We start from the raw sequence: 57,671 nt of genomic DNA, 5'->3' as shown, positions 1-57,671 counted from the left end.
GATGGGGACGCCGGCGACACGCTCACGATCGGCGACATCGTGATCGACGTCGAGGGCACGGCACCTTCCGACGAAGTGTGGGTCTCCATCGCGAACAACGGCGCGGGCAATGTCGTGATCGGCGACATCGTCGTGAGCGGCGAGGGCGACTTCCGCCTCGACGGCTTCAGCCATACGGCCTCCGACAACGTATCGTTCATCGCGGCGCATTCGACGGCGGGCAACGTGGCGGTCAGCATCGGCAACGTCGACTTCAGCGGCTACGAGCAGGCCGTCACCCTGGACCTGCACTGGGCCAACACGGGGGCGGCGAGCGTTGTCGCCACCGCGTTCGACGACAGGATCTACGACACGCATTCGGACAACGCCATCACGGGCGGCGAGGGCGCCGATGTGATCTACCTGTATTCGGGCGGGCACGACACGATCGTGACCCGCCAGGGCGACACGGGCGACAACCACAGCACGAGCGGGGCCGACGTGGACGTGGTCTCGGGGTTCGACCCGGGCGGGGTCGCGTCCGGCGCGCTCGCGGGCTCCACCTACGACCTGCTCGATTTCGGTCTGGTGGCGGGCACGGCCGGCAATTTCGTGGTGGGCGACGGCACCTACGGACCGACGCCGAGCATCGCGCAGTTCATCCAGGACGCGAATGACGCGTTGAACAGCACCGTCCGCTACTTCGCCGAGTCCGACGGGTCCGGCAATACCTGGGTGGCGGTCAACTACGGCAGCGGCGAGGCCGACGCCGTCATCCTGCTCATGGGGGTGACGGCCACCAGCCTGCATTACCAGAATTTCGTGCCGTAGGGGGGCGGGCCGCGCCCTCTGCCGTCTGCCCTCTCCCCTCCGGGCAGAGGCCACAGCCGGCGCCTGCCCGATGTGACCGCAATCACCGCGGATTGCGCCGGCCCCCCCTAAACTGCCACTCTCCGGGCGAGCGCCGTTCGCCCCGGCGCGCTTGTCGCGCGCCCCCCGTGTACGCCCCGCCCGAGGAGAGCCTCTTTTGGCCATCACCGCCACTGAACGCAGCGAAATCGTCGAGCTGGTCGTTCTCATGCTCGACGCCGCGCCCGGTGCGGCCTATCTGCAGGCCATCGTGGCCGCCTACGAAGCCTCGGGGCGCAACCTGCACGTACTCGCGGACCTTCTCGGCAACACGGCGCTCTTCCAGTCCGTCAACACCAATTTCCAGAGCGCGGAGGAGTTCGCCCAGACGCTCCTGGCGCCCCTGGGCCTGCAGGACGACCCGCTGGTGCACGATTTCGTGGTGGCGCAGGTCAACGGCGGCGCCGCCAAGGCCGACGTGATCTTCGTGCTCTGGCAGGTGCTGCACAACCTGCCGCCCGGACTTCCGCAGCAGTACGTGGACGCCCAGGCGGCGCTGCAGAACCGCGCGTACGTGGCCGAGTACTACTCGATCACCCTCGGCGAGTCGGCCACCGACCTCGCCGCGCTGCAGGACGTGATCGTCCACGTCGGCGCCGACCCGGCGAGCGTCGATGCCGCGCTCGCGGCCATCAATGCCCACACCGCCGCCGGGCCGCAGCTCACCACGGCGGCCGACACGATCAGGATTCTCGGCACCGCTCAGAGCAACGTCACGGGGGTGGTGGACGCGGACGCCGACGGCAACGTCTCGCACAGCACCTACAGCGGCGGCGACAAGGTGACGGGCAACGGCCACACCGATCTCTTCCTGACCGTCATCGAAGGCGGCAACGCGGCCTTCGCACGGGTGGAGAACGTGCATGCGATCCACATCACGGCGGGCACGGAAGGCTCCGTGAATTTCCAGGGCGGCGGCTGGACGGGCGTGGGCAGCGTGCGCCTCGAAGACGGCGTCGACGGCCTGGACGTGTTCGTGAAGAACCTGCAGGCCGCGACCGACATCGGCATCGCGGGGGTGACCGGCTCGATTTCGGCCGACTACCTCCTCGGCTCGAAGCACTTGCTGGCCCGACTGCACAACGGCGACGAAGGCGGCGCGGGCGGCTCGGCCCATGTCGCAGTCAACGGTGAAGTGCAGATTGCGCTTGCGGCCGGCATGTCGGGCTCGATTTCGAACACGAGCGGCATCGCGCTCGGCGACATCACCGTGCACGGCGCCGGCAGCGACGGCTTCTCCGCGAACTTCGACGTGCCGGGCGACCTCACGCTCGGCGACATCGCGTTCGACGCGGGCGAGAGCAGCGCGCTCGAGCTTCGCGTGAACGGCGTGGACGGTGACCTGGCGGTCGGCAACGCCGACATCGAGGCCGGTGGCGATTCGGACGTGAAGTTCAGCGCCCAGCACGTGACGGGCTCGGCGCACCTCGGCGACGTGACACTTGCCGCGAGCGATTCCTCGTCGGTGGACTTCATCCTCGCCTCCGTCGGCGGCGATGCCGTTGCCGGCAACGTGGCGATCCACGCTGGCGACTCCGCGACCGTCACCGCGCGCTACGACTCGGCCGCGAGCCTCGATGCGGGCGCGCTCACCGTCGTGGCCGGCGATGCGTCGGACGTGACGGTGGGCGTCACGCGCATCGGCGGCCCTGTTTCCCTCGGCGCGGTCACGCTCGGCGCGCTCGACGATGCCACCGTCAGCCTCGCCATCGCGCACGCGCAGGACGTGACGGCGGGCGACGTGCACCTGTCCGCGGGCGACGGCGCGCACCTCGTGCAGGCCGTCTTCCAGTCCGTCGACGGCAACGTGAGCCTCGGCGACGTTTCCGCGACGGCGGGCGATACGTCCGTTGTGAGCCTCCAGGCCGATGCGATCGGCGGCGAGTTCGACCTCGGGGACTTCCTCGCTTCCGCCGGCGACGACGCCAGCGTCACGGCCTCGCTGTCGAACATCACCACGGTGTCGGGCGGCAAGGTCGGCGCGACGGCCGGTGCCAACGCGACGGCGAGCGTTTCGATCCACGACGTCATCGAGGACATCACGCTCGGCGACGTCTCGGCGACGGCGGGCGAGAGCGGCCAGGCCACGCTGACGCTCGTCGCGGGCATGGACCTCGACCTGGGCAACCTCTCGGTCGCGGCCGGCAGCGACGGCCTCGCCTCGGGCAGCGCGACGAGCTCGAGGTTGCTCGGCACCGTGCGCGCGGGGGCCGTCACCGCCGCGGGCGGCGACCACGCGGTCGCGACGTTCTCGGTGTCGCATATCGCGGCGAACGTCGGCGCGATGACGCTCGGCAACCTGGCCGCCTCGGCGGGCGACGCCGCGAGCGCCACGGTGGTCGCCGTGAACGAAGCCGTGGGCGCGCCCACCACCAGCAACACGGGACTCGCCGCGGGCGAGATGAGCGTGGGCAACGTCTCGGCATCGGTGGGCGATGCGCTCGACGCCGCGAACGATGTCACTGCCTTCGCCGAAGTGCTGTATGCGGGCAAGGCGACCGGCGCCACGATCGGTGACTTCGAAGCGGGCGACCTGCATCTCGGCGTGGGCGACAGCTTCCTGAGCGGCACGCAGGAAGGCGCCGCCGGCGGCACGCTCATCGTGGCTGCCGTCGGCAACGAATCCGCCGGCAATGCCACCTTCGGCGACGCGACGCTGCAAGGCGGAGACTTCTCCAGGCTCGCGGCGATCGTCGGCAACTCGGTGCAGGGCGTGGGCGGGGTCGTGGGCAACGCGCGGTTCGGCGATGCTTCCATCGCGGGCGGCGAAGGTTCGGGCGTCTCCTACCAGGCGTTGCTGGCGGGCAGCCATGCCGCCGAAGTCGGCTCCATGACGTTCGGCGACCTGAGCCTTCAGCAGAAGCAGGATGCGCACGCGACGCTCCTGCTCGAGCAAGGTGCCGTCAGCACGAACTCGGCGAGCGCGATCGGCGACATGACGGTCGGCGACGTCGAGGCGGTCCAGGGCGACAACAGCTCGCTCCTCTTCGAAGTCATCTCCGAGAGCCATTTCGACGGCGCGACGACCGACACCGAAGGCGATTTCGAAGTGGGCAACGTGAGCATCGCGGCGAGTGCGACGACGAGCCAGGACCTTGCCGGCGGATCGTCCGTGTCGGTGCTGCTCCTTCGCGAGCACAGCCACTTCGGGGGCGCGGAGGGCGGCGACTTCACCGTGGGCGACGTGGACCTTCGCGCCGCCGACCGCTCGAGCGTGGCGCTCGACATCGCCGTCACCGGCTCGTGCGAAGAGATGGGGAACGTGAGCCTCGGCGAGCTGTCGCTCGCGGTGGGCGGGGACCTTGCGAGCGCGGGCGGAGTCGTCGACATTGCGAATGGCGGCGCGGGCGACTTCGGCGATGTGTCGATCCAAGGCGAAAGCCTCTTTCTCGGCGAAAAGTCGAGCGGCTCGTTCCTCGTCGTGCTCGATCATCGCGGCGGCGCGGGCCACTACGGCGACATCTCGCTCGGCGACCAGTCGATTTCGCTCGCCGCGACGGCGCAGGGTGTGATCGGCTTCGCCTTGCCGAACCATACCGCGGGCGCCACGGTCGGCGACTTCTCGATCGGCCATCTCCGCGTCGAAGGCGAGAAGGGCTCGACGGCGACCTTCGACATCTTCAGCCTCGTGGCGCACGCGATCGGCGACGTGAATGTCGGCGATTTCGACGCGACGCTCACCGGCACGGCCACCGCGCGCTTCAGCCCGAACTTCACGGCGCCCGACGTCGGCGGCGTGAGCGCGGGCGACGTGGACGCATCGGTCGGCAAGGGTGGGTTCCTCTCGTATTCGATCGACGTCGACGCCCAGCATGGCGTGGGCGACCTGCACGCGGGCGACTGGGACATCGCGCTGGACGACGGCGGCGTCGCCAATGCGTGGATCGCGCTGCTCGCAAGCACCGGCTCGCTCGGCTCGGTGGAGCTGGGCGACGTGGACTTCGCTCTCGCCTCCGGCGCGGTCGTCGACCACGCGGGTCTGAACGTCACGGCGGGCCACGACATCGGCGGCATCGCCGTCGGCAACGTCACGGTCGATGCGGACGACGGCGCGAGCGCGCAGCTGCGCTTTCAAGCGCAGGCGGGCCACAGCGCGGGCGATCTCACGATCGGCGACATCGAGCTCTCCGTGGCGGACACGGGCCTCACGTCCGGCACGGCGCACGTCGAAGTCGGCGCCTTCGTGCAAATGCACGTCACCAACGACGGCGCCTCGCACAACGACGACGTGATCGTGGGCGACATCGCCCTCGACGTCGCGGGCACGGCCGCGAGCGACGAAGTGTGGATCGGCCTGAACTCGGTCCACGGTGACGTGACGATGGGCGACCTCACCGTGAGTGGCAAGGGCCACTTCAGCTTCCACGCGTCGGACACCGCCGATGCGAATACGTCGGTGCTCAGCGTGATCGCCGCGGGCAACGTGACCATCGGCAACGTCGACTTCAGCGGCTACGAGGGCGATGCGAGCATCGACCTCTCGTGGACCGATTCGGGCGCCGCGCGCATCACGGGCGGCTCCGGCGACGATACCGTCGCGGGCAACGCGGGCGACAACGTCATCGCCGCGGGCAGGGGGCTCGATGCGATCGACATCTCGCAAGGCGGCAAGGACACGCTCGTCTTCGGCAAGGGCGACAGCGGCCATACGACGGGACATCTCGACACGATCGCGGGCTTCACGGCCGGCACGGTCGTCTCCGGCGCGCTGTCGGGCGCGGATGCCGACAAGCTGGACTTCAACCTCGCGGCGGGCAGCGCGGGCAACTATGTCGAGCGCGACGCCGATTTCGGCACGCTCGCGGAGTTCGTGGCCAATGCGGACGACGCGCTCGACACGACCGTGAAATATTTCGTGCAGGACAATGGCACCGACACCTACGTCGCGGTCAACTACGGCAGCGGTGAAGCGGACCTGGTCGTCGTCCTTGCGGGAGTGCACGATGCGACGACGCTACAGTTCCAGAACTTCGTCGTGTAAACGCCCGGCGACGCCGTGCGGCGTCACGAGAATCTCGTGAACAATCAGGACCCCGGCCCCGGCCGGGGTTTGTACTCATCCATATTCACGAAAGCAGTCCATGGCCGTCACAGCAAACGAGCGCAGCGAAATTCTCGAACTCGTCGCACTGACGCTCGACCTCGCGCCGAGCGCCGGCATCGAAGCCACCGTCGAATCGGTGTACGAACTGGTCGGCGACAGCCTGCCGACACTCGCGCAGATCCTGATGGGAATCGCCCCCGTCGTGCTGCAGTATCCGCCCGACCAATCGCCGGAAGACTTCGCCACGACGTTTCTCGCCCCGATCGGGCTCGAGAACGACGCGCTGGTGCACGGCTGGGTCGTCGCGGTGCTCGATGCCGGGGCCTCGCGCGGCACCGTCGCCTACACGCTCTGGTCCTTGCTCCACTCGCTTCCGTCGAGCGGCCTGCCGCAGCAGTATCTCGATGCCAAGGCCATCATGCTGAACAAGGCGGCGGTGTCCGAATATTTCTTCGACATTGGCGCCGGCGCCAGCCTCGCGCAGATGCACGACATACTCGCCGCAGTCACCGCGGACCCCGCGAGCGTCGCGGCGGCCGAGGATGCGCTCGACGACCAGTTCGCGACCGGCCCCGACCTCACGCCCAACCACGACACGCTGCAGATCCCGGGGACGAACGCCGTGAACGTGCACGGCGTGGTCGACGGCAACGCGGACCAGTCCACCGCGCAGAGCACGTACACGCAGGGCGACTCGATCCACGGCAACGGCAACACGAACCTCTACCTGCAGATCGTGGAAGCCGGCAAGGCGCCCGATGCGGCCGCGAGCGGGCTCGAGTCGATCTTCATCACGTCCGACGTCGCGGGCAACGTCACGTTCGATGCCGCCGACTGGAGCGGCATCGGCGACGTGCGCGAACACGGCGGCACGAACGGCGCGCACCTGAAACTGGACCACCTCGCAAGCGGCATCGGCATCGGCATCGACGCCGTGATCGGCACCGTCGAGGCGCACTACGGCTCGGGCCTCCTGGCGAAGCTCGTCCACTCGCAGGAAGGCGGGCACAGCAGCTTCGTCACGGATGAAGAGGGCAACCTGCAAGGCACGATCGCCGACGGCGCGAGCCTGCAGCTCACCGCGAGCGGCGCGCACGACGTGACCTTCGGCGACTTGAACCTCGCCCTCGGCGACACCGCTTCCGTGTCGCTCACCTTCTCCGACATCGGCGGCGACCTCGCGCTCGGGGCGCTCTCCATTGCTGCCGGCGACGATGCCGTGCTCGCGATCGAGATCGACGCCATCGGCGGCTCGCTCGTGGCCGACAGCCTCTCCATCAGCGCGGGCGAAGGCGCGCACGTCACGCTCGACCTGCACGGCGTGGACGGTTCGGTCACGCTCGCGGACGGCGTCTTCTCCGTGGGCAGCCACGCGACGCTCGCGTTCGACGTGCGCGACATCTCGGGCGCGATCCTCGCGGGCACGATCGTGGCCGCGGGAGACGCGGCGTCCGTCCTCTCGGTGTCGTTCACCGCCGACGGCGACGTGGGCGTGGGCGACGTCGACCTCAATGCCGGTGCCGCCGGCACGGCGCAACTGCATCTCACGGGCGACGACGTCTCCGCCGGCGACCTGAACCTGCGCGCTGTGGGCGGCGGCACCGTGGCGCTGCACGCCTCCGCCGAAGGCTCGGTGGACGTGGGGGCCGTCGACTTGCGGGCGGGCGATCAGGCGGTCGTGCTCGCGCAGGTCGGCGCGGTCGCCGGATTCGGGATGGGCGACTTCGGCATCGACGCGGGCGATGCGCTGCTCGCGCAGTTCGACCTGCTGCTCGCGGGCGGCGCGCAGCTCGGTGACTATTCGGTGGCCGGCATCACCATCGACGGGGCGCACGACGCCGGCATCGTGGGCGCGCTGCGAGAAACACTCGCCGCGACGGACGACGATACGGCCGCGAGCCTGGGCGACTTCCTGGTCGGCGACGTCACGGTGGTGCTCGGCGATGGTTCCGGCGTCGACCTCGCGATCTCGCAGACGGCGCAGGTGAGCGGGAGCGCTTCGTTCACGGGTGGCGATTTCACCGTGGGCGACATCTCCGTGGCGGTGAGCGCCACCGCGACGCACGACCTCTCCGGCGGATCCCACATCAACCTCGCCGTCGTGCGCGACATCGGCGCCACGGCGGCCACGGCCGGCGCCTTCTCGGTCGGCAACGTCGCGCTCTCGGCGGGAAGCCATGCGGACATCCAGCTCGCGGTGGCGGACTCCGGCTCCTTCGAGGCGATGGGGAGCGTGAACATCGGCGGCCTCGCGCTCGAAGCGGGCGACGGCCCCGGCTCGCAGGTGCAGGCGCACGTGTCGGTGGTGAACCATGCGAGCGGCGACCTGGGCGACTTCACGCTCGGGGACGTCGAGGTGCTGATCGGCGAGAGCGCGACGGCAACCATCCACATGACGCTGCAGAAGTCCGATGCGTCGGGCGACGTCGGCGACATCTCCGTGGGCGACCTCACGTTCGAGGAGGAAACGAGCGCGCTCGCGGTCTGGCAGTTCACGGTCGCCGGACTCACCACCGATGCGGCGGTCGGCGACTTCTCGCTCGGCGACATCGGCGTGACGCTCGGTGAATCGGCGCATCTGCAGCTCGGCGTTTCGGCCTCGGCCGGCGTGCAGCTCGGCGACGTGACGATCGGCGCGCTCGACGTGCAGGCCGCCGCCTCGTCCACGTTCGAGTACACGGTCTTCCTCGGCGCCGAGCAGGTCGGCTCCGTGGACGTCGGCGGCTGGCACATCGATGGCGCGCAAGGCGTGAACGACCGCATGTGGCTGGGCGTGATCGGCGCGCTCGGCGCGGTCACGATGGGCGACATCGATATCGATCTCGCGGGCTCCGGAACGCTTTCGGCCACGGCGTCTTTCGGCGGCGGCGAGACCGTGGGCGGCGTGCAGTTCGGCGACGTCTCGCTCGATGCGGGCGACGGCGCTTCGATCGCGCTGCGGCTGCAGGCGGAGGCGAGCGCCGACGCGGGCCCCATGACGCTCGGCGACGTGTCGCTCGTGAACCTGGGAAGCATCCACCTTTCCGCCACGCTCGGCAGCAACGAAGAGACGCTCACGCTCGGCGACGTGTCGTTCGACCTGCAAGGCACGGGCAACGCCGACGAAGTCGCGATGGCGCTGAACGCGGCCGGCGGCGACGTCGTGATCGGCAACATCACCGTCGCGGGCGAAGGCCACATGGTGCTGGACGGCGAGGCCCACACTACGGCGGAAGACGTGAACACATCCTTCCTCGCGATCGCGACGGGCGGCACCGTCACGGTGGGTGACATCGACTTCAGCGGCTATGGCCACGCGGTGGACCTCGACCTCGGCTGGGTCGACGAAGGTGCCGCGCACGTGACCGGCGGCGCGGGGAACGACACGCTCGGCGGCACGTCGGGCAGCAACGCGATCGCGGGCGGCGCGGGCGTCGATACGATCGACGTGAGCCAGGGCGGCATCGACACCGTGGTCACGCACGCGGGCGACAGCGGCAAGACGGCGGACGCGGTGGACAGCATCGTCGGCTTCGCGGGCGGCGCGGCGGGCGCGGGCGACAAGCTTTCGTTCGGCCTTGCCGCCGGGTCGGCCGCCAACTACGCGGAAGGCGCGGGCGCGATCACGTTCACCGACTTCATGACGCACGCGGCCGCGGCGCTGAACGCCACGGTCACGTACTTCGCCGAAGTCGTGGGCGGGGACTTGCTCGTGGCCGTGAACTACGGCAGCGGCGACGCCGACCTCGTGGTGAAGCTGGTCGGCGACACGGACCTGTCGACGCTCGCCTTCCAGAACATCGTGGCCTGAGTGCCGGCTTTGCCGAGGGGCATCATGCGCGGGTGGTGTATCGTTCCGGCATGGGTGTGCAGGCGAAATACGATCCGAAGGAAGACCGCATGCTGCTGTCGCTGGAATACGGCGACGGCAGCACGCGCATCTTCTGGCTCACGCGGCGGCAGTGGATCGGCATGATGCACGAGATGGCCGCATTGAAGCTCGTGCCGAAGGACGAGGCGGCCACGGAGCCGCCGAAGAAGAGCGCGCCCAAGCCGTTGCCGCCGCAGCCCAGTGCGACCATGGTGGAGAGCGTGAAGCTGCGCAAACAGGACCAAGGCGCTCGCGTCGTCTTCAGTGTCGGCGAGGAGCAGGGCGTTGGCGTGACGCTCGCGGGCGATGGCCTCGCGGGCTTCCATCGCCTGCTGGAGCAGCAGGCCGAGCGCGCGGGCTGGGACCCGCGCGCCGGGATCGAACGGCTCAATGCGGGCGTCGTCGCGCGCAACCTCATGCGCAAGGCCCGGGGGGAGTAGGACGATGCGCGGTCGATTCGCACTGCTCGCTGCGCTGGGCGCGGCAGCGCTGTCGTGCCTGCTGTCGGCGGCGTCCGCGCAGCCGGACGAATACGGCGCGGGGCTCGAGAAGCGCTCGCCGGGCGTGTGGCCCGACCGCGTCTATCACTGGTACTACAACGGCGCGAATCATCCGGCGTGGCTCGGCGACGACGAAGCACGTGCCTGGGTGCAGGAGGCCGCGCGCAAGTGGGAAGTGTGCGGCGTGAAGATGCAGTACGAGGGCGAGACCGACCGCGCGCCCATGCGCATGGACGGCCGCAACGTGGTCGGCTGGCGCGACGTCCTGCCGCGCGGCGCACGCGGGATCACGGTCGGTCCGGCCGCGCGCGGCGTGCTCGTCGAGCGAGACATCGCCTTCAGCTCGGGCCGGGAAGAATTCCACCGGTATCCGCGCCTGCTCAAGAAGGTGCTGGTGCACGAATTCGGCCATGCCATCGGCCTCACGCATTCGTCGGCCTGCAACGACGTGATGACGCTCGCGGCCGATTGCCCGCGCGCCGATCCCGCGACGCTGCCGCTCTTTCCCACCGGACACGACCTCGCGCGCTGCAAGGCGCTCTATCCCTGAAAGCCATGCGACTCGACACCCGGCAGCTCGACTTGCTGTGCGACATCGCCCGCGCCGCCGGCCGCGAGATCATGGACGTCTATGCCCGCGACATCGCGTCGTGGTCCAAGGACGATGCGTCGCCTCTCACCGAAGCGGACCTGCGCGCCGACGCCGTGATCCGCGAGCGGCTCGAGAGCGGCTTTCCCGGCATCTACGTGCTCTCCGAGGAATCGGCAGGCACGCCGCCCGCGGGCGGCGCCGCCACGTTCTTCCTGGTGGACCCGCTGGACGGCACGAAGGAGTTCCTGAAGCGCAACGACGAATTTACCGTGAACATCGCGCTGATCCATGGGGGCGAGCCGGTGGCCGGTGTCGTGTACGTGCCGGCGCTGGATGAGATGTTCGCCGCGGCGCGCGGTGTCGGTGCCTGGAAGGAAGCAGCCTCGTCGCCCAGGGTGCCGCTGAAGACGGCGTCCTGTCCGGCCGGCCGGCCGCTGCGCGTGATCGGCAGCCGCTCGCATGCGGGGCCCGAACTCGATGCGTGGCTGAAGCGGCTGGGCACGGCGCACGAGTTCGTGCCGGCGGGCAGTTCGCTCAAGTTCTGTCGCCTCGCCGAAGGCGCGGCCGATGTCTATCCGCGCCATGGCCCGACCAGCCAGTGGGACACGGCGGCGGCGCAAGCCGTGCTCGAATGCGCGGGCGGCGCGGTGCGGGACGCGGGTGGCCAGGCGATGCGCTACGGCCTCGATCGGCCCATGCTGAATCCGTACTTCATCGCACTTGCCGATCCGGCGCTCGCGCATCCACCGCTCTAGCTGGCCTCCCGAACAGGCTCCATACGTCCGTATAGCTTTGCTCGCGGGCCGCTTTCCTGTGAACTTCGGTCACGAACGGAAGGAGCGCGACATGGATGCGGATTTCGTCTTCAAGGCCTTCACTGTCACCCAGAGGATCGCCGCGGCGCTGCCCACGCTCTTTTTTCGCTTCGATGCGGAGCCGGGCGCGATTCAGCCCCGGGTGACCGATCGCACCGTCCAGCGCCGATCGACGCTTCCCGATGCGGGCAATGGCCTCTTCTGCCGCCGCGACATCGGGAAGGACGAAGTCATCAGCACCGTGAAGGGCAGAAAGCGCTCGCTCTTTGCCTGCTTCTTCTTCGTCAGGAGCTTTTCTCACGTGTTCACCCTGTCGCCCGGTTTCGTGCTGATTCCGGATCGCGACGACGTCGTGCAGCTTGCCAATCACAATTTCGACGACGCGGCGATCAACGCCTACTTCCTGCGCGAGCCGAGCGCCGCCTGCGTGAAACTCGTGGCGCTACGCGACCTGCGCGAAGGCGAAGAAATCTTCGTGAAGTACCACGACAGGTACCTGAAGTCGCAGACCTGGGCCAGGACCATCCTGCAGACGAAGCAAGCCCAGGCGCGCTGAGAGGGATCGCTGCGCCGGCCGGCCGGGCGCGATGGCCTGAACCCCGCCGCCCGATCAGGCAGGCAACGCGAGAGATGCGTGAGCCGGGCGCACGGACGCGGCGGCCGCCTCACCGCGATCCGCAAGCGCCGCGCGCAAGAGCGCCGCGAGCGGCTCGACGTGCGGCCGATGGACCATCTCGTGATGGCGTGCCTGCAGGCGATGCACCACGAGCTTGCCTTCCACGAGCTCCGACCAGCCAAGCGTCGCATCGGCGGCGTCCGAAGTCGCCTTGGGGGCCGCGGCGAAGAGCGTCACGTCGCCTCGATAGCGCGGCGGCGCGTATGCGCGGATCGCCGCGTGATTCGACCTGGCAACGCGCAGCATGCATTCGACGATTTCCGGATCGGCTTGCGCAGGCAGCTGGCCGAGCTCCTGCGCGCGCCGCGTGAAGATGCGCATCGCCTCCGCGCGCGGCATGGCTCGCAGGGCGGCGAGGTCGAATCCGATCAGGCCCTCGAAGTGAGCGGCGAGGAGCCCGATGTCGTCCTGCGCGACGTCGTCGTCGGCCGCGGGCGCGCGGCTGTCGAGGAGACCGAGGAAGGCGACCGTCTCGTTTGCCGAGAGCAGCCGGTGCGCCATTTCGTAGGCCACGAGTCCGCCGAACGACCAGCCCGCCACAAGGTAGGGGCCCCTCGGCTGCAGCTCGCGCAGTTCGCGCAGGTACCTCCCGGCCATCTCCTCCACGGTGGCGAGGGGTTCGTGCATTCCATCGAGGCCTACGGCCTGCAGCGCGTAGACCGGCCGCGCGTCGCCGATCGCACCCGCCAAGTCCGCGTAGCAAAGCGCATTGCCCCCGCTCGGATGCACCAGGACGAGCGGTGGGCCGTCACCCCTTCGCGCGAGCGGGATCAGGCAGCGCTGCGGCGGCGTCTCGCATTCGCTCACCGCGCTTGCGAGCTCACCCAATGTCGGGCGACTGAAGAGGACCGATAGCGGCAGTTCGACGCCGAGGTCGCGGCGCACCTGCGCGGCCAGTTGCAGCGCCATCAGCGAATGGCCGCCCAGGTCGAAGAAGTTGTCGTGAACGCTCACGCGGTCGATGCGAAGCACCTTCGACCAGATCGCCGCCATCGCCTCTTCCGCCGGCGTGCGCGGTGCCATGAAAGCGGCATCCGCACGGGACTTCTCGGGTGCGGGGAGGGCACGCCGGTCGACCTTGCCGTTGGGAGTCACGGGCAATGCGTCGAGTGTCACGAACGCGGCCGGGATCATGTATTGCGGAAGCTTGGCTCTCGCGTGGCCGCGCAGCTCGCCGTCGTCGAGGCGCCCCGCTTCGCGCGGCACGACGTACGCGACGAGGCGCTTGTCGCCGGGCGCATCTTCGCGGGCCATCACGAGCGCCTCGCGCACGCACGGATGCTGCGCGAGCGCGTTCTCGATTTCTCCGAGCTCGATGCGAAAGCCGCGCAGCTTGACCTGGAAGTCGCTGCGCCCGACGTACTGCATGTTGCCGTCGGGAAGCCACCGGCCGAGGTCGCCGGTCTTGTACAGGCGCGCGCCGGGCTGCGTGCCGAAGGGGTCGGCGATGAAGCGTTTGGCGGTGAGCGCCTCCCGGTTCAGGTAACCCCGCGCGACACCCGCGCCGCCGATGTGGATCTCGCCCACCGCGCCGACCGGCAGCAACTGGCCGTGCGCGTCGAGAACGCGCAGGCACGCATTGGCAACAGGGCGTCCGATGGGTATCTCCGTCATCGTGCGCGCGGCCTCGGCATCGACCGCGACGACGGATGCGTTCACGGTCGCCTCCGTCGGGCCGTAGGTATTGATCCAGCGGCAATGCGGCCCGCAGCCGGCGAACCAGTCCTTCAGGTGGCGCAGCTCGGCCTTTTCGCCGCCCGCGAGCACGAGGCGCACGGACGCGCCGGGGCGGCTGCGGCCTTCGCCGACTTCCTGCGCCCACTGATGCCAGAAGGCGGTGGGCAAGTCGGTGACGGTGACGCCGTGCGTGTCCAGGAAGTCGATGAAGGCCGCGTCGGGTGCCACGAGGTGCGCGGGCCTGAGCACGAGCTGCGCGCCGGTCGCGAGTGCCGGAAAGATCTCGGCCACCGAGTTGTCGAAACTGAAGGACGCGAACTGCAGCACGCGGTCGGCCGCCGTGAGGCCGCACAGCGCGGCGTGGCCGTGGATCAGGTTGGTCACGTTCGCGTGTTCCAGCATCACGCCCTTGGGCTGGCCCGTGGAGCCGGACGTGTAGATCACATAGGCGAGGTGTCTCGGCGTGAGCCCGATGCGCTCGGGAGGTATCCGGTCCGAGCGCCGGCCGCTCAGGAATCGATCCGCTTCGTCCAGGTACAGGCGTGGCGCGGACGTTTCGGGCAGCGCGGCTTGCATGCGCCTCGAGGTGAGCAACACTTTCGGCGCCGCGTCCTGCAGCATGTAGTCGATGCGCTCGGTCGGATAGGCCGGATCGATCGGAACGTACCCGCCTCCCGCCTTCAGGACCGCCAGCAGGCCGATCACCATGTCGAGCGAACGCTCGATGCACAGCGCCACGCGCGTGTCGGGTTGCACGCCCAGGCTCCGCAACTGGTGCGCGAGCCGGTTCGCGCGCGCGTCGAGTTCGGCGTAAGTGAGCGTGCAGCCTTCGAACGTCACCGCGGCTGCCGACGGCGTCCTCGTTGCCTGCTCCTCGAACAATTCGTGCACGCACAGCCCTTGCGGGAAGCGGGCCGCGGTGTCGTTGAAAGTCACGAGCAGCTGTTCGCGCTCGGCAGGGTTCATCAGCGGCAGGCGGTCGACGTCGGCGTCGGGGTGCTCCACCATCCCGGCGACGAGCGTCTGGAAGTGCCCGGCCATGCGCTCGATCGTCTTCGCGTCGAACAGGTCGGCGTCGTACTTGAACGCGCCGCGGATGCGCTCGCCGAGGTCGATCACCTCCAGCGTCAGATCGAACAGGCCCTCGCTGTCGTTGAGCGCGAAGGGCGTGAGATCGAGCCCGCCCCAGCGCACGGGCGGCGCACCTTCCTCCGCGTCCACGAGCGCGGCGAGCTCGCGGCCGTGACGCGCGTTCTGGAAGAGGTACATCGCCTGGAACATCGGATGCCGCCCGGGCTCGCGGGCCACTCCCATCCGCTGCACGATCGCGGCGAACGGGAAGTCCTGATGCTTCAGCGCGAGCAGCGCCGTGTCCCTCGCGCGGCGCAGCGCCGTGCGCACCGATGGGCCCTGCGAAAGATCGGTGCGCAGCACGACCGGATTCATGAAGTGGCCGACGACGCGGTCGAACGCGCCGTTGCCGCGCGCCGGCATGGCCGTGCCGATCACGATCCCGTCCTGGCCGGTGTGGCGGTGAAGCAGCACCTGAAACGCGGCAAGCAGCGTCGAGTACACCGAGCCCGCCGTCGCGCTCGCGAGCGCCTTGACTTTCGCCGTGAGCGCTGCCTCGAGCGTGAAGGACGACATGCCGCCGCGAAAGCGCGGGGTGGCCGGACGCGGGCGATCGAAAGGCAGCTCGAGTGTGGGCAGGGGATCGAGCTGCCGGCGCCAGAAGTCCCAGTGGCGCTCGCCGGCCGCGCTCTCCATGGCGTGCCGCTGCGCCGCGACGTAGTCGAAGTAGAGGGCGCTGCGTTGCGCGGACGGCTCGGCGGCGTCCCCGTCGGCGGGCGCGGCGAGCCGCTTGCCGAGGTCTTCGAGCGCCAGCCAGAACGACCAGCCGTCGCACACGATGTGATCGAATGCCAGCAGCAGCACGGCTTCTTCGTCGCCGAGGTCGTGGATCACGGCGCGCATGAGCGGCGGGCAGCGAAGGTCGAAGGGCTTGCGCGACGCAGCTCGCAAGGCGTCGGCCAGCCGCGCCGCGCCGAAGCGGCGCGCGTCGATCCGCTCGATCCGGGGCGCGGCATCCGGACGGATGCGCTGGACCGGTTGCCCGTCGACTTCGGCGAACTCGGCAGCGAGCATCGGGTGCCGCGCGAGCAGCTCGCGCAGCGCGCGCGCGAGGCGCGCCGAGTCGAGCCGCCCATGGGTGCGCACGCAAAAGACGCTGTTGTGCGCGGCCTGCCCTGCGGCCTGCAGCCGGTACTGGAACCACAGGCTCGACTGGCCCATCGAGAGAGGCTGCCATCCGTCGGGTTGCATGTGCGCATCTCCTTGGTCGCTCGCGGCCGCCGGGGCCGGCACCGCATGCCGGCATCCACGCGGCGCCGCGCCGGAACCGGACGCCCCGGCCGTCGAGGACAAGCGTGCCGCCTGCCGGGCGCGAACGCATCAGACACACGTATGCGTCCTAAAGGACTAGGATGCGCGCCACGCCATGCGCCAGCCCTTCGGACGAACGGCTTCGAAAACTTCATATAGGACTCAGCTATAATCCTTCCTATATGAAAACTTCGCTGCGCATCCCGTTGCAGGTCTCGCCCGAGCAGGCGGCCCGGCTGCAGGCGTTGCAGAAGGCGTTCGCCGAGGTGTGCAACGCGCTCGCGCCGCTCGTGCAGCAGACGCGCATCTGGAACCGCGTGACGCTGCACCACATGGCCTACAAGTCGCTGCGCGAGCGCTTCCCGGCGGTGGGCTCGCAGATGATCTGCAACGCCATCTACTCGGTCTCGCGCACGGCCCGCGCGGTGTTCCAGGAGCCCGCGAGTCCCTTCAATGTGCAGAAGCTGCAGGGCAAGCCGCTGCCCCTCATGCGCTTTGCCGATAACAGCCCCGTCTACTTCGACCGCCACACGCTCAGCCTGCGCGGCCAGGAGATGTCGCTCTACACGCTGGACGGGCGCATGCGTTTTCGCGCGAGTGCCGCGGCGCTCGCGCAGCTCGACTTCCACGACAGGAAGCTCACCGAGATCGCGCTCGCGCGCGGCGCGGGCGGACAGTTCGAACTCACCTTCCGCTTCGCCCCCGGCGAGGCGGAGCAAACTCTTCCCCCGCGCTCGAAGCCGCAGCGCCGCGGGGCTTTCCCGGAATACGTGCAAGTGGAGCAGGCATGACCCCCAATCCCATCAATCCGCCTCGCCGGGAACTGCGCGAGGCCGTGTTCGGGCTCGCACCGTACTTCAAGCGCGCCGCCCTCTTCGGCCTCATCGCATCGATTCTCGTGCTCGCGCCGAGCGGCTACATGCTGGAGGTGTACGACCGCGTCGTGAACAGCCGCAACCACTACACGCTCGTCATGCTCACGCTGCTCGTTCTGTGGGCCTACGCGGTCATGGAAACGCTCGAGTGGGCGCGCGGGCAGGTGATGCAGGCGGCGGGCCACGAGCTCGACCACAGGCTCGGCGACCGCGTGTTCATGGCGATGTTCACCGCCAACCTGCGGCGACAGCCCGGAGGCACGCACCAGACGGTGGGCGACTTTCGCACCGTGCGCGAGTTCCTCTCCAGCCCCGCCGTGGCCGCCGTGATGACGGTGCCCGTGTCGATCCTCTTTCTCGCGCTCGTGGCCTCGATCCACCCCGTGCTCGGCGCGGTCGCGCTCGTCGCGGGCAGCGTGCAGCTTGTCGTGGGCTGGCTCAACGAACGCTTCACGCACCCGCCGCTCACCTCGGCCAACCGCTCGGCCTTCGCCGCCAACCAGTATTCCGACGGCGTGCTGCGCAACGCCCAGGTGGTGGAAGCCATGGGCATGCAGCGCGACATCCACGAGCGCTGGATGACGAAGCAGCGCGAGTTCCTCTCGCTGCAGGCCGTGGCCTCCGAGCGCGCGGGCGCCTTCCAGGCCATCACGCACTTCATCCAGCTCAACCTGAGCTCGGGCCTCCTCGGCCTGGCCGCCTACCTGGTGCTGGAGGGCCACTCGCAAACGAGCGGAGGCCAGATGATCGTGTCGTCCATCCTGGGCGGGCGCGTGCTCGCGCCGCTGTCGCAGATCATCGCCCAGTGGCGCACGGTCGTGAACTTCCGCGACGCCTGGGCGCGCCTCGACGAAGTGCTGAACACCGTGCCGCCGAAGGCGCCTTCGATGCCGCTGCCGGCTCCGCGCGGCTCGGTGCAGGTGGAAGGCGTGGTCGCCGGCGCGCCCGGCACGCCCGCGCCCATCCTGCGCGGCATCGCATTCGCGCTGAAGCCCGGCGAGGTGCTCGCCGTCGTCGGGCCGTCGGCGTCGGGCAAGACGACGCTCGCGCGCGTGCTCACGGGCCTGTGGCCCACGGCCGGCGGCAAGGTCCGCCTCGAGGGCGTGGACGTGTTCGGCTGGGACAAGAGCGAGCTCGGGCCGAACGTCGGCTACCTGCCGCAGGAAGTGGAGCTCTTCGACGGCACCATCGCGGAGAACATCGCCCGCTTCGGCGAAGTGGAGATGCACAAGGTCGAAGCCGCGGCCAACGCGGTGGGCCTGCACGAGTTCATCGCCGAGCTGCCGCAAGGCTACGACACCCCCGTGGGCGGCGACGGCGACATGCTCTCGGGCGGCCAGCGCCAGCGGGTGGGCCTTGCCCGCGCGCTCTACGGCGAGCCGGCCTTCGTCGTTCTCGACGAGCCGAATTCGAGCCTCGACGAGGCGGGGGACGCGGCGCTCGTGCAGGCCGTGCGCGAACGCAAGGCGCGGGGCACCACGTTCGTGCTGATGACGCACCGCACGAGCATCCTGCCCGTGGCCGACAAGATGCTCGTGCTGCGCGACGGCCAGCAGCAGGTGTTCGGCGCGCGCGAGGAAGTGATGGCCGCGCTCGCCAAGGCCGCGCTGCAGGCGCAGCAGGGCCAGCAGGGGCAGCGTCCCGGCCCCGGCGCGCCGCCTCCGAAGCTCGTCACCGCCCGCCGCTGAAACCGAACCGACTGGACTGCCGATGCAACCCCCCACCTTCTTTCGCCGCAGCGAACTCGCCTCCGCCCTCTGGGGCTTTCGCGGCCCATTCGCGGTCGTGATCGTCTTCAGCTTCATCGCGAACCTGCTGATGCTCGTGCCCACCGTCTACATGCTGCAGGTGTACGACCGCGTGATGGTGTCGCGCAGCGAGCTCACGCTCTTTTCCGTGTCGCTGATCACGCTCTTCCTGTTCGGGGCGCTTTGCACTTCGGAGTGGATGCGCACGCGCGTGCTCGTGTACGCCGGCGTGCGGTTCGACCAGCAACTGTCCACGCGCATCTTCAACGCGAGCTTCGAGTCGTACCTCGCGCAGTCCTCCGCCGGGCCCTCGCGCGCGGCGACCGATCTGCTGCAGATTCGCCAGTTCCTCACGGGGCAGGGCATCTTCGCCTTCCTCGATGCGCCCTGGACGCCGATCTACCTGGCCGTGCTCTTCATGATGCACCCGGCGCTCGGCTACCTGTCGCTCGGCTTCGCGATCCTGCAGTGCGCGATGGTGTGGTGGGGCCACCGCAGCACGGCGCGGCTCACGGAAGCGTCGCAGGACGCGCAGACCGACGCGCAGGTCTTCATCCAGAACAAGCTGCGCAACGCCGAGGTGATCGAGGCGATGGGCATGATCGACGGCCTGCGCGCGCGCTGGCGCCGCCTGCAGACCACGTATCTCGGCCGAAGCGGCGACGCGCAGTCGGTCGCCAACCGGGTGCAGGCAATCAGCAAGTTCATGCGTTACAGCCAGCAGTCGTTCTCGCTCGGCCTGGGCGCCCTCCTCGTGATCAGCGGCGAGCTCACACCCGGCTCGATGGTGGCGGCCAACGTGCTCTCTTCGCGCGCGCTCGCGCCGCTCGACCTGCTCGTGGGCGTGTGGCGCGCGTTCGTGAACGTGCGCGCGGCCTTCCTGCGCCTGGAAAAGCTCCTGCAGCAATTCCCCGAGCGCGACCCGAGCCTGAAGCGCGTCGCCCCCAACGGCGAGATCACGCTGAAGAACGTGTTCGCGATGGCCGAGGGCCGCGCCGATCCGATCCTGAAGGAGATCGACCTGCACGTGCCCGCCGGCCAGATCGTCGCGGTGGTCGGGCCTTCCGGCTCGGGCAAGTCGACGCTCGAACGCGTGATCGTCGGCATCTGGCCGAAGGTGGCCGGCGAAGTCCTGCTGGACGGCCTGCCGATCTCCGGCTGGGACCGCCCGGAGCTCGGGCCGCACATCGGCTATCTGCCGCAGGACATCGAACTGCTCGAAGGCACGATCGCGGAGAACATCGCGCGCTTTGCGAAGGTCGACTCGGAAAAGGTGATCGAAGCGGCGCGCATGGCCGGCCTGCACGACATGATCCTGCGCTTTCCGCGCGGCTACGACACGCCGATCGGCGAAGCGGGCCGCCTGATGTCGGGCGGCCAGCGCCAGCGCATCGGCCTCGCGCGCGCGGTCTACGGCCGCCCGCCCCTCGTGCTGCTCGACGAGCCCAACGCGAACCTCGACGACCAGGGCGAGCAGGCGCTCCTGCGCACGCTGCATGCGCTGAAGGAAGGCGGCACCACCGTGTTCATGGCGATTCACCGCTCCTCCGCCTTGCAGGCGGCCGATCGCGTGATCGTGCTGCGCGATGGGCGCATCGTGGCCGACGGCGCTCCCGCCGACGTGATGCCGCCCGTGCGTCCCGTGCAGCACAACGCGCCGCCCGATGCCGAGGCACTGCCCGCCGGCTGAAAACCACCCCGCGAACACCTCTGCCGGAACCCGCACACCCGAACACCCGAACCTCATTTTCAGAGAAGCGCTGAGCATCATGGCCACATCCGACATTCTGAATCGCCTCACCTCCGTCTCGCCGTCAGGCGCCACCGATGCCGTGGGCGAACCCGCGGTGCGCGACCCGCTCGCCGCGGCCAACGACAGCCGGCGTCCGATCCGCATCGGCCTGTGGGCGCTCGTGCTGGGTCTGGGCGGCTTCATGCTGTGGGCCGGCTTCGCGCCGCTCGACGAAGGCGTGCCGGCCCAAGGCCAGGTCGCGATCGACACCAAGCGAAAGACCGTGCAGCACCTGCAAGGCGGCATCATCCAGGAGGTGCTCGTGCACGAGGGCCAGATGGTCAACGAGGGGCAGCTTCTCATCAAGCTCGACGACGCCACGACACGCGCGAACTACGAAACCGTGCGGCAGCAGTACCTCATGTATCGTGCCGTGCAGGGGCGTCTGCAGGCCGAGCAGCTCGACGCGCCCGGCATCACCTTCGCGCAGGACCTGAAGGACGCCGCGAAGACCGATCCGCAGATCGCCAAGCAGCTCGCCACGCAGACGCAGCTTTTCAACACGCGCCGCACGCAGCTGAAGGCGGACTTGCAGGCGTTCAACGAAAGCATCGCCGGCCAGCAGGCGATCATCCAGGCCAACCAGCAGATGCTCGGAAGCCGCAAGGACCAGATTCGCCTCCTGAACGAGCAGCTCGCCAACACGCGCGACCTGGTGAAGGAAGGCTACGCGCCGCGCAACCAGCAGCTCGACCTCGAGCGCATGATCGCCGACACGCAGGCGCAACAGTCGCAGATCATCGGCAACGTGATGAGCGCGCAAAGCGCGATTTCCGAGCTGCGCCAGAAGGCGATCTCGCGCCAGCAGGACTACCGCAAGGACGTGGAGACGCAGCTGTCCGATGCCTCCCGCGAGGTCGAGTCGGACGAGCAGAAGTACAAGGCGCTCTCCAACGATCTGCAGCGCACCGAGATCAAGGCGCCCGCGACGGGCCAGGTGGTGGGACTCGCCGTGCAGACCGTGGGCGGCGTCGTGCAGCCCGGCCAGAAGCTGATGGACATCGTGCCCGAGAACGAGGCGCTCCTGCTCGAAGTGAAGGTGCCTCCCAACCTGATCGACCGCGTGCACGCCGGCATGCCGGTGGACGTGCGCTTCAACGCGTTCGCGCATTCGCCCATGCTCGTGGTGGATGGCAAGGTGGCTTCCGTCTCGGGCGACTTGCTCTCGGAGCCGGCCAACCCGAACATCCAGTACTACCTCGCGCGGGTCTCGCTCACCGCGGACGCGTACAAGAAGCTCGGGCAAGACCGCCAGCTGCAGCCCGGCATGCCGGTGGAGGTGGTCCTGAAGACCGGAGAGCGCACGCTCCTCACCTATCTGCTGCACCCGCTCACGAAGCGCATCGCCGCGTCCATGAAAGAACAATGATGAAGACTTCCCGCGAAAGCGCCTTCGCCTGGCGCGGTCTGATCGTGATGGCCTGCGCCGTGGCCGCGTTCGGCGCGGCCGCGCAGGAGCCGCGGCGCCTCACGCTGTCTCAGGCGTACCGGCTCGCCATCGAAAACGATGCGAACCTCGCCGCCGCGCACGACCTCTTCGAGGCGCGCAGCGAGCGGCTGCCGCAGGCGCGAGCGCAGCTGCTGCCGAACATCTCGGCTAGCGCGAACCGCTTTCGCAACAACCTCGACTCGACCGTGCCGAGCATCACGGGCGCTCCGATCTCCTCGCACCGGGACTATCTGAGCGGCAACAACGCGATCGTCGCGCGGTTGCCGCTCTTTCGCCCGGCGCTCTGGGCGGACTGGCGGCAGGCCAAGGCGCAGGTGGCCGACGCCGGCGCGCAGTACGCCAAGGCCGTGCAGGACCTCGCGGTGCGCGTGACGACGGCTTACATGCAGGTGCTGCTCGCGCAGGAGCAAGTCGGGCTCGTCGCCTCGCAGAAGAAGGCGTACTCGACGCAGCTCGACGCCGCGCGCAAGGCGTTCACCGCCGGCAGCGGAACGCGCACGGACGTCGACGAGGCGCTCGCGCAGCTCGACCTCGCGGTCGCGCAGGAACTGCAGGCGAAGCAGAACTACGACTACACGCGCCGGCAGCTGCAGGCGCTCATCGACACGCCCGTGATGGAGGTGGCGCCGGTCGATTCCGCTCGGCTGCCTCTTGCGCCGCCCGAGCCCGAGGGCCTGCGGGCCTGGGTGGAACACGCGGAAGATGCAAGCCCCGAAATCCAGTCCGCCCGCGCGCAGGCCGAGGCGGCGCGGCAGGACGTCGAGAAGGCGCGCGCGGGGCACATGCCGACGGTCGACTTCGTGGCGCAGATCACGCGCAGCCGCAGCGACACCGTGACCGCGGTCGATCAGACCTATGCCGACAAGCAGGTGGGTGTCGTGCTCAACGTGCCGATCTTCGCGGGCGGCTTCGTCAATTCGCAGGTGCGGCAGGCGCTCGCGAGCGCGCGCCAGGCCGAGGACAACCTCGAGGCGCTGCGCCGCGACCTGTCGCTGCGCGTGGAAAAGGAGTATCGCGGCGTCACCGAAGGCGTGCTGCAGGTGCGCGCGCTGGAGCAGGCGGTGCGCTCGGCCGAAACGGCGGCGCAGTCGGCGAGCCGTTCCTATCAGGGCGGGGCGCGCACGATCGTGGATGTCTTCAATGCCGAGGAAAAGCTCGTGCAGGCACAGCGCGACCTGGCGGAGGCGCGCTACAACTACGTGCTGTCGCGCGTTCGCCTTCAGTCGCTCACGGGCGCGGTGGACCAGGCGGCGATCGACGACGTGAATACGTGGCTCGCTCCGTAGTGCAAGCGTGCACCCGGGCGCGGTGCGGCGGATGTCACCCGAGGGCGCGCCGGCACCTCGCTCAATCGAAGCATTCCGCCTGATCCCACCGCGGCGCGGCCTGGTCCTTTTGCGACAGCACCGGCGCGGTCGCGAGCTCTTCGAGCGGCCACGCGATGCCCACGTGCGGGTCGTCCCACGCGAGCGCGCGTTCGTGCTGCGGCGCGTAGTAGTCGGTCGTCTTGTAAAGAAAGTCGGCCCACTCGGACAGCACGAGAAAACCATGCGCGAAGCCGGGCGGCACCCAGAGCTGGCGATGGTTCTCCGCGCTCAGTTCCACGCCGGCCCACTGTCCGAAAGTCGGCGACGACCGCCGCATGTCCACGGCCACGTCGAACACGCGGCCGCTCGCGACGCGCACGAGCTTGCCCTGCGGCTGCCGGATCTGGTAGTGCATCCCGCGCAGCACGCCCCGCGCCGAACGCGAATGGTTGTCCTGCACGAAGCGATGCGTGTTGCCGACCGCGGCGTCGAACGCCTGCTGGTTGAAGCTTTCCATGAAGAAGCCCCGCGCATCCCCGAACACTTTCGGCTCGAGGATCACGACGCCGGGCAGCCGCGTGGCATGGACCTGCATCGCCGAGCCGCCTACACCGTGCCGCGCGCGATGGCGCGCAGGTATTCGCCGTAGCTGCTCTTCGCGAGCGGCTCGGCGAGCGCGGCGAGTTCGTCGCGGCTGATCCAGCCGTTGCGCCACGCGACCTCCTCCGGGCACGCGACCTTCAGCCCCTGCCGGCGTTCGAGCGTGTGGATGAACTGCGAGGCCTCCAGCAGGCTTTCGTGCGTGCCCGTGTCGAGCCACGCGAAGCCGCGGCCCATGACCTGCACGTCGAGCCGCCCGAGCTCCAGGTAGCGCTGATTCACGCTCGTGATTTCCAGCTCGCCGCGCGCCGAGGGCTTCACGTCCGCCGCGATGTCGCAGACCTGCCCGTCGTAGAAATAAAGTCCGGTCACCGCGCAATGGCTCTTCGGCTCGCGCGGCTTTTCCTCGATGGAGAGCGCCTTGCCGCGCGCGTCGAACTCCACGACGCCGTAACGCTCGGGATCCTTCACGTGATAGGCGAACACGGTCGCCCCGGCCGTGCGCGCGTCGGCTTCGTGCAGCAGCGAGACCAGATCGTGTCCGTAGAAGATGTTGTCGCCGAGCACGAGCGCGCTCGGCCGCCCGCCCACGAAGTCGCGTCCGATGATGAAGGCCTGCGCGAGCCCTTCGGGGCGAGGCTGCTGCTCGTAGGCGATGCGCATGCCCCACCGCGTGCCGTCTCCCAGCAGCTGCTCGAAGCGCGGCGTGTCCTGCGGGGTGCTGATGAGGAGCACGTCGCGGATGCCCGCGAGCATGAGCGTCGTGAGCGGGTGATAGACCATCGGCTTGTCGTACACCGGCAGCAGCTGCTTGGACAGCGCGAGCGTGGCCGGATGCAGCCGCGTGCCGGCGCCGCCCGCGAGGATGATGCCGCGGCGTTCGGTGGAGGATGTCGTCGGATTCATGTCGTGCGGTTCAGCGGCCGAACGCGGCCAGTTCGTTCACGACCGCGGCCACCCCGTGCTGCCAGGGCGGCAAAGTGAAGCCGAAGGTCGATCGCAGCCGGGCGGTATCGAGCCGCGAGTTGTGCGGGCGGCGCGCCGCGCTCGCGAAGCGCGACGAGTCGACGCGGCGCACGGTCTGCGGCGCGGCCTTGAGCGCCATCCCCGCGCGCTGCGCCACCTCGATGGCGAACGTCGCATAGCCGTGCCAGCTGGTCTCGCCGGCGGCGGCGAGATGGTAGACACCGGCCTCGCGCGGCTGCACCGTTCGAAGCAGATGCGCCGTGACGTCGGCGATCAGCGCCGCGCGCGTCGGCGCGCCCCACTGGTCGTCCACCACTTCGAGCGAATCGCGTTGCGCGGCGGCACGCAGGATCGTCTTCAGGAAGTTCTGGCCCCACGTGTCGTACACCCAGCTCGTGCGAAGGATGAGGTGGCGCGCGCAGTGAGCGCGAATCGCACGCTCGCCTTGCAGCTTGCTGCGGCCGTAGACGTTGATGGGGCCGGTCGCGTCGTCCTCGTGCCGGGGCGAGTCGCCGCTGCCGTCGAAGACGTAGTCGGTGGAATAGTGCACGAGCCATGCATCGAGCCGACTCGCCTCGCGCGCGATCAGCTCGCACGCCTCGGCATTGATCGCGAAGGCCTGGTCGCTTTCCGACTCCGCGCGGTCCACGGCGGTGTAAGCCGCGGCATTGACGATGGCTTGCGGCGCGACGTCGCGTATCGTCGCCGCGAGCTCGTCCGGGCGCAGGAGGTCGCCGCAAAGCGGCTCGGACGTGCGGTCGAGCGCGACCACCTCGCCGAGCACCGCGAGGCTGCGCTGGAGCTGCCAGCCGACTTGGCCCCCGCATCCGAAGAGCAGTGTCTTCATGCGGGGTGCGCGAGGCCGTCGTAGTGGCGCTCGACCCACTGCCGGTAGCTGCCGCTCGTCACGGATTCGACCCAGTCCGCATGGTCGAGGTACCACCGCACCGTTTGCTTCAAGCCCAGCTCGAATGCGACCGCCGGCTTCCAGCCGAGCTCGCGCGCGATCTTGCCGTCGTCGATCGCATAGCGGCGGTCGTGGCCGGGCCGGTCCTTCACGTGGGCGATGAGTGAAGCATGCGCGCCATTCGCGCGCGGACGCAGTTCGTCGAGCACGTTGCACAGCGCGTGCACGACCTGCAGATTGGTGCGCTCCGAGCGGCCGCCCACGTTGTAGCTCTCGCCGGGGCGGCCCCGCGCGAGCACGGTGTCGAGCGCGGCGCAGTGGTCTTCCACATACAGCCAGTCGCGCACCTGCTGTCCGTCGCCGTACACCGGCAGCGGCTCGCCGCGCAAGGCGTTGTGGATCATGAGCGGAATCAGCTTTTCCGGGAACTGCCGCGGGCCGTAGTTGTTCGAGCAGTTGGTGATGATCGTGGGCAGGCCGTAGGTGTGGTGCCACGCGCGCACGAAGTGATCGGACGCGGCCTTCGAAGCGGAGTAGGGGCTGTTGGGCTCGTAGCGGTGCTCCTCGGTGAAGGCCGGCGCATCCGGGGCGAGCGAGCCGAACACTTCGTCGGTGGAGACGTGGATGAAGCGAAACGCTGCAGCCGCCTGCGCCTCGAGCGACTTCCAGTACGCGAGCGTGCAGCGCAAAAGGTTGAGCGTGCCGATCACGTTGGTCTGCGCGAAGGCGAGCGGGTCCGAGATCGAGCGGTCGACGTGGCTTTCGGCCGCGAAGTTGACGATGGCGCTCGGGCGCAGTTCGGCGAGCAGCTTCGCAACCAGCGCTTCGTCGCCGATGTCGCCGTGGACGAAGCGATAGCGCGGGTCGTCCTGGACTTGCGCGAGGTTGCCGGGATGCCCCGCGTAGGTGAGCAAGTCGAGGTTGGCGAGCGGCGCCTTCGATTCGCGCAGCCGCCGCAGCACGAAGGCGGAGCCGATGAAGCCGCAGCCGCCGGTGACTAGAATCATTGCGTGTCCGATGTCCAAAGCCAGCGGTCGATTGTAAGTGCACCCCCTCCTCGCGACGGCATCGGCATCTCGGTCGTGAGCCACGGCCAGCGAAACCTCGTGGCGTCGCTTCTGGGCGAGATCGCGGCGCAGCGCGACCCGCTCGTGCGCGAGGTGATCGTCACGCACAACCTTCCGGACGCCCCGCTTGCCGCGCCCGCGCAAGGCTGGCCTTTCGCCTTCACCGAAATCTTCAACGCGACGCCTTCGGGGTTCGCGGCCAACCACAACCGTGCGTTCGCGGCGTGCCGCATGCCGCTGTTTTGCGTGGTGAATCCGGACGTCGAGCTGCCCGACCCCGCGATCTGGCGGCGCCTCGCGGCAGCGGCCCGCGGCCCCCGGGTGGGCTGCGCGTATCCGCGCCTTCTGAATGGCGACGGGTCGCCGCAGGACCACGAGCGCGAAGCGGTGACGCCGTTCGCGCTCTGGCGGCGGCACGTGCTGAAGCGCCCCGAGCGGCGATGCGACTGGGTGAGCGGCGCCTTCTGGCTCGTGCCGGCCGAGGCGTGGCGCGCGGCCGGCGGACTCGACGAGCGCTTTCACATGTATTGCGAAGACGCCGACTTCTGCCTGCGGCTGCAGCTCGCGGGCTTCACGCTCGCGCCTGCCGACGCGGTGGCGCGGCACTGCGCGCAGCGTGCGAGCCGCAGGCCGGGGCTTCGCATGCTGTGGCACGCGGCAAGCCTTGTCCGGCTGTGGACGCATCCGCCCTTGTGGCGCTTTCTGGGGACCCTGCCAAAAGCTCGACAATAGCGGGTCATGCTTGCGCTCCTCATCATCTGCTGCGCCACCGCGTTCGTCACCGCCGCACTGCTGATGCGCTATGCCCGCGAACATGCGAGCCTCTATGGGGACGAGGTGCCTCAGCGATTCCACCGCGGCGACATCCCCCGTCTGGGGGGAGTCGCGATGCTCTTCTCGTGCACGGTGGGCTGGGGCTGGATCGCGCTTGCCGATTACCTGCACCTCGCCAGCCCGCTCAGGGCGGCCGGCTGGTCGGCGGCGGCGGTGTGGCTCGCGACGGCCATCCCCGTGCTGGGCGGCATCGCCGAAGACCTCACCCAGCGCCTGCCGCCTTACTGGCGGCTCGCGCTCACCGTGGGCGCGGCCGTGCTCGCGGCGGGCATGCTCGACCTCGCCGTTCCGCGCATCGGCTGGGCCCCGGTCGACGAAACGTGGGCGCGCATGCCCTGGCTCGGCGTCGTGGTCGCGATCCTCGGCATCAGCGGGCTGCCGCATGCGTTCAACCTGATCGACGGCTACAACGGGCTCGCGGGGCTCGTCGCCTTCATCTGCTGCTTCGCGATTGCCTATGTGGCGCTGCAGGTGGGGGACCGGCAGCTCGCGGCCACGGTGCTCGCGCTGGCGGGGGCCACGGCCGGCTTCCTGCTGTGGAACTACCCGCGGGGTCTCATCTTCGCGGGCGACGGCGGCGCCTACCTCTGGGGCGTGGTGATCGCGATCGTCACCGTGCAGCTCGTGCAGCGCTACCCGCAGGTCTCGCCCTGGTTTCCGGTGCTCCTGCTCATCTACCCGGTGTGGGAAACGCTCTTTTCCATCTACCGCAAAGTGTCGCGCGGCCAGTCGCCGGGCGTGGCCGATGCGCTGCACTTCCATCAGCTCATCTACCGGCGCATCGTGCGCGGCGTGTTCCACGACGACGAGGCCCGGCGCATGCTGATGCGCAACAACCGCACGTCCCCCTATCTCTGGGGCTTCACGCTGCTCACCGTGATTCCGGCCGTCCTGTTCTGGAACAACACCCCGGTGCTCGTGTTCTTCACGGCTCTCTTCGTGGTGAGCTATGTCTGGGTGTACGTGAGCATCGTGCGCTTCCGGGCCCCGCGCTGGCTGCGCATCCGCTGACTTCGCTGGATCGGGCCGCAGCCCGGTCCCAACTAATCCCCTTTTTTTGGTGATCGTTTACCAGACGAAGGTATAACTCAGTACAAACACCAACATTTTTACCACTCAAGGCCTAGAATCCGTCTCCGCGCGCTCACATCCGGTCACAAAACGATCCCGGCGCCTTCACCCGAAGGACTTCTCGACACGGGCGCGCCAACATCCGGAGGAACCCAGGCATGCATGCGGACATGGCCATCGCCATGATGGCGGACCTTTTGTGGACGGGTCTGGCGATCTGCCTGCCGGTCCTCGGGCTCGTGATGCTCGTCGGCCTCGCGGTGAGCCTGCTGCAGGTGGTGACGCAAATTCAGGAGATGTCGCTCAGCTTCATCCCGAAGCTCGTGACAGCGGGCATCGCGCTCGTCGTGTTCGGCCCCTGGATGCTCGGCAAGCTCACGCAGTTCTCCGGCCGCCTCTGGTCGTCCATTCCCTCGATGTTCTGAAAGCACCGCGTGGACTTCTCCTGGGCAGCTTCACTCGGCAGCGCGGCACCGCAGGGCTATGGACTGGCCGTGCTGCTCGTGTCGCTGCGACTGGGCGCCATGCTGCTTCTCACGCCCGTCCTCTACGCCCTCGCGATGCCCGCGACCGTGCGCGTGCTCTTGATCGTCGGCCTGGCCGCGGCGCTCGCTGCCGGGCTGCCGGCAACCGCTGAGCTCGCGGCGAGGCTTGCCGATCCGGGGGCCCTGCTGGCCGCGTGCGCCAGCGAACTCGCGCTCGGGGCGTTGCTCGCGTTCGGCATCTTCGTCGCCTTCGCGGCGATCTCGATGGCCGGGCGAATGATGGACGTGCAGATCGGCTTCGGCATCGCGCAGGTCTTCGATCCGGTGACCCGCCGCCAGGTGCCCGTGCTCAGTTCCGCTTTCGATCACGTGGGCGTCCTCGTCTTCTTCCTCGCGGACGGTCACCACGCCCTGCTGCGCGCGGCCGCGCTCACGCTCGAGCGCTTCCCTCCCGGGCGGCCCTGGCCGCTCGCGGCCGCCGCGCCGATGGTCATGCAGCAGGCCGGGGCGCTCTTCGGCCTCGGCTTTGCCCTGGCGGCGCCGGTCGTCGTGGGCTTGCTGCTCGTGGATCTGGCGATGGGCGTCGTCGCCCGCAACCTTCCGCAGTTCAACATGTTCGCTCTCGGCATCCCCGTGAAGATCGTGCTGGGGCTCGCGATGCTCGCGCTCTGGTTCGCGGGGATGGGCGATGCGATGACGCGCACGTGGACTTACATCTTCCGCTCGTGGGATGCGGGACTGGCTGCGATGTCGGCGGCGATGCCGGCGGCGGGAGCGCGGTAATGGCCGAGCAGCAGGAAGACCTCGATCGCAACGAAGAGGCGACACCCCACAAGCTGCGCCAGGCCCGCGAGCGAGGCCAGGTGGCTCGAAGCGCGGACATCGTGTCGGCCTCGGTCTTCACCGTGGCCGTGGCGCTGCTCTACTGGAAGGGCTGGGATGCGCTTCAAGCGCAGTTCCGCTACGACCACGCTCTCCTCGCGCAGGCCGGGCGCATCGATGCGAGCGCCGGCACCTTCGAGGCGCTCCTCGCGCAGCTCCTGCGTGACACCGGGGCCGCGCTCGCGCCGTTGTTCGCGGCGCTCGCCCTCGCCGCCATCGTCGCGAATTTCGCGCAGACGGGCTCCGTGCTGTCCCTGGAGCCGGTGAAGGCCGATCTCGCGCGCCTTCATCCGGTCAACGGCCTGAAGAAGCTCTTTTCGCCGCGCACGCTCTTCGACGGCGCGCGCGCCGTGGTGAAGCTCGTGCTGCTCTCGCTCGTCGTGTACCTCGCGATCAAGGCGCTCGTGCCGCAGTTCCCGCGGCTGGCCGGCATGCCGCCCGCGCTGCTCGCGCGCACGATCGTCGGCGACGCCGCCTCGGCGGGCCTGAAGATCGCGCTCGCGCTGCTCGTCATCGCGTGTTTCGACTTCGCGTGGTCGCGGCGCGAATTCGCCAGGCGCATGCGGATGAGCCGGCGCGAGTTGAAGGACGAGCACAAGCAGCGCGAAGGCGATCCGCGCATCCGCGCACGGTTGCGCGAGCTGCGCCGCGAGGCACTTCGCCGCAGCATGGCCCTGCGCAGAACCGCGCAAGCCGACGTGCTCCTCACGAATCCGACGCACGTGGCCGTCGCGCTGCGGTATGACGAATCGGCCATGTCGGCGCCGCAGGTCGTGGCCAAGGGCGCGGGCGCGCTCGCTGCCGTGATGCGGCAGCTCGCGGCGCGCCATCGCATCCCGGTCGTGCAGAGCCCGCCGCTCGCGCGCGAGTTGTTCCACGAGCTCGAGGTCGACCAGTACGTGCCGCCCGCGCTCTATGCGGACGTGGCGCGCATCCTCGTGTGGGTGTTCGCGATGCGCAACCGTCGGGCGGGGTCGGCGGCATGAGCGCGGCGCAGCGCTTCTTCGGCCGGCACAGCGACATCGCGCTGGTGCTGCTCGTGCTGGGCGTGCTCGTCGTGCTCTTCGCGCCGATCCCCGCGGGCCTGCTCGACTTCCTGATCCTTGGCAACTTCAGCTTCGCCTTTCTCATCCTGCTGCTCACGTTCTACATGGCGCGGCCGGTGGAATTTTCGACCTTTCCCTCGCTGCTGCTGATCGCCACGCTCTTGCGCCTGTCGCTGAACGTCGCCGCGACGCGCCTCATCCTCTCCGACGCGAACGCGGGCAAGGTGATCTCCGCGATCGGGTCCTACGTCGTGGGCGGCAACTACGTGATCGGGCTCATCGTGTTCCTGATCCTGATCGTCGTGCAGTACGTCGTGGTCACGAACGGCGCCCAGCGCGTCTCCGAAGTCGCGGCGCGCTTCACGCTGGACAGCATGCCCGGCCAGCAGATGAGCATCGACGCGGACCTCAACATGGGGTTCATCGACCAGGCCGAGGCGCAGCGCCGCCGCAGGAACATCGAAAAGGAAGCGGCCTTCTACGGCGCGATGGACGGCGCGAGCAAGTTCGTGAAGGGCGACGCGATCGCGGGGATCGTGATCCTCATGATCAACATCGTGGGCGGCCTGTTGATCGGCATCATGCAGCACGGGCTGCCGTGGAACCAGGCGCTGCAGACCTACACGCTGCTCACGATCGGCGACGGCATCGTGACGCAGGTGCCGGCGCTCGTGATCGCGGTGGGCACCGGCATCATCGTCACGCGTTCGGCCGCCGACAACAACCTGAGCCGCGAGGCGCTGCGCCAGATCACGTCGTTTCCGAAGACGCTCGTGCTGGTCGCCGGCGCGCTGGGCGGGCTCTTGCTGCTGCCGGGGATTCCGTGGCTGCCGACGCTCGTGCTCGCCACGGGCGTGCTGGCGACGGCGACGATGCTCTCGAAGTCGGCCGAGCGCGACACGCAAGCCGCGCCAGCCGATTCGAACGAGAGCGCCGCCCAAGGCGCCGAGGACCCGTACGCGATGCTGCCGGTCGAGCCGGTCGAGGTCTTCGTCGGCAGCAACTGGGTGTCGCTCGTGAACCAGACCGACAGTCTCTTCACCGAGCGGATCAGGGTGTTTCGCAGACAGCACGCGCAGGACCTCGGGCTCGTGCTGCCGGCCGTGCGCTTCAAGGACGCGACGCGGCTCGCGGGCGACCGCTACGAGATCTGGATCGACGGCGTCGCTGTCGCGCGGGGCGAGGCGCGTTGCGGGCAGTGGCTCGCGATCCATCCGGCGGGCGATGTCAAGTCCATCCCCGGCGAGCCGACGCGCGAGCCGACCTACGGCCTGCCCGCGCTCTGGATCGAGGAGACGCTGCGCGACGCGGCGGCCGCGGCGAAGTTCACCCTCGTGGACGGCGCGACCGTGATGATGACGCACCTCACGGAAGTGCTGAAGCGCGAGTCGGCGACGCTGCTCACGCGCGCGGAGACCGATCGGCTGCTCGCGCGCGTGCGCCAGAGCCAGCCGGGGCTCGTCGAAGAACTGATTCCCACCGTGCTCTCGGTGAGCGACGTGCAGAAAGTGCTGCAGGGCCTTCTGCGCGAGAAGGTCTCGATCCGCCACATCGAGGCCATCCTCGAGACGCTGGCCGACGTCGGCCGCGCTACCAAGGACGCGGGCGTGCTCACGGAGCACGTGCGGCGCCGGCTCGGGCCCGCGATCTGCCGCGGCCTGCTCGGCGACGCGGCGGCGCTGCAGGTGATGACGCTCGATCCGCTGATCGAAAGCCGCCTGCTGCAGGGACTGCAGGCCGCGCAGGGCGGCACGCAGTCCCACGCGCTCGAGCCGAAGCTCGCGGAGCAGTTCCTCGCGCGCACGGTGCAGCAGGCCGAACAGATGATGAAGAGCAATTTGCTGCCGGTGCTCCTGTGCGCGCCCGATCTGCGGCGCCACGTCCGCAGCCTTTGCGAACGCGCCGTGCCGCATCTGCGCGTGCTTTCGATGGCGGAGATCCCGCAAAGCATCGAACTCAAGTCGTATGGCGTGGTGACGCTGTGAAGAAAGGAATTCCTCGATGAGCGAAGTGTTCGCGGTGGCCCTGCAGGGCATGCAGGCCGACATGACCCGCGTGAGGCAGGTCGGCATGAACCTGGCCAATGCGCTTACCACCGGCTACAAGGGCTCGGTCGTCGTGCAGACGCCGGTGGGTACGAGCTTCGCCGGTCATCTGACGGGCGCGGCCGCGACGGCGCCGACCCTCGAAGATGCAGCGGCCGACAACGCAGTGTCGATCCGGCACGACATGCGCACCGGCACCCTCAAGTCCACCGGCCAGGCGCTCGACGTCGCGATCACCGGCCGGGGCTTTCTCGAAGTGATCACACCCGACGGCCCCGCGTACACGCGCCAGGGCAACCTGCGCCTGGACGCGCAGGGCCGCCTCGTCACGGCACAGGGCTACCCCGTGCAAGGCACGGCGGGCGACATCGTGCTGACGACGTCCAGTCCCGTGATCGACGGTGCCGGACTCCTGCTCGGCCCTTCGGGCGAGGAGGACGCGCCGCTTGCCGAACTGAAGCTCGTCGAGTTCGAACCCGGGACCGAACCGCGGGCCCTCGGCGAGGGACTCTTCGCCGCGGGCGCGGCCATGAAAACCCTCGCGCGCGAGGACCGCCAGGTGCGCCAGGGCGCGCTCGAAAACTCCAACGTCTCTTCAATCGATGAAATGACCCAGCTGATTCATTCGATGCGCCACTTCGAGGCGCTGCACAAGATGGCGCAAGCCTACGACGAGATGCTCGGCACCGCCATCCGCAAACTGGGAGAGTCCTGATGTTCGACGCACTCGCCATCGGCGCCACCGGCATGCAGGCGCAACAGACGAACGTGGAGACGATCGCCAACAACCTCGCGAACGTGAACACGGTGGGCTTCAAGAAGGCGCGCGTCGGCTTCGCCGACCTCATGGTGCGCGAGGCGGCCGCCGTGGCCGCGCCCAACGCGGACGACCTCCGCGCCGGCGCGCTCGCCGCGGCTCCTCGAATGGGCGCCGGCGTTGCCGTGGCGAGCACGGCGAAGGTGTTCGATGCCGCGGAAGAGAAGAAGACCGATTCCCCGCTCGACCTCGCGATTCGCGGCGACGGCTTCGTCGAAGTGACGATGCCCGACGGCAGCTCCGCCTTCACGCGCGGCGGCACGCTGAAGGTGAACAAGGACGGCCTGCTCGCCACCGCGGCGGGCTACCCGCTGAAGGCTTCCATCGCGATTCCCGACAACGCGCAGTCGCTCGTGATCGGCGGCGACGGCCGCGTGCAGGTGCGCCTGCCCAATCAGGCGAACGCGGTGGAAGTGGGCCGCATCGAACTCGTGCGATTCGCTTCACCGGGGCTTCTCGCCGCGCTCGGCGACAACCTCTACCGCGCAAGCCCCGGCTCGGGCGAGCCGATCCCCGTGCGGCCGGGTGAGGACGGCGCGGCGACGTTCGCGCAAGGCTTCCTGGAAGGCTCCAACGTGAAGATGGTCGACGAGATGGTGAACCTGATGCTCGCGCAGGGCGCCTACGGCGCGTGCGTGAAGGTCGTGCAGGCCGCCGACGAGATGCTCGGCCTCGTGAACAACCTGCGCAAGTGAGTTCCGACGTGAAAGCCCGCACCCTCGTCGCTGTTGCGACAAGCCTCGCCTGTGCCCTGGCCGCGCACGCGCGCGACCTGCGGCCGGGCGAGGTGGAGATCGATCTGCACGCGCGTGTGGAGCCGCAGAACCGGCAGGTGCTGCTCGGCGACGTGGCGTTCGTCCGCACGACCGAGCTCGGCATCGCGCAAAGACTCGTGACGCTGCCGCTCGGCGACGCGCCGCTTGCAGGCGGCGAGGCCGTGCTCGATCGCGACGCGCTGGCGGCATGGATTCGCACGCGGCTTGGCGTGTCGCCGACCCAGCTCGTCTGGGCGGGCGCGCAGCGGGCCGTCGTTCGCGGCGCGGTGCAGAAGCTCGCATCCGTTCGCGTCGAGGAGAAGGCGCGCGCCGCGCTCCTGGAATGGCTCGCGCCCATCACGTCGCGCGCCGCGGTCGAAAGCACCGGCATGCGCGAAGACCTCGCGTTGCCGCCGGGGCGCATCGAGCTCGCGGCGCGTCCGTTCGCCGCCGGCACGCAGCCTGTGCCGCGCATGACAGTGTGGATCGACGTGTCGGTCGATGGCGCCTTCGTGCGCACGATCCCCGTCACCTTCATGGTCGACGCATGGCGCGAGGGCTGGGTGGCCACCGAGGCGCTGGGCGCGGGTGCGGCGATCGGCGGCCCGCTCGTGCAGCAGCGCGAAGTGCGCAGCCCCGCAGGCGGCGCTGCGCCGGTGTCCGCTGCATCCACCGCGCTTCGCACGGTGCGTCCCCTGAAAGCCGGTGAAGTGCTGACCACGGCGAACACGAAACCCGCCACCGCCGTCGCCCGAGGCGACTGGGTGAGCCTGCGATTCGCCGCCGGCGCGCTTCACCTCGAAAGTCGCGCGGAAGCGCTGCAGGACGGCGACGTCGGCCAGATCGTGCGCGTGCGCCTCGCGGGCGCGCCGGGCCCGGTGGAGGCCCGCATCGTGAGCCAGGGCCGCGTGGAGGCGATGCCATGAAGCGCGGAGTCCTGGTGGCGATCCTGCTTGCGATGGGGGCCTGCGCGCACGCCACGAGCCTCTACGACGAAGCCACGTTCCGCCCGCTCACGGCCGATCGGAAAGCACATCGCGTGGGCGACGTGCTCACGGTGCAGGTGCTGGAGGATTCGAGCGCCTCCACGAGCGCGGACACCGACACGCGCCGGAAGAACGACCTCACGACGCAGCTGTCCCATTCGAGCCGCTCGATGCAGGCCACGCTCGCGGTCAACGGCGACTTCGACGGCGGCGGCCGCACGCAGCGGGCCAATCGCATGCTGACGACCCTGAGCGTCACCGTGCGCGAGGTGCTCGCCAACGGCGATCTGCGCGTCGCGGGCGAGCAGATGCTCCTCGTGAACCACGAGGAGCAGCGCGTCACGCTCGAAGGCCGCGTGCGCCCGCAGGACGTCTCGGACGGCAACGTGGTGCTTTCCACGCGCATGGCCGACGCGCGCATCACCTATCTGGGCGAGGGCGAACTTTCCGAGCGGCAGCAGCGTGCATGGTGGCGCAAGCTCGCCGACTGGATGGGACTCTGATGAAGAAGTTGTGTTGCTTCGTGCTGGCCGCGGCGGCGTTCGCGTGCCAGACATCCCCGGCCGCGCCGGCGAGCCCCGACGAAGCCGATGCGCCGGTGCGCGTGAAGGACCTGGGCAAGCTGCAGGGCTGGCGCGAGAACTCGCTCGTCGGCTGGGGCATCGTGACGGGCCTGGCGGGCACGGGCGACTCGCCGTCGAACCGCGCGACGCGGCAGGCTTTGTCGAACGTGCTCGCGCAGTTCAACCTCACGGTGCCGCCCGAGCAGGTGCAAAGCCGCAACGTGGCCGTGGTGACGATCGCCGCATCGCTGCCCGCGTTCGCGCGCGAAGGCGACAACCTCGACGTCACCGTCAACTCCGCGGGCGATGCGCGCAGCCTCGTCGGCGGCACGTTGATGCTCACGCCGTTGAAAGCCGCCAACGGGCGCGTTTACGCGCTCGCGCAAGGGCCGCTCGCGGTGGGCGGCTACCGCTACGACGCCAACGGCAACGTGATCCAGAAGAACCACCCGACGGTGGGCTCCATCCCGGGCGGCGCCGTCGTGGAAGTCGGCGTGAAGTCCGAACCGCTCGCGCCCGGCCAGCCGCTCATGTTCGTGCTGGAGGAAGGCGACTACACCACGGCCAGCCGCGTGGCCTCCGCGATCAACGCGCAGCTCGGCGCCGGCACGGCGCATGCGAAGGACGCGTCGGGCATCGAAGTCGCCGTGCCCGAAAGCCAGCGCGAGCAGCTCGTGTCCTACGTCGCCCGCATCGAAAACGTGCTCGTGCATCCCGACCGCCGCGCGAAGGTGGTAATCAACGAGCGCACGGGCACCGTCGTGGCGGGTGGCGACGTGACGATCTCGCGCGTGGCGATCTCCCACGGCGATCTGAAGATTTCGATCACGAGCGACACGATGGTCTCGCAGCCGGCCGTCTTCGCACGCACGTCGGACGGCGTGCGCACGGCGGTCGTCACCAATTCGCGCGTCGACGTCGATGAGCGCGAGGGCAACGGGTTCCTGCGTTCCGGCACGACCGTGGCCGACCTCGTGCAATCGCTCGCGCGCCTGAAGACGCAGACACGCGACATCATTTCCATCCTGCGTGCGGTGAAGGCGGCGGGCGCCCTGCACGCGGAACTCGTGGTGCAGTAGGAGGGCGCACGCATGCCACAGGACATCGAAGCCGTCACGCTGTCGGCGCTTGCGCTCGCGATGGATGCCGCGACGCTCAGGCAGCAGGCGATCGCATCGAACATCGCGAACCACGCCACGCCGGGGTACATCCCGCAGCGCGTGGACTTCTCCGCGCAGATGCAGGAAGCGCGCAGGAGCCTCGACGCGCAAGGCAGCATCGACCCCGCGCTTCTTGCCGAGGCGCAGCCGCGCATCGAGGCCGTGCTCGACGCGTCGGGGCGGCCCGCGCAGGTGCACCTCGACGGCGAGATGGCGCGGATGGCGCAGAACTCGCTGCACTACCAGGCGCTCGCGAAAGCCATGCAGCGCTACTTCTCGATCCTTCAGAGCGCGGCCGCCGACGGCAAGCGCTGAACCGCAGGAGCAAGACCTTGGACCCGGATTCGATCTTCGCCATCAGTGCCGCGGGCATGGAACTGGAGCGCAAGCGCGTGGAAGTCGCGGCGCTCAACCTCGCAAACGCCAACACCGTCGCCGCACCGGGGCAGACACCCTTCCGGCCGCTGCGCGTGATCGCGACAACCGCTGTGCAGACGTTTTCCTCGGCGATGGCGGCGGGCCAGGCCGGCATCGCGGCCCTGCAGCCGCAGTTTCACATCGAGCCGGCCGCCGTCGAAGAGCGAAAGGTTCATGAGCCCGGCCATCCGCTCGCGGACGCGCAGGGCTTCGTGAGCTATCCGGCCGTCGATGCCGCCACCGAGATGATGTCGATGATGGAAGCGTCGCGCGCCTACGAGGCCAACGTCGCGGCGCTCAACATGGTGCGCGGCATGGCGCAGAAGGCGCTCGAAATCGGAGGCGGCCAATGAACCAGACCTTTCCCGTCGATGCCATCGCGCCGGAACTGCTGGGCGACCTGCCGCCCTCGGCGCTGACGGCGCAGCCCGCGGCCGCCGCCTCGCAGGGCACCGGATTCGCGGACATGGTGAGCCAGGGTCTCGCGCAGGTGAACGAAAGCCTGCTCGCGAGCCAGGCCGACATGCAGCGGCTTGCGACCGGCGACGTGCAGAACCTGCATCACGTGATGATCGGGATCGAGAAGAGCCGCCTCGCGTTTCAACTGCTGCTGCAAGTCCGCGGGCGCCTCCTCGAGGCGTACCAGGACGTGATGAAGATGCAGATCTGAAGGCCGAAGGATAGACGCACATGTTCAAGGAATTCATCGCCTCGCTCTCGCCGCGTGCCCGCGCCGGGTTTATCGCGGGCACGGCCGCGATCGTGCTCGTCATGGCCGCGATCGCCGTGTGGCTCCTGCGGCCCGACTATCAGGTGCTGTTCGCCGACCTGAAGCCGCAGGACGCGGCGGCGATGGCCGCCGAGCTCGACCGGCAGAAAGTCGCCTACCGGGTGAGCGACGACGGCGGCACGATCCTCGTCGATGCGAGCGTCGTCCACGCCACGCGCATGAAGCTGATGGGCAAGGACATGCCGCTGCACGGCGCCGCCGGCTTCGAGCTCTTCAACACCGGTGACTTCGGCATGACGGAGTTCGCGCAGAAGGTGAACTACCAGCGCGCGCTGCAAGGCGAGATCACGCGCACGATCCTGTCGCTCGCGGAGGTGAAGGACGCGCGCGTGCACCTCGCGCTGCCGGAAGAGGGCCTGTTCAAGCGGGCGAACAGCAAGCCGAAGGCGTCGATCACGCTGAGCCTGAAGCCCGGCGCCGCGCTGCGCGCGGACCAGGTGAGCGGCATCCAGCGGCTCGTGGCGGGCGCCGTGCCCGGCATCGCCGCGCAGGACGTGACGCTCGTCGACGAGCAGGGCGTGGCGCTCACGCGCGCTGCATCCACTGACGGCGAACCCGAGCCGTCGGGCGGCCGCCTCGATCTGAAGCGCGACATGGAACGGCTGCTCGCGCGCAAGGCGACCGACGTGCTGGAGCGCGCTTTCGGCGCGAGCCAGGCCATGGCCACGGTCGACGTCACGCTGAACATGGACCAGGTCCGCGTGACCACGGAGGACGTGATCGGCGCGCCTGCTGCCGCCGGCCAGCCGCGCACGGGCGTGATCGTGCGTGAGCGCGAATCGATCCGCGATGCCGCTGCGCCGCTCGCGGCTGCGCAGGACGGCGGTGGGCGCACGGGTGGCGGCCAGCGCGAAGTGGAATACCAGGTGGGCCGCCGCGTCGAACAGGTCGTGACGCAGCCCGGCGCCGTGCGGCGGCTGAACGTCGCGGCGGTCGTGCGGACGCAGCTCGATGCGCAACAGCTCGAACAGGCGCGCGCGTTGGTGGCCGCCGCCGTGGGGGGCGTCGCGGAGCGGGGCGACACGATCGTCGTGCAGAGTCTGGCCGCGTTCTCGGCTACGCCGCAGGCCGTGCAAGCGCCGCCGCTTGCTTCGCCGGCCACGCCGAAGACGGCGGCGTCGCCCGTCTCGGCGGATGCGGACGGCGTCATGCCCATGGCCGCGCTGGCCGGTGCGGCACTCCTCGCGCTCGTGCTCGTGCTCGCGGCCTGGCGCATGACGCGGTCGCATTCCTCGCGGCTGGCGCAGCGCCCGCTGTCGGACGCCGAGCGCCAGGCGCTGCTTGCGCAGGTGAGGCTCTGGCTCGACCAGGGGCGAGGGAGCGACACGCGCCTGCCGGCCGTGGCCGGTGCGCATGCGATGGATGCGATGGATGTGACGAGTGCAACGGGTGCAACGAGTGCAACGGGTGCGATGGAGATGAAGCCGTGAGCGTGGCCTTCCCCCTGCCTTCGCTCGGCGATACCGAGGCGCGCCGCGCGGCTTTGGCGTTGCATGGCGCGCACGCGAGCGACCGCGAGTGGCTCATCGCGCAGCTCGTGCCGCCGCAGCGCTCGCTCGTGCGGGCGCTGCTCGCGGAGCTCGACGCGCTCGGGCTGCCGCGCGACGCCGCGATGGCCGGGCACGGGCTCGCGTGCACGGAACCGGCGCGGCATTCCGCACGCGCGTGGCATCCGGACGATGCCGATCCGTGCGCGCTTGCGAATGTGCTCCTTCAGGAGCCCGCGTCCCTGGTCGCCGAAGTGCTCGGCCTGATGTCGGCGCCGTGCCGCGACCGCGTGCTCGCGTTGCTCGATCGACGCCGCGTGCAGGTGCCGATGCCAGAAGCGCGACACGTCCGTTCCCAGCCGCGAACGGCCCGCGCGGCCGCCTTGATCGAAGCGCTTCGCAGCCGGCTCGCGGGCCTCGAGGCAACGCCCGTGCGTCGCAATCCCGTCGACCGGCTGAAATCCTGGCTGAAATCCTGGCTGAAAGGCGCGACGCGATGACGACATCCGTGCCGCCCGTGTTGCGCAACGTCGTGGTGCAGGAGCGTCCCCACACGCTGGCGCGTCCCCATCGCGGGGCGCCGGCCGCGCGCGGTGACGCCGACGCTTATGAAGAAGGCCTGCGGGAGGGTTTGCGCCGTTGCGAGGCCACGATGAACCAGCAGCGCGAGCAAGCGCGCCTCGCGCACGACGCCCAGGTCGAGGAGGACCGCCGCGCGGGATTCGAGCAGGGCCGCACCGAAGGACGCGAGGAGGGCCTGCGCGAGTCGCGTGAAGAAGCCGCGCGCGAGACGCAGCGCCTGCAGACACTTCGCGAACAGCTCGAAGCCGATGCCGCGCGCAAGCTGCGCGAGCGCATGCAGCAGATCGAACGGGAAGCCGCGCGTCTCAATGCGCAAGCCGCCGAAGCGCTCGCGGCCGCCGAGGACGACATGGTCTCGCTGGTCCTCGAATCCGTGAGCCGCATCGTCGCCTCGCCCGCGGTCACGCGCGAACTCACGGCAAGGGTCCTTCGCCGCCTCATCGCCGAGCGGCAGCCGTTGGGGCCGCTTCGCGTGCACGTGCATCCCGGCGAACTCGAACACGTGCGCACGCAATTCGATTCACTGGTCGACGCATGCTGGGTCGCCGATGAGTCGGTGGCAGCGGGATGCGTCGTGCACACCGAACGAGGCAGGCTGGACGCCCGCGCCGAAACGCAGCTCGCCCGATTGCGCGATGCACTTGTGCAGGCGCGATGCGACCCCGCACGCGGTGGAGAGCAGCCATGAACCTGTCCCCCTACCGCGCCGCCGTTCGCGCCGCGACGCTGGTCCGCGCGAGCGGCCGCATCGTGCGCGTGGGCGGTCTGGGCATCGAGGCCGAAGGCATCGATGCGCACGTGGGCGACCTCTGCACGATACGCCGTTGCGCCCCGGTCGGCGCGGACGAAGCCGTGCAGGGCGAAGTCGTCGCCGTCCACGGCGAACGCGCCACGCTGCTGCTGTACGGCTCCATCGAAGGCTTGCGGGCCGGCTGCGAAGTGGAAAGCGCGGGTGCGCGGCCGGAGATCGGTATCGGCACCGAACTGCTCGGCCGCGTGATCGATGCCTTCGGCATGCCGCTCGATGGCTTGCCCAAACCAAAGACGCCCGCGACGCGGCCGCTGCGCGCGCAGCCGATCAACCCGATGCAGCGCCCGCGCATCCAACGCCCGCTGGAGACCGGCATCCGCGCCATCGACACGCTGCTCACGCTCGGGCAAGGTCAGCGCGTGGGCATCTTCGCGGGCAGCGGCGTGGGCAAGAGCACGCTCCTTGGCATGATCGCGCGCCACGTGAAGGCCGACGTGAACGTGATCGCGCTCATCGGTGAGCGCGGCCGCGAAGTGCGCGAGTTCGTGGACCGCCAGCTCGGCCCCGCGGGCCTCGCCCGCTCGGTGGTGGTCACGGCCGCATCCGACCAGCCGGCGCTCGCGCGGCTGCGCGCGGCCTACGCGGCGCTCGCGATCGCCGAACACTTTCGCGACGCGGGCCTGCAGGTTCTGCTCACGATGGATTCGGTCACGCGCTTCGCGATGGCGCGGCGCGAAGTCGGACTCGCCGCCGGCGAGCCGCCGACCGCGCGCGGCTACACGCCTTCGGTGTTCGCCGAGCTGCCCGCGCTTTGCGAACGCTGCGGCACCGCGCCCGGCGGCGGCTCGATCACCGCGCTCATGACGGTGCTCGTGGAAGGCGACGACTTCAACGAACCTGTCTCCGACAACATGCGCGCGATCCTGGACGGCCACATCGTGCTGTCGCGGCAGCTCGCGCAGACGGGACACTACCCCGCCGTCGACGTGCTGCAAAGTGCGAGCCGCGTGATGCCCGACATCACCGATGCGGCGCACCGCGCGCTGGCGGCCGAAGCGGTGCGGCAGCTCGCGCTGCTGGAGCGCAACCGGCAGATCGTCGACATCGGCGCCTACGAAAAGGGCGGCAATCCCGAACTCGACCGCGCGCTGGCCTATCAGCCGCTGCTGCGCGAATGGCTGTGCCAGCGCGAAGGCGGCGTGGCCGCGCCGCGGTCGCTCGCGGCGCTGCGGGAAATCTTCGCGGCCGCGGCCCATCGGGGGAATCATGGCGTCCACTGACCTGCGTGGCTTCGCCGATCCGCTCGCGGCGGTGCGCCGGCAGCGCGAGTGGGAGCTCGACGCCGCCCTCGTGCGCGCGGCGGCGTTGCGCGCGCGAGTTGCCGAGTGCGAATCGCAAGAGGAAGAGGCCGCGCAGGAAGTGCGGTCGCAGTCCGCGCGCGCGGCCGAGGCGTGGCGCAACCGCGGCGACCCGTCGCTTCATGCGCGCTTTCTGGCGTTCCTCGTGCAGGCGCAAGCGCGGCTCGACGCGGCTCGCATGGAGAAGATTCGCATCGCACGGGAACTCGCCACGGCACGCGAGGACGTCACGTGCCGCCAGCGCAGACTCGAAGTCCTCGTGCGCCAGCGCGACGAAGCGCTCGCCGCTTTTCGCATCGAACAGAACAGCAGGCAGGCAGCGCAGGCGGACGATCAATGGTCGATGGTGCGCCTGCGAAAGGCGGCCGCATGAACTTCGATGGCTTGCCGCCGCTGCCCATGTCGCCTGCCGCGCCACGCGTGGGCCACACCGGGCCCTTCCACGACCCGCAGGGCCAAGCATGGCAACGCGCGATGCAGCGCGCCCAGCTGGCGGGCTGGCTGTCGCAGGGCGTTTCAGGCGCGACGGGCTGGCAGCTGTTGCCGCCGATGGGCTTGGGCGTGGAGCCGCCCGCGTTGCCTCTGCAGACGATGGCGACGGCACCGGTGACACCGGCGGCACCGGAGCATGCCGACGGCCCGGCGGCGAATGCGATGCCGTTGCATCGCATCGCGTCGCCGCTTTCGACCTTGCTCGAATCGTTCGCGCCGGCTCACGTGACCGTCGCGGCAGTGCCGCTTCCGAGCGGCGAAGCGGCGATCGAAGAATCGCACACGGTCTCGTGCGAGCCGGGGCAATTCGCAAGCGCAGCTCTTCCCTTCGGGGCGTCCGAAGGCGCACGGGATTCCATCGCGCTGCTCACGACGGCCAACGGCTCGGCCACCGGAGCGGCACCGCAGCAAGGCCGTGGCGCGCCCGCATCCGCGTCCGCACGCGCGCAAACGTGCGAGTCGGCCGAGGCGAATCCCGCGCGCAGCGGCCGCCGCATCGATGCGCGCACCGACCCGCGCACTGCGCCACAGCCACCCGTGCGCCTGCACGCGGACTGGTCCAGCGAAGGCGTGCGGCTCTGGCTCGCGCTCGATGCGGCCCGTCTTCCGCAGGCCGCGGCCATCGCGACCCAGGTGCATCGCTTCATGGCCGCGCAGGGCCTGCGCGTGCTCGCATTCCATTGCAACGGTGAGCCGCTCGATCCGGGCGGCGCCGCATCTTTCGACAAGGAGAACACATGTCCATCGGCACCGTGAGTCCGACCGCCTCGCCGCTGCAGGCGAACCCCATGGGAATGGAGGACTTCCTGAAGATCCTGCTCACGCAGCTCACCTACCAGGACCCGCTGAAGCCCATGGACAACGAGCAGTTCATGGCGCAGGTGGCACAGTTCACCGCGCTCGAACAGAGCCAGCAGGTGAACGACAAGATGTCGCTGCTCGTGGCCAACCAGGCGGCGCTGCAGTCGGTGGGCCTCCTCGGGCGAACCGTGGATCTCGCCACCTCGGCGGGCTCGCTCACCGGCACGGTCACTGCGCTGTCGCTCGCCGGGGATTCGCCCTCGCTCACCGTCACCACCTCCTCGGGCGCGGCGCTTGCCGGCGTCACGCTCGACCAGATCTCCAGCGTTCGCTGACAAGACACAAGGAATACACGCCATGATCGACTCCATCCTCGTGGGCATGACCGGCCTGCAGGGCTTTTCCAAGGGCCTGCGCGTCATCGCCAACAACACCGCCAACATCGACACCCCCGGGTTCAAGGCTTCGACATTGCAGTTCGCGGACCTGTTCTACAGCACCAGCTCGCCCGGCACCGGCTCGGGACTGATGCAGGTGGGCTACGGCCTCGACACGGGGGGCACGTCGCTCGACTTCAAGCAGGGCGAGCTGCGCCAGACCGGCAACACGCTCGACCTCGCGCTCGACGGCCAGGGCCTCTTCACACTGAAGGACGCCGACGGCAATATCCACTACACCCGAGCGGGGCAGTTCATGTTCAACGCCGACGGCGTGCTCGTGAACCGCGCCGACGGCAGCAAGGTGATGGGCATGGATGCGAACGGCGTGATGGGCGAAATCAGCATCAAAGGCGAAGGCACGCTCGAGGGCAAGGCGACCACGACGGTCACCTTCAGCGGCAACCTGCCGAGCACGTCGGCCAGCCAGACCGTGCAGGGCGTGACGGTGATCGACAGCGTCGGCGGCACGCACGACCTGTCGGTGAAGCTCACCGCGAGCACGACCGACCCCGGCCACTGGACGGTGGAACTGCTGGACGGCTCGGCCAGCTTCGCAGCCGGAGAAATCGCCTTCGTCGACGGCATGCCGGACCCGGCCCAGTCGAAGGTCTCCGTCACCTACAAGCCCGCCGGCCTTGCGGACGTGCCGCTGACGCTCGACTTCAGCGCGGATGTCACGTCGTTCGATTCCCAGGATCTTTCCACGCTCGCATTCCGATCGCAGGACGGCTATGCGCCCGGCGCGCTCACGGGCGTGAGCTTCGACGATACGGGCACGCTCGTCATGTCGTACGCCAACGGCCAGACGGAAAAAGGCTCGCAGCTCGCGCTCGGCCGCTTCGACAGTCTGGATGCCGTGAAGTCGGTGGGCGGCAACGCTTTCGACAACACCAACAGCCTTGCGTGGCACGTCGGCGTCGCCGGGGGCAACGGCTTCGGGAAAGTGCGCTCCGGCATGGTGGAGCTGTCGAACGTGGACCTGTCTCAGGAGTTCAGCGATCTCGTCATCATGCAGCGCGGCTACCAGGCTTCGTCACAGGTGATTTCCACGGCCAACGAGATGCTGCAGGAACTCTTCACGATGAAGAACAAGTGAGGACGCAAGCTCGCATGGACCGGACCGCATTCGCCGCAGGACGCTTAGCGACGCCGCTTCGGTGGTGGAGCCGCGCGCAGCTTGCGCAGATCGCCGCGCGCATCGACGCGGCGTGGGCCGCGTGGGCTCGCGAGTGGCTTGCCGCGCGCGAAGCGAGCTCCGCCATCGCGACCTGTGCGCACGCGTGGGATGGCCCGCAGGCACCTTCGCAGTCCTGGTCGCCGATGGGCGGCGACGCGTGGCTGTCGACGGCCGAGGCATGGTTCGCACTGCTGCTGAACGAACCGAGGGGTGGAGCGGATGCCGCGGCCGCATCGCCCGTGGCGAATGCCCTGTGCCTGCGCGCGCGCGATGCGCTCGTCGCCGAATTGCGCGCCGCCGCTGGCGTGGACTCGGGCGTGGACTCGGGCGTGGACTCGGGCGTGGATTCGGGCGTGGGTGCGCCGCCCGCGCCGCTCATCTTCCGGCGCTGGTCGGGCGCGGTGGTTGTCACGCTGCATGGCGCGGACCGGATCGCCGCGCGACTGCTGATGGCCGCGCCGCTGGTCGAGCGGCTCATCGTGCCGAACGCCGAAGCCCTCGCGCCGAAGCGCCATGGATCGCTCGTCGAAGTGCCGCGGGCCTGCGCATCGCACAAGGTGACCGCAGCGGTTCGGCTTGCGTCCTGCGAGCTCGAACTCGGCACCTTGGCCGGCCTTCGTGTCGGCGACGTCATTTCGCTGCCGCACGCGCTCGATGCGCCGCTGCAAGTGCTCGTGGGCGACTCGCGCGTGTGCGACGCCTTCCTTGGCCGCCGGGGCCTTGCCAAGGCCATCGAACTGGCGCCTCATTCCGAACATTCCCGCACACGGCCGACACAGGAAAGCAACGCATGAACCAGGACACCGCTTCCATCCGCATCCTGCCCGCGGGCAATCCGCCCACCGCGCAGGTGATCAGCCTCACCGAAGTCCACGGCGAACCGGGCCGGCCCGTCGAGGGCGCCGCGCTCGCCGTGACGTCCAATCCCCTGCATGCGGTGCGCGCCCGGCTGCAGGTGCGCGTGGGTGAAGTCGAACTCACCGTGGGCGAACTCATGGCCGCGAAGGAACACGAAGTCCTGGTGCTCGATCGCACGATCGACGAGGCGGTGGATCTGATGCTCGAAGGCCAGGTCGTCGCGCGCGGGGAACTCGTGGCGATGGACGGCCGCTTCGCGCTGCGCATCACCGAACTGCCCCTGCCCTTGAAGCCATGAACGCGACCGAGCTCCAATCCGCGGCGGCGCGCACTTCCGCATCGAGCGCTGCGATGTCGCCGGCATCTGCCACGTCGGCACCTGCGTCGTCCGCATCGGGATCGCCCGTTTCCGCATCGAGCGTCGCGGCGGCGCCCGGCATGCCCGCCGATCTGCCCTTGCGCCGGGACGACGCCTTCCCGTCCAGCCCGGGCTACGGCGTCTGGATCGCTTTGATGCTGTTCGCATTCGCCGCGTTCGCTTTCGTGCGCGCGCTGAAATCCGGCAAGCTGCCCTGGCGCGTGCCGGTCGCGGGCGATGCCCGGTCGCCCGCGCCTCGCGTGGTCGCCGCGCGGCAGCTCACGCCGCAGGCGAACCTGCAGGTCGTGCAATGGAACGGCAAGGAGTTTCTGCTCGCGTGCACCGCGCACTCGGTGACCGTGGTCGACTCGCGCGGCATCGAAGGTCCGGCGCCATGATCGTCGCGCCGGTGTCCGCCGAGACCTCACAGGCCGTCCGTATCGTCGTCGGTCTCACGCTGCTTGCGATCGTCCCGGCGCTGCTCGTGTGCGTCACGTCGTTCCTGCGCAGCATCATCGTGCTGTCGATGCTGCGCCATGCGATCGGCATGCCCGAGACGCCGCCCAATTCGGTGCTGATCGGGCTCGCCCTCTTTCTCACGCTCTTCACCATGTCGCCGGTGCTCCAGTCGCTCAACGAGCAGGCCGTGCGGCCGTTCATGGAGGGCCGCATCGCGCTGGAGGCCGCCTACGACAAAGGCGCGGGGCCGCTGCGCGACTTCATGGTGCGCCAGACGCGCGAGCAGGACCTCGCGCTGATGGTGGAGCTGTCGAAGTCGAAGCAGCCCGAGACGATTCGCGACATCGGCAACGTGCAGCTGATCCCCGCCTTCATGCTGTCGGAGCTGCGCGCGGCCTTCCAGATCGGCTTCGTGATCTTCCTGCCCTTCCTGCTGGTGGACCTCATCGTCTCGAGCGTGCTCATGGCGCTCGGCATGATGATGATGCCGCCCACCACGGTGGCCCTGCCGATCAAGATCCTGATGTTCGTGCTGGTCGACGGCTGGGCGCTGGTGCTGAAGGCGCTGGTGGGCTCGTTCCACTAGGAGGCGGCCCCGTGCTCGCGCTCGACATCCGCCCGGACGACGCGCCGCCCCGGCCCGCGGCGGCGGACGACGAAGAGGCCGCGCTGTGGCAGCTCTGGCGCGGGCAGCGCGACGTCGAAGCGCGCAATCGCCTGCTGGGGATGCATCTGCCGCACGCACGGCTCATCGCGGCGAAGTATTTTGGCCGGCGCTTCAACGATTCGGTCGACTTCGACGACTATCTGCAGCTCGCGCGCATGGCGCTCATCGAAGCGATGGACCGGTTCGATCCGGATGCCGGCGTGCCCTTTCGCGCCTTTGCCGATCGGCGCATGCACGGGGCAATCGTCGACGGGCTGGAGCGTGCCACGGAGAAGCAGCAGCAGATCGCCGCCTACCAGCGCTTGCAGGCGCAGCGGGCCGAGTCGATCCGGGGTGAAGGGGAAGGGGATGCGAAGCCCGCCACTGCCGCGCAGCGCACCACGGACCAGGTGCTGCAGTACGTGGCGCAGGCGGGCCTCGCGTTCGCGCTCTCGTGGCTTCTCGATGGCACTCGCATGGTCGAGCAGAAGGAAGAGCCGGTGGAGAGCATCCCGTTTTATCGCGGGGTGGAGCTGCGCGAACTGCGCGCGCGCGTCCTCGAGCTTGTCGCGACGCTCACGACGCAGCAGCGCATCGTGATCCAGCGGCACTACCTGCAGGAGCAATCCTTCGAAAGCATCGCGGCGCACCTCGAGGTGAGCAGAAGCCGCGTCTCGCAGGTCCACAGAGAGGCGCTCGCGCGATTGCGCGAGGCGCTTCGCGATCGCATGAGTTGCGACGTCCTGGCTTAGGAAAATGAAGGCAAAGACAATGGAAACGACGACCCCTCCCGATGCCGCGACGCGGCTCGCGCGCCTTGTGAATTTTCTGGCGCAGGACCCGCGCAACCCGCGGCTGCTCGCCGATGCGGCACAGGCCGCGCTCGAGGCGGGCGAAATCGCCGAGGCCGAGCGATATGTGCAGGCCGGCATCGCCGAGGAAGGCGTCACCGATGAATGGACCTTCCGGCTGGCGTCGGTGAGGATCGCGCAGCGGCAGCTCGCCGAAGCGCGCGCCTTGCTCGAGGCGCTGCGGAAGCGGTGCCCCGGTGTCGCGGGCATCGATCACGATCTTGCGTTCGTCGCCTTGCTGGAGGGTGACTGCGAACGCTCCGCGCAGATCCTGAGGCCCTGGACCAGTGGCGAACGCGACGCCGGCGTGCATGCGACGGCGATCGCCGCCGGGTGGCTGCGCGCGCTGCACGCACTCGACCGGCTCCACGAGGCATGGCGCTGGGCGCAGGGGAGAACGCCGTCGCAACTCGGCGCGGCGGGAACCGGCGTGGCGAGCCTCGTTGCCTTCGACCTTGGCTATCCGGCGGATGCCTCGCGCCTCGCGGACCGCGCGTTGCAGTCGGACCCGCGGCAGCTGGAGGCGTTGTTCACTCGCGCCAGCATCGCGCTCACGCATCAGGAACTGGAAACGGCCCGTGCGGGTTTCGAAGAAATCGTGCGCACGCAGCCGCACCAGGCACGCGCGTGGACGGCGCTCGGCATCCTGGCGATCGTGCGCGGCGATTGGCCGGCTGCGCGCGGTGCTTTCGAGTCGTCGCTCTTCGCGTACGAAGAGCAGGCCGATGCGCACGGCGCGCTCTCGATGGTGCTGCTGACGATGGGCGAGCGTGCGCCCGCGGCGGTGCATGCGATGCGGTCGGACGAGCTGGACCCCGGCAACGAAGTCGCGCGTTTCATGAAGGCCATCCTGGCGGGTGACACCGTCGTCCTGGCCGAGCTTCAGGAGAGGGCGAGGCAGCTCATGGCGAGCTGGCCGCGCCGGCACTGATCAGCGGCGTGCGGCTTCGAGCAGGGCGTCGGCCGCCTGCGCCGCGGCGCTTGCGAGTGCCGGGTCGGATTCGAACTGCCGCTGGACGTGATCCATCATGCGGCCGAAGGCCGGGTCGCTCACCAGGGCCGCGCCCAGTTCTTCGCGCAGCACGCATTCGAGGAAGGCGCGCAGGGCCTTGCGCTTTCGGTCGGGATCGTCGGGCGCGATGCCGCGGATGCGCTCGGCCGCGAGAGCGGCGATGTCCGCGCTGGTTTTCGTGGATGCGGTTGCGGGGGGGGACTTCGCGGGGGAATTCGGTTTGGCGCCGGCCTTCGCACTGGTCTTCGCATTCGCGGCCTGCCTGAGCGATGCGATCTGCACGCGCATGAGCGCGGCGAGCTGGTCGGCGGCGTCGAGGCGGGTCATGGGGGGGAGTTTAGTGTGCGCCGCGCGCGTGCTGTGGGTTTTGCAGGCGGTTGTGCTTACTTGCTTACCGACAGGTTGCGCCGTGCTTCGGTCGAGGCGGCGATGCGAGGGCAACAGCGGGATGGTGCCCAGGGGCGGCGCGGTTGACGTGTTAAAGAAATTGGAATCCGTTCCCTGGAGCCTCCTCGGATCTCGGGGCGGTTCGGCACCGTGGTTCTCTACGACGTTGCGCACCCACTTATGGTCGATTTCAGCGGACCAGTGCAAATGAATGAGCTCCGCGGCATGCAGGAACATGAACAGGTCCCGAAGGCGCGGAGCGAAGAAGACGTTGGCGTCGACGAGGACGACGCGAGGCATCGGCTCCGCGACGGGTGTCGCGGGCGCTTTAGGCGGCATGACTTACTTCGCCTTGCGCCGACGGCGGGTGCCCTCGAGCTCGAGGTCGTACAGGCCGGCCTTCTTACTGGCTGCCATCATGGCTTCCAGTCCTCTGGCTTGGTTCTGCTTGCTCTTTTCCCTGTACGCAAGCACGCGAGCGCGCGCGAGCCTTCGGTGTCTGCCGGGAGTGCGAATGACATCGCCAAACGCACCTGAATCGGCAAGCGTATTCACATGAGAGCGCGAGACATGCAGCAATTCGGCAGCCTCCTCACTTGTGAGATGGTCGTCATCGCCTACCGCAGTGACGGGCAGGGCGACGTCCGGGACTGCCTCGGCCAGCTCAGCCGTACTAAGTAGGTGGGCGAGCTTGGCCCGTGCGGCACGGAACACTGGCCCACGAGACAGGAGATTGCTCTCGAACTCAGCCTGTAGCACGTGAGGAACTGTGGTCTCAAAGAGGTCGCGCAGCTTCTCTTCCGGCACCTTGACCTTCTTGGCGAGTTCAGCTGCGAGACGCGCGCTGATAGCACCGCTGAGCCCGCCGACGACGTCCTGCAGCTCTTGAGCGGACGCACGCGCGGCAACGGCAGCAGCGGGCTCTTTGCGGCTTGGAGGTGCGCGACGTTGGATGGACGCTGTTTGCATGGCTGATTCCCGATATGCCAAGTGTAGCAACAAATCGCCAAAATCGCCAAAATCGCTACCTCCGTACTGAAGTGACCTCCCAGCACCGAAGCGAAACCGGCGCGAGCCAGTTCCGAGTGCGGTGCGGAATCGCCGGACCGTCGCGGTCCCGCGATTCCGAGTCTTTTCTTGGGATCAGTCCATCAGCTTGAATACAGCGTCATCTTTCGTCGCGGGATGAAACTTGATCGTGGTCTTGTCGAGGATGTTCACGCCGGCAAACACCGCCGCGTCACCTATCTTCGGAATGAACGTCAGGTATTGGTCGTCCTCCGCCAGCGGATACCCTACGACGCTCACACGACGCTTCAGGTACGGAAGGTTGCCCTCCACCATCACAAGGTTCTGGTCGTTGCGGGCATAAGGCTTGGTCACGTCGGTTGCGAGCGTCCGGATCGCCACGCTCAAATCGATCTCAATGGTCTTGTGCAGATCGGCCGCGCCGTTTTCGAGCCAGCCGCTGTCGCCAAGGAGTGCGCGGGGCGCGCCAGTCGAAGCGATGTAGCGCCCTGTCCACACAGGCTTCGGCTCCGAGCCCATGAGCGTCGCCTTGAGCACCACGTACGGCCGCAAGGTGTCCTCGGTCACGAAGGAAAGAATCACCCCGGGCGTCACGAGCAGCTTCATCTGTCCCGGCTTTTCCGAAAGGGTGAATGTGGAGCTGTAGGCGGGGGACGCGGTGATTTCGCGGATGGATCGCTCCAACGGCGCATCCAGCTTGATATGCAGACTCTGTTCGGCTGCCTTCACGGCTTCAGCCCCGGCACTGGCGTTGGCTGCATGCGCCACGGCAACGCCGACCAGCCCGAACAGCAGCGAAGCGCCTTGTCCCTTCTGGTGACCCGAGATCACGACTTGGCTACCGGGTACCCGGTAGACACCGATCGGCAAGTCAGTCCAACCGGACAGTTCGTCCCCGCCATTCTTCAATGTGATCGGACGCTGCTGCACTTGTGCAGGTTTCGTAAATTCGAAACTGGCGCAACCACCGAGCGCAAGCAGCGCGCAAGCGGTGAGCGCGCTGGCGATTCTTCTGATATAGGGCCTCAACTTCTCTTCCTCTGAATCTTCATCGCCGGGATTCGGCGCGAAAGAGGATAGCCGCGAATCCCCCGGTCGGGCCTATGAACCCGGGGGAGACTTTTGTCTCGGTTAGCTGGTCGATCCGGGAAAGATCAGAACTGCCCGCGCCATCGATGTCGACGTAGCCGCTGCCGTCCTGGTCGTACCACACCGAGTACTTCAGGTTGTTGCTGTCGCTCGCGTACACGCGCTGCGACAGCAGGTTGCCGTTGCCGTCATACGCGTTACGACGGACCTCCGTGCCGCCCCAGGATCACCTCGCCCAGGGCGCTCGGTGGTGTAGCCCAGCTGCGCCTTGAACACGGCAGGCGCGGCCCACGTGTCGAGGATTTGGTATCCAGAAATTGGAATCCGACCCCAATTTCCCATCCTTAGGACATCAATCTAGCTTTCGTACACCGTACTAATTGCCGTACACGGTGGCTGCCAGAAGCATCTGCGCAACCATGCGCCAGGTGATGTGTTCGATGTCGACAGTCTCACCCATGTTCCTGTAATAGCCTCCCATGTCGTTCGCGAATGCAGAGAGCCCGCTTAAGAACTGGTCGAGCGTGCCGTTTTCCCACTCAGGGTTGTGTGCTCGGCGATCCTCATTCAGGTGTTGCACAAACTGCACGAAGTCCGCGCGCGAGTTCACTTTGCCGGCGTAGTCATAGAGATCGTCATTTGTCATCATTGGCCCCTGCGAATCACGATAGATGTTCCGCCAGTTTCAGTAGTGAACTTGAACAGTTGGCTCTTTGGAAGCCGCGGCGCGGAACTGACGATTCACCAGTTCCGGTGCTGGCTTCGCGCGAACATTGCGCGCGGTGGTCACCACGAAGGCGCGTCGGCGACTGACTCCTTTGATACGCGCTCGCCGCATCAGACGCGCCACGCGCTTTCTGCTTGCGCACTGGCCTTCGTGGCGGAGCTGCTCACACACGCGCGGCATGCCATACGTTTCGTCGGAGTCCGCGTGCACGCGCCGGATCTGTTCAGTCAAGACCGCGTTGGCGATCGCGCGTGCACTGGGCGGACGATGCAGCCAGTCGTAGTAGCCGCTGGCCGATACGCGCAGCACACGGCACATGGTGCGCAGCGGCATCCTGTTGGCGGAGTCGGCCTGGATCGCGCTCACGAGCTCGAAGACGGCGTGGACGTCTTGTCGTGTCAGGCGGCGAACCAGGCCGTAGCCTTTACCAGGATGTCGCGCTCCTGCTCCACTTGGCGCAGCTTGCGCCGCAGCCGCACGAGTTCCTCCCGCTCGGCCGATTTCAGGCCTTCTTTGCCGGGCAGCGCTTTGCCGCGGTTACGCGCGTGCTGTGCGATCCAGTTGGTGATGCTCTGCGCGCTGACGCCGAACTCGCGTGACAGGTTCCGCTGGCGTGCGGCCGGCACCAGCCAATTCGACGAGCTGTTGACGAAACTCCGCCGGGTAGGGCGGCTTGGACTTGGGCATGTCGGACTCCTCCGTTCGAAACGGTAAGGTGTCCGTGAAAAGGGGTCAACTTCATACATCGCGATGATCTTGTCGTCAAAGCCGGTGAAGCGCCGCTCGTGCTTGGGAATCAGGATCGGCGCAAAGCTGCCGGCGCGGTCGCGCGGGATGTCCACGCGCACCGGGCCTTCGCCAGTGATCACCGTCTTGGCGCTCGTGCCGTTGCGGTGGTTGGCGGCCTCGGCGTCCGCTTGGCCCAGGTGGTGGCTCAGCTCGGCACCCATCACGCGCTCGATCAGCGCTTTCTTCAACGCCAGCGTGGCGGCGTTGACCTCCTCGCCGGTCATCGGGCCGCAGACTGGTCCATCAGCTTCTTGGGGATGCGCAGCGCTGCGCGCGGCGATCTCCGCGTTCTTATGCTTCGTTCTGCTTGGCATAAATGCTCCTGGTCGGTCATGCTATGCCTCACACAAAATTCAGGACAGGCTCCCCTTTTTGCGATTGACGCCAACACTTATGCCAGCTCGGCTCTCAAACTGCACCATTCGGGGATGTCCGTGTGGATGCAGAAGAAATCGTCAACGTACTCCAGGCCGAGTCCTTGCAATCGTCGCACAAACTCATTCATAGCCTCTTCTCCAAAAGAAGGACCAAACGAAAGAAGATCGTCGCTAGCCTCCTCGGGTTGATCGGCCTCCATCGCCGAGAATACGCTTGCTTCTGTAACTCCCTTTGCCGCCAACGCAGCCTTTCGCACGACAATGCCGCCGTGCGCCGAGACGCGAATTGAAGTCTTCATCTATTGCCTCGGAATCGTGATGCCATCGGGCACATGAATTCGCACATTGTAGACAGGCACCCTCTGGGCAGGCTGGAAAATTTGATGCCACTCCGTCTTGCCACCGCTTCCTAGTGCCTGCTGCGGCACAGCAAAGTCAATGCGGATCGGACCTGTACCTCCAGGTTTTGCCGAGGCGAAGTCAGTGACATAGACGCGATTGCCTGCGCCGATACCAGCCGGAATTGCTGTTCCGCCGTTTTCGATCCACGCAGCAGCTTCATCAGTACCTACCCACCGAGAAACTGTCACGTAGCCCTTCGGAAGTGGACCCGTTGCAGAGCCCAAGCCACGTGGTGACATTACTGACCAACCACTCCCAAGCGGCGTCGCAGAGTCTTCAACGGCACCGAGCCGGCTCGAAGCGGTCGTTCCGCCTCGCATCGAGAGCGCGATGGTGCCGACTTCTTGCGCATGATCAGCCCATAGCTGCGCTGCCCCTTGAGCAAGGGCATAGATTGGGTTGCCGTTGCTGCTGTCCAATCTTGACTGCCAGTAGGCCGCCGAAGAAGTCGCTTGACTCTGCGAGAGCCAACCGACTCCTGGAATTTCCGGCACATTCAAGCCTTGCAACCACTGGCCTACATGATCCGATGGCTGCGCGTGTGTGAATTGAGCACTGGCGGTTTCGGAGTTAACGAACGATGGGTCGACCGCGGTTCCACGCCCACCAATCGCGCCACCGTTCCATTCGCCCTGCACCCTGGCAAGTGCCATGCCGTAAGGCGCCTCGTCTTGCAGCCCCCACGAGCCTCCGTAGCTCAGCCCCGAGGCTTGCGCGGCAGCATAGCCAGGGCTTGCGCTCCTGAAGCCAGCCGGGTTGTTCACGTCCGCCAGTGCAGCCAGACGCGCTGTTTCCGCCGCGGCGGACTGATACCGCGCATCGGCACCGTAGATGCGTGCAACGTCGGCTGAATCGAACGTCACGCCCGAGAAAGCCGTGTTCACGAACCCGTTCGCCGGAACCGAGTTCGGATCGGCCAGTGCCGGGTTGGCGGCGATCAGGCCGTTCTTGATCGCGTTGACCTGCGCGTTGCTCGCTCCTGCGCCGGCCATGTACTGCGCGATGCCCCACAGGCTGCGGCCGTCTGCTCGCACCTCGTAGTGGTTGCGATAGCCGATTTCCTCGGCGCGCAACTGCTCCAGGCTCATCTCCGGCGCTGCCGGTGCGCCCATCGCAGAGACGTTCGGTGCGTCCGCCCCGAAGCGCTCGAACATCAACGAGTCGGCATCGGCCGTGTCGAACGTGCCGCTGCCGAGTTCCCCAGGCTGGGGAGCCGCTGCGGTCGAACTCGATCCGCCCGAGAACTGCACGCTTGCCAGGCTCGAACCGATCATTTGTCCGAACGCATCGACCGCAATCTGCTGAACAGTCACCTTGCCGCCATGTGCCACGGCGGTCGCGGCACCCGCGACGAGTCCCGTTGCGACACCGGCGGCGAAGCGACCGGCGGCCGAGTCGCCGAACGTCGCACCCAATGCCGGCCCGACGGCTTGTCCGACACCAGCGCCGACCGCCGAAGCCAGGGGGCCACTCCAATCGAAGGACTTCTGCATGCCAGTCGCCACCCCGACGCCCTGCGTGAGGGTGTTCGCTACCGCCGCGCGCGCGATCCCATTGCCGGCGCTGTCCAGCACCCCGCTTCCCGTGAAGTCGACGCCGCCGAGCCCCTGCGTCACCCCGGCGGAGACGGCGGACATCGCCACCGACTTCCAGCTGAAGCGCTCCTGGTTGCCCGCTGCCATCTCCACGGCCTGCAATGCGACATTGCCTGGGACTGCGCCCAGGAAACTGGTCACGACGATCGCAACCACGATCGCGAGCAGGTCACCGAACCAGCTGTGATGCTGCTTGGGCACCGGCACCACCGGCGTCTTGTCTCCGATCACCGCGCTCGGGTCGTAGGGCTTGAAGGTGGTGGCGCTGTTGGCGTTGACCTCCGTTCCCGGAATCTTCAGCACTGCTCCGGGCTTCAGATCCGCGTTGCTGCTCAGGCCGTTCGCATCGGCGATGCGATACCAAAGGCGGCTGTCCCCGTAGTACGCCTGCGCCAGTGCTTCGAGCGTGTCGCCTGCGCCCACCACGTGTGTGCGATCCGGCGTATCCGGGGTGTTGCCCGCCACGCTGTCGAAGCCGAAGGCGAAGTCCGCGATGCTCTCGAACACCGGGTTGCCGTCCTTGTCCTTCGGCTCCTGGCTGTTCACCACTTCGCCGTAGCGGCCCAGCACTTCACCGTTCGCAATGAGTTCGCGTTGAACATGCCCGTTCTGGTTCACGTACAGCACCTTGCCGGTCGAGTCGTTCACGATCTTGCGGTCGTTCGCCTGCTGGTCGGTCTTCACGCCCACGAGGTAGCCGTTGGCGTCATAGACGCTCGTGGTGGTGCCCGCTCCTCCCGTTCCGGTTCCGCTCGTGCGCGTTCCGGTTTCCGTCTTCTCCCGATAGCTCTCACCCGCCTCGTAGGTGTAGGCGTACTTCAGCGTCTGATTCGGGTCCTGCAGCACGTAGCCTTGCACGTTGCCCGCGCCGTCGACGTCGGCGTAGCCGTTGCCGTCCTGGTCGTACCACACCGAGTACTTCAGGTTGTTGCTGTCGCTCGCGTACACGCGCTGCGCAAGCAAGTTGCCGTTGCCGTCGTAGGCGTTGCGCCTGAGCTCCGTGCCGTTGCCCTGGAT

The 57,671-nt window shown here is 68.5% G+C and carries 52 protein-coding genes and 2 pseudogenes (1 of these 54 running past the window's edge); 40 read left to right on the top strand and 14 right to left on the bottom strand.

The window, feature by feature from the left end:
* The 7 genes from VHA82_RS20260 to VHA82_RS20230 all read left to right on the top strand — a co-directional run.
* Positions 1-810 carry the 3' end of a hypothetical protein gene (locus VHA82_RS20260; protein WP_325546977.1) on the top strand. Its footprint begins 4,305 nt before the window's first position, so the window shows 810 of its 5,115 coding nt (coding positions 4,306-5,115); the start codon falls outside the window, past its left edge; it ends in the stop codon at positions 808-810.
* A gap of 196 nt (positions 811-1,006) precedes the next feature.
* Positions 1,007-5,869: a hypothetical protein gene (locus VHA82_RS20255; RefSeq protein ID WP_325546976.1), complete on the top strand. Its 4,863-nt coding sequence runs from the start codon at positions 1,007-1,009 to the stop codon at positions 5,867-5,869.
* 100 nt (positions 5,870-5,969) lie between these two features.
* Positions 5,970-9,722, top strand: coding sequence for a hypothetical protein (locus VHA82_RS20250; RefSeq protein ID WP_325546975.1), 3,753 nt, complete (start codon positions 5,970-5,972; stop codon positions 9,720-9,722).
* A 32-nt stretch (positions 9,723-9,754) separates the two neighbouring features.
* Complete coding sequence (locus tag VHA82_RS20245; RefSeq protein ID WP_325546974.1) at positions 9,755-10,222, top strand: hypothetical protein; 468 nt, start codon at positions 9,755-9,757, stop codon at positions 10,220-10,222.
* Between the two features lie 4 nt (positions 10,223-10,226).
* The gene (locus VHA82_RS20240; RefSeq protein WP_325546973.1) at positions 10,227-10,832 is read left to right on the top strand and encodes a matrixin family metalloprotease; all 606 of its coding nucleotides are present in this window, start codon (positions 10,227-10,229) and stop codon (positions 10,830-10,832) included.
* 5 nt (positions 10,833-10,837) lie between these two features.
* A complete protein-coding gene (gene cysQ, locus VHA82_RS20235; RefSeq protein ID WP_325546972.1) occupies positions 10,838-11,629 on the top strand; it encodes a 3'(2'),5'-bisphosphate nucleotidase CysQ in 792 nt (263 codons plus the stop codon).
* 91 nt (positions 11,630-11,720) lie between these two features.
* Positions 11,721-12,245 carry an SET domain-containing protein gene (locus VHA82_RS20230; protein ID WP_325546971.1) on the top strand — a complete coding sequence of 175 codons (525 nt, stop codon included), beginning with the start codon at positions 11,721-11,723 and terminating at the stop codon, positions 12,243-12,245.
* 54 nt (positions 12,246-12,299) lie between these two features.
* Here VHA82_RS20230 and VHA82_RS20225 read toward each other — a convergent pair whose 3' ends face one another.
* A complete protein-coding gene (locus VHA82_RS20225) occupies positions 12,300-16,364 on the bottom strand; it encodes an amino acid adenylation domain-containing protein (RefSeq protein WP_325546970.1) in 4,065 nt (1,354 codons plus the stop codon).
* A 242-nt stretch (positions 16,365-16,606) separates the two neighbouring features.
* On the opposite strand from VHA82_RS20225, the gene VHA82_RS20220 reads away from it, so the two are divergent.
* The 5 genes from VHA82_RS20220 (at position 16,607) to VHA82_RS20200 (ending at position 23,575) form a co-directional block, all read left to right on the top strand.
* Complete coding sequence (locus tag VHA82_RS20220; protein ID WP_325546969.1) at positions 16,607-17,215, top strand: hypothetical protein; 609 nt, start codon at positions 16,607-16,609, stop codon at positions 17,213-17,215.
* Entirely contained in the window at positions 17,212-18,987 is a 1,776-nt protein-coding gene (locus VHA82_RS20215) for a type I secretion system permease/ATPase (protein ID WP_325546968.1), read from the top strand. The genes VHA82_RS20220 and VHA82_RS20215 overlap by 4 nt, the downstream gene beginning before the upstream one ends.
* A 22-nt stretch (positions 18,988-19,009) precedes the next feature.
* Positions 19,010-20,737, top strand: coding sequence for a type I secretion system permease/ATPase (locus VHA82_RS20210; RefSeq protein ID WP_325546967.1), 1,728 nt, complete (start codon positions 19,010-19,012; stop codon positions 20,735-20,737).
* A gap of 79 nt (positions 20,738-20,816) precedes the next feature.
* The gene (locus tag VHA82_RS20205) at positions 20,817-22,208 is read left to right on the top strand and encodes an HlyD family type I secretion periplasmic adaptor subunit (RefSeq protein WP_325546966.1); all 1,392 of its coding nucleotides are present in this window, start codon (positions 20,817-20,819) and stop codon (positions 22,206-22,208) included.
* Entirely contained in the window at positions 22,208-23,575 is a 1,368-nt protein-coding gene (locus VHA82_RS20200; RefSeq protein ID WP_325546965.1) for a TolC family outer membrane protein, read from the top strand. Before VHA82_RS20205 ends, VHA82_RS20200 begins: the two co-directional genes overlap by 1 nt.
* Before the next feature lie 61 nt (positions 23,576-23,636).
* Here VHA82_RS20200 and rfbC read toward each other — a convergent pair whose 3' ends face one another.
* Genes rfbC through rfbB form a run of 4 tightly spaced genes read right to left on the bottom strand, consistent with a single transcriptional unit; the run spans position 23,637 to position 27,076 of the window.
* The gene (rfbC, locus tag VHA82_RS20195) at positions 23,637-24,191 is read right to left on the bottom strand and encodes a dTDP-4-dehydrorhamnose 3,5-epimerase (protein ID WP_325546964.1); all 555 of its coding nucleotides are present in this window, start codon (positions 24,189-24,191) and stop codon (positions 23,637-23,639) included.
* 11 nt (positions 24,192-24,202) lie between these two features.
* A complete protein-coding gene (rfbA, locus tag VHA82_RS20190) occupies positions 24,203-25,102 on the bottom strand; it encodes a glucose-1-phosphate thymidylyltransferase RfbA (RefSeq protein WP_325546963.1) in 900 nt (299 codons plus the stop codon).
* A 10-nt stretch (positions 25,103-25,112) separates the two neighbouring features.
* Positions 25,113-26,009, bottom strand: coding sequence for a dTDP-4-dehydrorhamnose reductase (rfbD, locus tag VHA82_RS20185; protein WP_325546962.1), 897 nt, complete (start codon positions 26,007-26,009; stop codon positions 25,113-25,115).
* Positions 26,006-27,076 (bottom strand): dTDP-glucose 4,6-dehydratase, encoded by a 1,071-nt coding sequence (rfbB, locus tag VHA82_RS20180; RefSeq protein ID WP_325546961.1) that lies wholly within the window; start codon positions 27,074-27,076, stop codon positions 26,006-26,008. Before rfbB ends, rfbD begins: the two co-directional genes overlap by 4 nt.
* A 3-nt stretch (positions 27,077-27,079) precedes the next feature.
* Between rfbB and VHA82_RS20175 the strand changes: the two genes are divergently transcribed.
* From VHA82_RS20175 to VHA82_RS20040, 28 genes are all read left to right on the top strand, one after another.
* On the top strand, positions 27,080-27,868 hold the full coding sequence (locus VHA82_RS20175; protein ID WP_325546960.1) for a glycosyltransferase: 789 nt from the start codon (positions 27,080-27,082) through the stop codon (positions 27,866-27,868).
* A 6-nt stretch (positions 27,869-27,874) separates the two neighbouring features.
* Positions 27,875-28,981, top strand: coding sequence for a glycosyltransferase (locus VHA82_RS20170; protein WP_325546959.1), 1,107 nt, complete (start codon positions 27,875-27,877; stop codon positions 28,979-28,981).
* 218 nt (positions 28,982-29,199) lie between these two features.
* The gene (locus VHA82_RS20165; protein WP_325546958.1) at positions 29,200-29,466 is read left to right on the top strand and encodes a flagellar biosynthetic protein FliQ; all 267 of its coding nucleotides are present in this window, start codon (positions 29,200-29,202) and stop codon (positions 29,464-29,466) included.
* Positions 29,467-29,475: 9 nt separating this feature from the next.
* Positions 29,476-30,309, top strand: coding sequence for a flagellar biosynthetic protein FliR (locus tag VHA82_RS20160; protein ID WP_325546957.1), 834 nt, complete (start codon positions 29,476-29,478; stop codon positions 30,307-30,309).
* Positions 30,309-31,394: an EscU/YscU/HrcU family type III secretion system export apparatus switch protein gene (locus tag VHA82_RS20155; protein WP_325546956.1), complete on the top strand. Its 1,086-nt coding sequence runs from the start codon at positions 30,309-30,311 to the stop codon at positions 31,392-31,394. Before VHA82_RS20160 ends, VHA82_RS20155 begins: the two co-directional genes overlap by 1 nt.
* Positions 31,391-33,439, top strand: coding sequence for a flagellar biosynthesis protein FlhA (flhA, locus tag VHA82_RS20150; RefSeq protein WP_325546955.1), 2,049 nt, complete (start codon positions 31,391-31,393; stop codon positions 33,437-33,439). The genes VHA82_RS20155 and flhA overlap by 4 nt, the downstream gene beginning before the upstream one ends.
* 16 nt (positions 33,440-33,455) lie before the next feature.
* A complete protein-coding gene (locus VHA82_RS20145) occupies positions 33,456-34,214 on the top strand; it encodes a flagellar hook-basal body protein (RefSeq protein WP_325546954.1) in 759 nt (252 codons plus the stop codon).
* A complete protein-coding gene (gene flgG, locus VHA82_RS20140; protein ID WP_325546953.1) occupies positions 34,214-35,011 on the top strand; it encodes a flagellar basal-body rod protein FlgG in 798 nt (265 codons plus the stop codon). The genes VHA82_RS20145 and flgG overlap by 1 nt, the downstream gene beginning before the upstream one ends.
* Before the next feature lie 8 nt (positions 35,012-35,019).
* The gene (gene flgA, locus VHA82_RS20135) at positions 35,020-35,997 is read left to right on the top strand and encodes a flagellar basal body P-ring formation chaperone FlgA (protein ID WP_325546952.1); all 978 of its coding nucleotides are present in this window, start codon (positions 35,020-35,022) and stop codon (positions 35,995-35,997) included.
* Complete coding sequence (locus VHA82_RS20130) at positions 35,994-36,560, top strand: flagellar basal body L-ring protein FlgH (protein WP_325546951.1); 567 nt, start codon at positions 35,994-35,996, stop codon at positions 36,558-36,560. The genes flgA and VHA82_RS20130 overlap by 4 nt, the downstream gene beginning before the upstream one ends.
* On the top strand, positions 36,560-37,699 hold the full coding sequence (locus VHA82_RS20125) for a flagellar basal body P-ring protein FlgI (protein ID WP_325546950.1): 1,140 nt from the start codon (positions 36,560-36,562) through the stop codon (positions 37,697-37,699). Before VHA82_RS20130 ends, VHA82_RS20125 begins: the two co-directional genes overlap by 1 nt.
* A 12-nt stretch (positions 37,700-37,711) precedes the next feature.
* The gene (gene flgB / locus VHA82_RS20120; protein WP_325546949.1) at positions 37,712-38,095 is read left to right on the top strand and encodes a flagellar basal body rod protein FlgB; all 384 of its coding nucleotides are present in this window, start codon (positions 37,712-37,714) and stop codon (positions 38,093-38,095) included.
* A gap of 17 nt (positions 38,096-38,112) precedes the next feature.
* Positions 38,113-38,550 carry a flagellar basal body rod protein FlgC gene (flgC, locus tag VHA82_RS20115; RefSeq protein ID WP_325546948.1) on the top strand — a complete coding sequence of 146 codons (438 nt, stop codon included), beginning with the start codon at positions 38,113-38,115 and terminating at the stop codon, positions 38,548-38,550.
* Positions 38,547-38,867, top strand: coding sequence for a flagellar hook-basal body complex protein FliE (fliE, locus tag VHA82_RS20110; RefSeq protein ID WP_325546947.1), 321 nt, complete (start codon positions 38,547-38,549; stop codon positions 38,865-38,867). The genes flgC and fliE overlap by 4 nt, the downstream gene beginning before the upstream one ends.
* Before the next feature lie 20 nt (positions 38,868-38,887).
* Complete coding sequence (gene fliF, locus VHA82_RS20105; protein ID WP_325546946.1) at positions 38,888-40,417, top strand: flagellar basal-body MS-ring/collar protein FliF; 1,530 nt, start codon at positions 38,888-38,890, stop codon at positions 40,415-40,417.
* Positions 40,414-40,974 carry a hypothetical protein gene (locus VHA82_RS20100; protein ID WP_325546945.1) on the top strand — a complete coding sequence of 187 codons (561 nt, stop codon included), beginning with the start codon at positions 40,414-40,416 and terminating at the stop codon, positions 40,972-40,974. The genes fliF and VHA82_RS20100 overlap by 4 nt, the downstream gene beginning before the upstream one ends.
* Entirely contained in the window at positions 40,971-41,744 is a 774-nt protein-coding gene (locus tag VHA82_RS20095) for a FliH/SctL family protein (protein WP_325546944.1), read from the top strand. Before VHA82_RS20100 ends, VHA82_RS20095 begins: the two co-directional genes overlap by 4 nt.
* Positions 41,741-43,087 (top strand): FliI/YscN family ATPase, encoded by a 1,347-nt coding sequence (locus VHA82_RS20090; protein WP_325546943.1) that lies wholly within the window; start codon positions 41,741-41,743, stop codon positions 43,085-43,087. Before VHA82_RS20095 ends, VHA82_RS20090 begins: the two co-directional genes overlap by 4 nt.
* Positions 43,074-43,538: a hypothetical protein gene (locus tag VHA82_RS20085; protein WP_325546942.1), complete on the top strand. Its 465-nt coding sequence runs from the start codon at positions 43,074-43,076 to the stop codon at positions 43,536-43,538. The genes VHA82_RS20090 and VHA82_RS20085 overlap by 14 nt, the downstream gene beginning before the upstream one ends.
* Complete coding sequence (locus VHA82_RS20080; RefSeq protein ID WP_325546941.1) at positions 43,535-44,413, top strand: hypothetical protein; 879 nt, start codon at positions 43,535-43,537, stop codon at positions 44,411-44,413. Before VHA82_RS20085 ends, VHA82_RS20080 begins: the two co-directional genes overlap by 4 nt.
* Positions 44,395-44,793, top strand: a complete 399-nt coding sequence (locus VHA82_RS20075) for a flagellar hook assembly protein FlgD (protein ID WP_325546940.1) — start codon at positions 44,395-44,397, stop codon at positions 44,791-44,793. The genes VHA82_RS20080 and VHA82_RS20075 overlap by 19 nt, the downstream gene beginning before the upstream one ends.
* Positions 44,794-44,815: 22 nt before the next feature.
* Positions 44,816-45,994, top strand: coding sequence for a flagellar hook-basal body complex protein (locus VHA82_RS20070; protein ID WP_325546939.1), 1,179 nt, complete (start codon positions 44,816-44,818; stop codon positions 45,992-45,994).
* 14 nt (positions 45,995-46,008) lie between these two features.
* Positions 46,009-46,869, top strand: a complete 861-nt coding sequence (locus VHA82_RS20065) for a FliM/FliN family flagellar motor C-terminal domain-containing protein (protein ID WP_325546938.1) — start codon at positions 46,009-46,011, stop codon at positions 46,867-46,869.
* On the top strand, positions 46,866-47,231 hold the full coding sequence (locus VHA82_RS20060) for a FliM/FliN family flagellar motor switch protein (protein WP_325546937.1): 366 nt from the start codon (positions 46,866-46,868) through the stop codon (positions 47,229-47,231). Before VHA82_RS20065 ends, VHA82_RS20060 begins: the two co-directional genes overlap by 4 nt.
* A gap of 53 nt (positions 47,232-47,284) precedes the next feature.
* A complete protein-coding gene (locus VHA82_RS20055) occupies positions 47,285-47,689 on the top strand; it encodes a flagellar biosynthetic protein FliO (protein ID WP_325546936.1) in 405 nt (134 codons plus the stop codon).
* The gene (gene fliP / locus VHA82_RS20050; RefSeq protein WP_325546935.1) at positions 47,686-48,336 is read left to right on the top strand and encodes a flagellar type III secretion system pore protein FliP; all 651 of its coding nucleotides are present in this window, start codon (positions 47,686-47,688) and stop codon (positions 48,334-48,336) included. The genes VHA82_RS20055 and fliP overlap by 4 nt, the downstream gene beginning before the upstream one ends.
* A gap of 11 nt (positions 48,337-48,347) precedes the next feature.
* Complete coding sequence (locus VHA82_RS20045) at positions 48,348-49,148, top strand: sigma-70 family RNA polymerase sigma factor (RefSeq protein WP_325546934.1); 801 nt, start codon at positions 48,348-48,350, stop codon at positions 49,146-49,148.
* A gap of 19 nt (positions 49,149-49,167) precedes the next feature.
* Entirely contained in the window at positions 49,168-50,178 is a 1,011-nt protein-coding gene (locus VHA82_RS20040) for a tetratricopeptide repeat protein (protein ID WP_325546933.1), read from the top strand.
* Here the strand turns inward: VHA82_RS20040 and VHA82_RS20035 are convergent, their stop codons facing one another.
* From VHA82_RS20035 to VHA82_RS19995, 9 genes and pseudogenes are all read right to left on the bottom strand, one after another.
* Positions 50,179-50,985 (bottom strand): hypothetical protein, encoded by an 807-nt coding sequence (locus VHA82_RS20035; protein WP_325546932.1) that lies wholly within the window; start codon positions 50,983-50,985, stop codon positions 50,179-50,181.
* A gap of 3 nt (positions 50,986-50,988) precedes the next feature.
* Entirely contained in the window at positions 50,989-51,615 is a 627-nt protein-coding gene (locus VHA82_RS20030; RefSeq protein WP_325546931.1) for a helix-turn-helix domain-containing protein, read from the bottom strand.
* A gap of 174 nt (positions 51,616-51,789) precedes the next feature.
* Positions 51,790-52,704, bottom strand: coding sequence for a hypothetical protein (locus VHA82_RS20025; protein WP_325546930.1), 915 nt, complete (start codon positions 52,702-52,704; stop codon positions 51,790-51,792).
* Positions 52,705-52,723: 19 nt separating this feature from the next.
* The gene (locus VHA82_RS20020) at positions 52,724-52,924 is read right to left on the bottom strand and encodes a hypothetical protein (RefSeq protein ID WP_325546929.1); all 201 of its coding nucleotides are present in this window, start codon (positions 52,922-52,924) and stop codon (positions 52,724-52,726) included.
* A 216-nt stretch (positions 52,925-53,140) separates the two neighbouring features.
* Complete coding sequence (locus tag VHA82_RS20015) at positions 53,141-53,410, bottom strand: DUF7660 family protein (RefSeq protein ID WP_325546928.1); 270 nt, start codon at positions 53,408-53,410, stop codon at positions 53,141-53,143.
* Between the two features lie 63 nt (positions 53,411-53,473).
* Positions 53,474-54,178: pseudogene (locus VHA82_RS20010) on the bottom strand (IS3 family transposase); the annotation flags it as partial.
* Positions 54,179-54,231: 53 nt separating this feature from the next.
* Positions 54,232-54,594: pseudogene (locus VHA82_RS20005) on the bottom strand (transposase); the annotation flags it as partial.
* 77 nt (positions 54,595-54,671) lie between these two features.
* A complete protein-coding gene (locus tag VHA82_RS20000; protein WP_325546927.1) occupies positions 54,672-54,956 on the bottom strand; it encodes a hypothetical protein in 285 nt (94 codons plus the stop codon).
* Positions 54,957-57,671 (bottom strand): LysM domain-containing protein (locus VHA82_RS19995; RefSeq protein WP_325546926.1); only part of this gene is annotated, 2,715 nt, incomplete at its 5' end. It lies immediately after the preceding gene.

This window comes from Ramlibacter sp., from assembly GCF_035548915.1.
GTDB lineage: Bacteria > Pseudomonadota > Gammaproteobacteria > Burkholderiales > Burkholderiaceae_C > Ramlibacter.
This window is presented reverse-complemented; position numbering and strand designations above follow the sequence as displayed.

Excerpts from the sequence above, each read along its gene's own strand:
- fliP (WP_325546935.1), top strand. The coding sequence starts at position 47,686 with ATGATCGTCGCGCCGGTGTCCGCCGAGACCTCACAGGCCGTCCGTATC.
- VHA82_RS20070 (WP_325546939.1), top strand. The coding sequence starts at position 44,816 with ATGATCGACTCCATCCTCGTGGGCATGACCGGCCTGCAGGGCTTTTCC.
- VHA82_RS20225 (WP_325546970.1), bottom strand. The coding sequence starts at position 16,364 with ATGCAACCCGACGGATGGCAGCCTCTCTCGATGGGCCAGTCGAGCCTG.
- VHA82_RS20080 (WP_325546941.1), top strand. The coding sequence starts at position 43,535 with ATGAACTTCGATGGCTTGCCGCCGCTGCCCATGTCGCCTGCCGCGCCA.
- VHA82_RS20240 (WP_325546973.1), top strand. The coding sequence starts at position 10,227 with ATGCGCGGTCGATTCGCACTGCTCGCTGCGCTGGGCGCGGCAGCGCTG.
- VHA82_RS20075 (WP_325546940.1), top strand. The coding sequence starts at position 44,395 with ATGTCCATCGGCACCGTGAGTCCGACCGCCTCGCCGCTGCAGGCGAAC.
- flgB (WP_325546949.1), top strand. The coding sequence starts at position 37,712 with ATGCCACAGGACATCGAAGCCGTCACGCTGTCGGCGCTTGCGCTCGCG.
- VHA82_RS20155 (WP_325546956.1), top strand. The coding sequence starts at position 30,309 with ATGGCCGAGCAGCAGGAAGACCTCGATCGCAACGAAGAGGCGACACCC.
- VHA82_RS20230 (WP_325546971.1), top strand. The coding sequence starts at position 11,721 with ATGGATGCGGATTTCGTCTTCAAGGCCTTCACTGTCACCCAGAGGATC.
- rfbD (WP_325546962.1), bottom strand. The coding sequence starts at position 26,009 with ATGAAGACACTGCTCTTCGGATGCGGGGGCCAAGTCGGCTGGCAGCTC.
- flhA (WP_325546955.1), top strand. The coding sequence starts at position 31,391 with ATGAGCGCGGCGCAGCGCTTCTTCGGCCGGCACAGCGACATCGCGCTG.
- VHA82_RS20015 (WP_325546928.1), bottom strand. The coding sequence starts at position 53,410 with ATGACAAATGACGATCTCTATGACTACGCCGGCAAAGTGAACTCGCGC.
- VHA82_RS20145 (WP_325546954.1), top strand. The coding sequence starts at position 33,456 with ATGAGCGAAGTGTTCGCGGTGGCCCTGCAGGGCATGCAGGCCGACATG.
- VHA82_RS20220 (WP_325546969.1), top strand. The coding sequence starts at position 16,607 with ATGAAAACTTCGCTGCGCATCCCGTTGCAGGTCTCGCCCGAGCAGGCG.
- VHA82_RS20130 (WP_325546951.1), top strand. The coding sequence starts at position 35,994 with ATGAAGCGCGGAGTCCTGGTGGCGATCCTGCTTGCGATGGGGGCCTGC.
- cysQ (WP_325546972.1), top strand. The coding sequence starts at position 10,838 with ATGCGACTCGACACCCGGCAGCTCGACTTGCTGTGCGACATCGCCCGC.
- VHA82_RS20170 (WP_325546959.1), top strand. The coding sequence starts at position 27,875 with ATGCTTGCGCTCCTCATCATCTGCTGCGCCACCGCGTTCGTCACCGCC.
- VHA82_RS20165 (WP_325546958.1), top strand. The coding sequence starts at position 29,200 with ATGCATGCGGACATGGCCATCGCCATGATGGCGGACCTTTTGTGGACG.
- VHA82_RS20215 (WP_325546968.1), top strand. The coding sequence starts at position 17,212 with ATGACCCCCAATCCCATCAATCCGCCTCGCCGGGAACTGCGCGAGGCC.
- VHA82_RS20090 (WP_325546943.1), top strand. The coding sequence starts at position 41,741 with ATGAACCTGTCCCCCTACCGCGCCGCCGTTCGCGCCGCGACGCTGGTC.
- VHA82_RS20060 (WP_325546937.1), top strand. The coding sequence starts at position 46,866 with ATGAACCAGGACACCGCTTCCATCCGCATCCTGCCCGCGGGCAATCCG.
- VHA82_RS20210 (WP_325546967.1), top strand. The coding sequence starts at position 19,010 with ATGCAACCCCCCACCTTCTTTCGCCGCAGCGAACTCGCCTCCGCCCTC.
- VHA82_RS20205 (WP_325546966.1), top strand. The coding sequence starts at position 20,817 with ATGGCCACATCCGACATTCTGAATCGCCTCACCTCCGTCTCGCCGTCA.
- VHA82_RS20035 (WP_325546932.1), bottom strand. The coding sequence starts at position 50,985 with ATGCCGCCTAAAGCGCCCGCGACACCCGTCGCGGAGCCGATGCCTCGC.
- VHA82_RS20125 (WP_325546950.1), top strand. The coding sequence starts at position 36,560 with ATGAAGAAGTTGTGTTGCTTCGTGCTGGCCGCGGCGGCGTTCGCGTGC.
- rfbC (WP_325546964.1), bottom strand. The coding sequence starts at position 24,191 with ATGCAGGTCCATGCCACGCGGCTGCCCGGCGTCGTGATCCTCGAGCCG.
- VHA82_RS20095 (WP_325546944.1), top strand. The coding sequence starts at position 40,971 with ATGACGACATCCGTGCCGCCCGTGTTGCGCAACGTCGTGGTGCAGGAG.
- rfbB (WP_325546961.1), bottom strand. The coding sequence starts at position 27,076 with ATGATTCTAGTCACCGGCGGCTGCGGCTTCATCGGCTCCGCCTTCGTG.
- VHA82_RS20000 (WP_325546927.1), bottom strand. The coding sequence starts at position 54,956 with ATGAAGACTTCAATTCGCGTCTCGGCGCACGGCGGCATTGTCGTGCGA.
- VHA82_RS20200 (WP_325546965.1), top strand. The coding sequence starts at position 22,208 with ATGAAGACTTCCCGCGAAAGCGCCTTCGCCTGGCGCGGTCTGATCGTG.
- VHA82_RS20250 (WP_325546975.1), top strand. The coding sequence starts at position 5,970 with ATGGCCGTCACAGCAAACGAGCGCAGCGAAATTCTCGAACTCGTCGCA.
- VHA82_RS20030 (WP_325546931.1), bottom strand. The coding sequence starts at position 51,615 with ATGCAAACAGCGTCCATCCAACGTCGCGCACCTCCAAGCCGCAAAGAG.
- rfbA (WP_325546963.1), bottom strand. The coding sequence starts at position 25,102 with ATGAATCCGACGACATCCTCCACCGAACGCCGCGGCATCATCCTCGCG.
- VHA82_RS20055 (WP_325546936.1), top strand. The coding sequence starts at position 47,285 with ATGTCGCCGGCATCTGCCACGTCGGCACCTGCGTCGTCCGCATCGGGA.
- VHA82_RS20040 (WP_325546933.1), top strand. The coding sequence starts at position 49,168 with ATGGAAACGACGACCCCTCCCGATGCCGCGACGCGGCTCGCGCGCCTT.
- flgG (WP_325546953.1), top strand. The coding sequence starts at position 34,214 with ATGTTCGACGCACTCGCCATCGGCGCCACCGGCATGCAGGCGCAACAG.
- VHA82_RS20085 (WP_325546942.1), top strand. The coding sequence starts at position 43,074 with ATGGCGTCCACTGACCTGCGTGGCTTCGCCGATCCGCTCGCGGCGGTG.
- fliE (WP_325546947.1), top strand. The coding sequence starts at position 38,547 with ATGAACCAGACCTTTCCCGTCGATGCCATCGCGCCGGAACTGCTGGGC.
- VHA82_RS20065 (WP_325546938.1), top strand. The coding sequence starts at position 46,009 with ATGGACCGGACCGCATTCGCCGCAGGACGCTTAGCGACGCCGCTTCGG.
- fliF (WP_325546946.1), top strand. The coding sequence starts at position 38,888 with ATGTTCAAGGAATTCATCGCCTCGCTCTCGCCGCGTGCCCGCGCCGGG.